General features: G+C 46.5%; 57 protein-coding genes (2 of these 57 only partly in view). 11 read left to right on the top strand and 46 right to left on the bottom strand.

The window, feature by feature from the left end; genetic code table 11:
• From proC to DXA36_RS19030, 14 genes are all read right to left on the bottom strand, one after another.
• A protein-coding gene (gene proC / locus DXA36_RS19100) for a pyrroline-5-carboxylate reductase (protein ID WP_118681075.1) crosses the window boundary here: on the bottom strand, window positions 1-314 show its 5' end (the start). Its footprint begins 478 nt before the window's first position; 314 of the gene's 792 nt are visible here — the first part of the coding sequence; the start codon lies at window positions 312-314; its stop codon lies off the left edge, out of view.
• Window positions 315-355: 41 nt separating this feature from the next.
• Window positions 356-814: an HIT family protein gene (locus tag DXA36_RS19095; protein ID WP_118681074.1), complete on the bottom strand. Its 459-nt coding sequence runs from the start codon at window positions 812-814 to the stop codon at window positions 356-358.
• Window positions 815-825: 11 nt separating this feature from the next.
• Window positions 826-1,164, bottom strand: coding sequence for a DUF3784 domain-containing protein (locus DXA36_RS19090; RefSeq protein ID WP_118681073.1), 339 nt, complete (start codon window positions 1,162-1,164; stop codon window positions 826-828).
• Between the two features lie 23 nt (window positions 1,165-1,187).
• Entirely contained in the window at window positions 1,188-1,739 is a 552-nt protein-coding gene (locus tag DXA36_RS19085; protein WP_147366625.1) for a hypothetical protein, read from the bottom strand.
• A 57-nt stretch (window positions 1,740-1,796) separates the two neighbouring features.
• Window positions 1,797-2,639, bottom strand: coding sequence for a class I SAM-dependent methyltransferase (locus DXA36_RS19080; protein ID WP_118681071.1), 843 nt, complete (start codon window positions 2,637-2,639; stop codon window positions 1,797-1,799).
• Between the two features lie 29 nt (window positions 2,640-2,668).
• The gene (locus tag DXA36_RS19075; protein WP_147366624.1) at window positions 2,669-3,187 is read right to left on the bottom strand and encodes a GNAT family N-acetyltransferase; all 519 of its coding nucleotides are present in this window, start codon (window positions 3,185-3,187) and stop codon (window positions 2,669-2,671) included.
• Between the two features lie 320 nt (window positions 3,188-3,507).
• Entirely contained in the window at window positions 3,508-4,581 is a 1,074-nt protein-coding gene (gene prfA, locus DXA36_RS19070; protein WP_118681069.1) for a peptide chain release factor 1, read from the bottom strand.
• 47 nt (window positions 4,582-4,628) lie between these two features.
• A complete protein-coding gene (gene prmC, locus DXA36_RS19065) occupies window positions 4,629-5,462 on the bottom strand; it encodes a peptide chain release factor N(5)-glutamine methyltransferase (RefSeq protein ID WP_118681068.1) in 834 nt (277 codons plus the stop codon).
• On the bottom strand, window positions 5,459-6,523 hold the full coding sequence (locus DXA36_RS19060; RefSeq protein WP_118681067.1) for a DUF1385 domain-containing protein: 1,065 nt from the start codon (window positions 6,521-6,523) through the stop codon (window positions 5,459-5,461). Before DXA36_RS19060 ends, prmC begins: the two co-directional genes overlap by 4 nt.
• Window positions 6,524-6,603: 80 nt before the next feature.
• Window positions 6,604-6,807, bottom strand: a complete 204-nt coding sequence (gene rpmE, locus DXA36_RS19055; RefSeq protein ID WP_118681066.1) for a 50S ribosomal protein L31 — start codon at window positions 6,805-6,807, stop codon at window positions 6,604-6,606.
• 177 nt (window positions 6,808-6,984) lie between these two features.
• Entirely contained in the window at window positions 6,985-8,838 is a 1,854-nt protein-coding gene (gene rho / locus DXA36_RS19050; RefSeq protein WP_330425065.1) for a transcription termination factor Rho, read from the bottom strand.
• A 456-nt stretch (window positions 8,839-9,294) separates the two neighbouring features.
• Window positions 9,295-9,759 carry a prepilin-type N-terminal cleavage/methylation domain-containing protein gene (locus DXA36_RS19045; RefSeq protein ID WP_118681065.1) on the bottom strand — a complete coding sequence of 155 codons (465 nt, stop codon included), beginning with the start codon at window positions 9,757-9,759 and terminating at the stop codon, window positions 9,295-9,297.
• A 266-nt stretch (window positions 9,760-10,025) separates the two neighbouring features.
• Window positions 10,026-11,129, bottom strand: coding sequence for an endonuclease/exonuclease/phosphatase family protein (locus DXA36_RS19035; protein WP_118681063.1), 1,104 nt, complete (start codon window positions 11,127-11,129; stop codon window positions 10,026-10,028).
• Window positions 11,130-11,461: 332 nt separating this feature from the next.
• Window positions 11,462-12,100 carry a DNA glycosylase AlkZ-like family protein gene (locus DXA36_RS19030; protein ID WP_118681062.1) on the bottom strand — a complete coding sequence of 213 codons (639 nt, stop codon included), beginning with the start codon at window positions 12,098-12,100 and terminating at the stop codon, window positions 11,462-11,464.
• A gap of 410 nt (window positions 12,101-12,510) precedes the next feature.
• Here DXA36_RS19030 and DXA36_RS19025 point away from each other — a divergent pair, with 410 nt between their 5' ends.
• Genes DXA36_RS19025 through DXA36_RS19015 form a run of 3 tightly spaced genes read left to right on the top strand, consistent with a single transcriptional unit; the run spans window position 12,511 to window position 15,134 of the window.
• Window positions 12,511-13,665 carry an NAD(P)-dependent malic enzyme gene (locus tag DXA36_RS19025; protein WP_118681061.1) on the top strand — a complete coding sequence of 385 codons (1,155 nt, stop codon included), beginning with the start codon at window positions 12,511-12,513 and terminating at the stop codon, window positions 13,663-13,665.
• Window positions 13,666-13,669: 4 nt separating this feature from the next.
• The gene (locus DXA36_RS19020) at window positions 13,670-14,710 is read left to right on the top strand and encodes a TIGR01212 family radical SAM protein (protein WP_118681060.1); all 1,041 of its coding nucleotides are present in this window, start codon (window positions 13,670-13,672) and stop codon (window positions 14,708-14,710) included.
• Window positions 14,619-15,134, top strand: coding sequence for a DUF4364 family protein (locus DXA36_RS19015; protein ID WP_118681059.1), 516 nt, complete (start codon window positions 14,619-14,621; stop codon window positions 15,132-15,134). The genes DXA36_RS19020 and DXA36_RS19015 overlap by 92 nt, the downstream gene beginning before the upstream one ends.
• 139 nt (window positions 15,135-15,273) lie before the next feature.
• Here the strand turns inward: DXA36_RS19015 and DXA36_RS19010 are convergent, their stop codons facing one another.
• Window positions 15,274-15,957, bottom strand: a complete 684-nt coding sequence (locus DXA36_RS19010; protein WP_118681058.1) for a D-lyxose/D-mannose family sugar isomerase — start codon at window positions 15,955-15,957, stop codon at window positions 15,274-15,276.
• Window positions 15,958-16,121: 164 nt separating this feature from the next.
• On the bottom strand, window positions 16,122-17,468 hold the full coding sequence (locus tag DXA36_RS19005; protein ID WP_118681104.1) for a replication-associated recombination protein A: 1,347 nt from the start codon (window positions 17,466-17,468) through the stop codon (window positions 16,122-16,124).
• Between the two features lie 207 nt (window positions 17,469-17,675).
• Between DXA36_RS19005 and DXA36_RS19000 the strand changes: the two genes are divergently transcribed.
• Window positions 17,676-17,897, top strand: a complete 222-nt coding sequence (locus DXA36_RS19000; RefSeq protein ID WP_118681057.1) for a hypothetical protein — start codon at window positions 17,676-17,678, stop codon at window positions 17,895-17,897.
• A gap of 60 nt (window positions 17,898-17,957) precedes the next feature.
• On the opposite strand, the gene DXA36_RS18995 is transcribed toward DXA36_RS19000, so the two are convergent.
• The 4 genes from DXA36_RS18995 to DXA36_RS18980 all read right to left on the bottom strand — a co-directional run bounded on the left by DXA36_RS18995 (window position 17,958) and on the right by DXA36_RS18980 (window position 21,349).
• The gene (locus DXA36_RS18995; protein ID WP_118681056.1) at window positions 17,958-18,665 is read right to left on the bottom strand and encodes a polysaccharide deacetylase family protein; all 708 of its coding nucleotides are present in this window, start codon (window positions 18,663-18,665) and stop codon (window positions 17,958-17,960) included.
• A gap of 69 nt (window positions 18,666-18,734) precedes the next feature.
• Complete coding sequence (locus DXA36_RS18990) at window positions 18,735-19,676, bottom strand: 2-hydroxyacid dehydrogenase (protein WP_118681103.1); 942 nt, start codon at window positions 19,674-19,676, stop codon at window positions 18,735-18,737.
• On the bottom strand, window positions 19,657-21,183 hold the full coding sequence (locus DXA36_RS18985; RefSeq protein WP_118681055.1) for an ASKHA domain-containing protein: 1,527 nt from the start codon (window positions 21,181-21,183) through the stop codon (window positions 19,657-19,659). The genes DXA36_RS18990 and DXA36_RS18985 overlap by 20 nt, the downstream gene beginning before the upstream one ends.
• Window positions 21,176-21,349, bottom strand: a complete 174-nt coding sequence (locus tag DXA36_RS18980; RefSeq protein WP_118681054.1) for a DUF4250 domain-containing protein — start codon at window positions 21,347-21,349, stop codon at window positions 21,176-21,178. Before DXA36_RS18980 ends, DXA36_RS18985 begins: the two co-directional genes overlap by 8 nt.
• A 417-nt stretch (window positions 21,350-21,766) precedes the next feature.
• Here DXA36_RS18980 and DXA36_RS18975 point away from each other — a divergent pair, with 417 nt between their 5' ends.
• Window positions 21,767-22,906, top strand: a complete 1,140-nt coding sequence (locus DXA36_RS18975) for a sodium ion-translocating decarboxylase subunit beta (RefSeq protein ID WP_118681053.1) — start codon at window positions 21,767-21,769, stop codon at window positions 22,904-22,906.
• Between the two features lie 53 nt (window positions 22,907-22,959).
• Complete coding sequence (locus DXA36_RS33045) at window positions 22,960-23,109, top strand: hypothetical protein (protein WP_182479160.1); 150 nt, start codon at window positions 22,960-22,962, stop codon at window positions 23,107-23,109.
• A gap of 70 nt (window positions 23,110-23,179) precedes the next feature.
• Here DXA36_RS33045 and clpB read toward each other — a convergent pair whose 3' ends face one another.
• Window positions 23,180-25,780, bottom strand: a complete 2,601-nt coding sequence (gene clpB / locus DXA36_RS18970; protein ID WP_118681052.1) for an ATP-dependent chaperone ClpB — start codon at window positions 25,778-25,780, stop codon at window positions 23,180-23,182.
• 249 nt (window positions 25,781-26,029) lie between these two features.
• Here clpB and DXA36_RS18965 point away from each other — a divergent pair, with 249 nt between their 5' ends.
• Window positions 26,030-27,397 carry an MATE family efflux transporter gene (locus DXA36_RS18965; protein ID WP_118681051.1) on the top strand — a complete coding sequence of 456 codons (1,368 nt, stop codon included), beginning with the start codon at window positions 26,030-26,032 and terminating at the stop codon, window positions 27,395-27,397.
• A complete protein-coding gene (locus DXA36_RS18960; protein ID WP_118681050.1) occupies window positions 27,381-27,914 on the top strand; it encodes a phosphatase PAP2 family protein in 534 nt (177 codons plus the stop codon). Before DXA36_RS18965 ends, DXA36_RS18960 begins: the two co-directional genes overlap by 17 nt.
• Before the next feature lie 203 nt (window positions 27,915-28,117).
• Here the strand turns inward: DXA36_RS18960 and DXA36_RS18955 are convergent, their stop codons facing one another.
• Window positions 28,118-28,432 (bottom strand): hypothetical protein, encoded by a 315-nt coding sequence (locus tag DXA36_RS18955; protein WP_118681049.1) that lies wholly within the window; start codon window positions 28,430-28,432, stop codon window positions 28,118-28,120.
• Between the two features lie 288 nt (window positions 28,433-28,720).
• Between DXA36_RS18955 and DXA36_RS18950 the strand changes: the two genes are divergently transcribed.
• Window positions 28,721-29,470 carry a copper homeostasis protein CutC gene (locus DXA36_RS18950; RefSeq protein WP_118681048.1) on the top strand — a complete coding sequence of 250 codons (750 nt, stop codon included), beginning with the start codon at window positions 28,721-28,723 and terminating at the stop codon, window positions 29,468-29,470.
• A gap of 118 nt (window positions 29,471-29,588) precedes the next feature.
• On the opposite strand, the gene DXA36_RS18945 is transcribed toward DXA36_RS18950, so the two are convergent.
• Window positions 29,589-30,911, bottom strand: a complete 1,323-nt coding sequence (locus DXA36_RS18945) for an alpha-amylase family glycosyl hydrolase (RefSeq protein ID WP_118681047.1) — start codon at window positions 30,909-30,911, stop codon at window positions 29,589-29,591.
• Between the two features lie 717 nt (window positions 30,912-31,628).
• On the opposite strand from DXA36_RS18945, the gene DXA36_RS18935 reads away from it, so the two are divergent.
• Window positions 31,629-32,483 carry a deoxyribonuclease IV gene (locus tag DXA36_RS18935; protein WP_182479159.1) on the top strand — a complete coding sequence of 285 codons (855 nt, stop codon included), beginning with the start codon at window positions 31,629-31,631 and terminating at the stop codon, window positions 32,481-32,483.
• Between the two features lie 134 nt (window positions 32,484-32,617).
• Here DXA36_RS18935 and DXA36_RS18930 read toward each other — a convergent pair whose 3' ends face one another.
• From DXA36_RS18930 to DXA36_RS18840, 18 genes are all read right to left on the bottom strand, one after another.
• Entirely contained in the window at window positions 32,618-35,035 is a 2,418-nt protein-coding gene (locus tag DXA36_RS18930) for an ATP-dependent DNA helicase (protein WP_118681045.1), read from the bottom strand.
• Between the two features lie 189 nt (window positions 35,036-35,224).
• Window positions 35,225-35,461 carry an HPr family phosphocarrier protein gene (locus DXA36_RS18925; RefSeq protein ID WP_118681044.1) on the bottom strand — a complete coding sequence of 79 codons (237 nt, stop codon included), beginning with the start codon at window positions 35,459-35,461 and terminating at the stop codon, window positions 35,225-35,227.
• Between the two features lie 291 nt (window positions 35,462-35,752).
• On the bottom strand, window positions 35,753-36,541 hold the full coding sequence (locus DXA36_RS18915) for a TIGR03915 family putative DNA repair protein (protein ID WP_118681101.1): 789 nt from the start codon (window positions 36,539-36,541) through the stop codon (window positions 35,753-35,755).
• Window positions 36,542-36,566: 25 nt separating this feature from the next.
• Window positions 36,567-37,901, bottom strand: coding sequence for a putative DNA modification/repair radical SAM protein (locus DXA36_RS18910; protein WP_118681042.1), 1,335 nt, complete (start codon window positions 37,899-37,901; stop codon window positions 36,567-36,569).
• A 204-nt stretch (window positions 37,902-38,105) separates the two neighbouring features.
• Window positions 38,106-39,305: a glycosyltransferase family 4 protein gene (locus DXA36_RS18905; protein WP_118681041.1), complete on the bottom strand. Its 1,200-nt coding sequence runs from the start codon at window positions 39,303-39,305 to the stop codon at window positions 38,106-38,108.
• On the bottom strand, window positions 39,274-40,314 hold the full coding sequence (locus DXA36_RS18900; protein WP_118681040.1) for a glycosyltransferase family 4 protein: 1,041 nt from the start codon (window positions 40,312-40,314) through the stop codon (window positions 39,274-39,276). Before DXA36_RS18900 ends, DXA36_RS18905 begins: the two co-directional genes overlap by 32 nt.
• 39 nt (window positions 40,315-40,353) lie before the next feature.
• On the bottom strand, window positions 40,354-41,010 hold the full coding sequence (locus DXA36_RS18895; RefSeq protein WP_243114684.1) for a TVP38/TMEM64 family protein: 657 nt from the start codon (window positions 41,008-41,010) through the stop codon (window positions 40,354-40,356).
• Between the two features lie 179 nt (window positions 41,011-41,189).
• Window positions 41,190-42,326, bottom strand: coding sequence for a S8 family serine peptidase (locus tag DXA36_RS18890; protein ID WP_118681039.1), 1,137 nt, complete (start codon window positions 42,324-42,326; stop codon window positions 41,190-41,192).
• A complete protein-coding gene (locus DXA36_RS18885; protein WP_118681038.1) occupies window positions 42,319-42,768 on the bottom strand; it encodes a hypothetical protein in 450 nt (149 codons plus the stop codon). Before DXA36_RS18885 ends, DXA36_RS18890 begins: the two co-directional genes overlap by 8 nt.
• Window positions 42,765-43,544, bottom strand: a complete 780-nt coding sequence (locus DXA36_RS18880; RefSeq protein ID WP_182479158.1) for a carbohydrate ABC transporter permease — start codon at window positions 43,542-43,544, stop codon at window positions 42,765-42,767. Before DXA36_RS18880 ends, DXA36_RS18885 begins: the two co-directional genes overlap by 4 nt.
• The gene (locus DXA36_RS18875; protein WP_118681036.1) at window positions 43,541-44,398 is read right to left on the bottom strand and encodes a carbohydrate ABC transporter permease; all 858 of its coding nucleotides are present in this window, start codon (window positions 44,396-44,398) and stop codon (window positions 43,541-43,543) included. The genes DXA36_RS18880 and DXA36_RS18875 overlap by 4 nt, the downstream gene beginning before the upstream one ends.
• A complete protein-coding gene (locus DXA36_RS18870; protein WP_182479157.1) occupies window positions 44,395-45,222 on the bottom strand; it encodes an ATP-binding cassette domain-containing protein in 828 nt (275 codons plus the stop codon). The genes DXA36_RS18875 and DXA36_RS18870 overlap by 4 nt, the downstream gene beginning before the upstream one ends.
• An 11-nt stretch (window positions 45,223-45,233) precedes the next feature.
• A complete protein-coding gene (locus DXA36_RS18865) occupies window positions 45,234-46,190 on the bottom strand; it encodes a hypothetical protein (protein WP_118681034.1) in 957 nt (318 codons plus the stop codon).
• 255 nt (window positions 46,191-46,445) lie between these two features.
• On the bottom strand, window positions 46,446-46,649 hold the full coding sequence (locus tag DXA36_RS18860) for a hypothetical protein (protein ID WP_118681033.1): 204 nt from the start codon (window positions 46,647-46,649) through the stop codon (window positions 46,446-46,448).
• A gap of 22 nt (window positions 46,650-46,671) precedes the next feature.
• Window positions 46,672-47,988: an ABC transporter substrate-binding protein gene (locus DXA36_RS18855; RefSeq protein WP_118681032.1), complete on the bottom strand. Its 1,317-nt coding sequence runs from the start codon at window positions 47,986-47,988 to the stop codon at window positions 46,672-46,674.
• Between the two features lie 455 nt (window positions 47,989-48,443).
• Window positions 48,444-48,713 carry a hypothetical protein gene (locus DXA36_RS18850; protein WP_118681031.1) on the bottom strand — a complete coding sequence of 90 codons (270 nt, stop codon included), beginning with the start codon at window positions 48,711-48,713 and terminating at the stop codon, window positions 48,444-48,446.
• A gap of 24 nt (window positions 48,714-48,737) precedes the next feature.
• Window positions 48,738-49,844, bottom strand: a complete 1,107-nt coding sequence (locus tag DXA36_RS18845; RefSeq protein WP_118681030.1) for a TIGR04066 family peptide maturation system protein — start codon at window positions 49,842-49,844, stop codon at window positions 48,738-48,740.
• Window positions 49,845-49,853: 9 nt separating this feature from the next.
• Window positions 49,854-51,281, bottom strand: a complete 1,428-nt coding sequence (locus DXA36_RS18840) for a radical SAM protein (RefSeq protein ID WP_118681029.1) — start codon at window positions 51,279-51,281, stop codon at window positions 49,854-49,856.
• Between the two features lie 358 nt (window positions 51,282-51,639).
• Between DXA36_RS18840 and DXA36_RS18835 the strand changes: the two genes are divergently transcribed.
• Window positions 51,640-52,104, top strand: a complete 465-nt coding sequence (locus tag DXA36_RS18835; RefSeq protein ID WP_118681028.1) for a hypothetical protein — start codon at window positions 51,640-51,642, stop codon at window positions 52,102-52,104.
• 147 nt (window positions 52,105-52,251) lie between these two features.
• Here DXA36_RS18835 and DXA36_RS18830 read toward each other — a convergent pair whose 3' ends face one another.
• From DXA36_RS18830 to DXA36_RS18805, 5 genes are all read right to left on the bottom strand, one after another.
• A complete protein-coding gene (locus DXA36_RS18830) occupies window positions 52,252-53,301 on the bottom strand; it encodes a LacI family DNA-binding transcriptional regulator (RefSeq protein WP_243114687.1) in 1,050 nt (349 codons plus the stop codon).
• Window positions 53,302-53,469: 168 nt separating this feature from the next.
• Complete coding sequence (locus tag DXA36_RS18825) at window positions 53,470-54,309, bottom strand: carbohydrate ABC transporter permease (RefSeq protein WP_118681027.1); 840 nt, start codon at window positions 54,307-54,309, stop codon at window positions 53,470-53,472.
• Window positions 54,309-55,151 (bottom strand): carbohydrate ABC transporter permease, encoded by an 843-nt coding sequence (locus DXA36_RS18820; protein WP_118681026.1) that lies wholly within the window; start codon window positions 55,149-55,151, stop codon window positions 54,309-54,311. The genes DXA36_RS18825 and DXA36_RS18820 overlap by 1 nt, the downstream gene beginning before the upstream one ends.
• Window positions 55,152-55,363: 212 nt before the next feature.
• Window positions 55,364-56,779, bottom strand: a complete 1,416-nt coding sequence (locus DXA36_RS18815) for an ABC transporter substrate-binding protein (protein ID WP_118681025.1) — start codon at window positions 56,777-56,779, stop codon at window positions 55,364-55,366.
• A 468-nt stretch (window positions 56,780-57,247) separates the two neighbouring features.
• A protein-coding gene (locus DXA36_RS18805) for a Cof-type HAD-IIB family hydrolase (protein WP_182479155.1) crosses the window boundary here: on the bottom strand, window positions 57,248-57,671 show its 3' portion. 401 nt of this gene lie beyond the right edge of the window; only the last 424 of its 825 coding nucleotides appear in the window; its start codon lies beyond the right edge, outside the window; its stop codon occupies window positions 57,248-57,250.

The raw sequence follows: 57,671 nt of genomic DNA, 5'->3' as shown, positions 1-57,671 counted from the left end.
CAGCGCTCGAAATCATATCCGGCAGCTACCGAAATGACCGCTTTTCCTTTCAGCAGTTCCTTAACCGGTGAAACCACGGCCTCCATCATATATGGTTTTACCGCAAGGATTATAAAATCACTGTTTCCGATCACTTCAGCCGCTGACCGGCAGGGTACGATTCCGCTCTTTTTTGCATTTTCGCACAGCTTATCATAATTTCCGGCACAGGCAAATATTTGTTTTTCTGAAACGGCCTTTGAAAGAAGCAGCCCGGCTGTTATCGCCTGCGCCATATTCCCATATCCAATCATACCAAGGCTGATTTCGTTCATAGTTGTCGTCCTCCATTCCCCATCATTCTACCCTATACGCATCATTCTGCCCGCTGCAATAATTTTTCCAGTTCTCCATTCAGCTTCTGCTTCCTTTCTTCCAATTCCTCATCCGACGGTAAATACGCCTCCCCGTAAAGCTCTTCCCGCGGCAATTGCCAGACAGGCCCCGGCCCTGGGGTATCCCCTGCCCTTCTGGGAAAAATGTGCCAGTGCATATGCACCCCATCCCCCTGCCCCAATAATTCGTAATTTAATTTATCCGGGCCAAATGCATGATATACCGCTTCTGCAACCAATGCCATTTCATTTAAAAATTTCTCCCGGAACGGCTTTTCAAGAAAATGGAGTTCGGTGGCATGCACCTTACATAAAAACAGGGTGTAGCCCTTTATTCTCTGATAATCCCCGATTACCACATAGCCGGTTTCCAGTTCCCTTACAAAATACCGGTTTCTGCCCTCTTTCGTTTCCCGGATCCGTTTGCATACCCCGCACATAAAAGTCCCCCTCATCCCCTTATTTTATATTTGGCAAATGCCTTTTCTGCATCCAGATGCACCTCTTTAAAAAACAAAACGAGCCAGATAATATAAGCCCCCGCTGCAAAAAGACCGGACAGAAACCAGGAACCAACTGCTCCGGCCAGCATAATGACGGACCAAAGGGCAAACTGATTCCGGCAGTCCTTTGCCATTCTCTTTTTATCATATTTTTCCTGTTCATGCCTGGGAAGGGTATTAAAACCACTTACCAGCCTGGCGGATTTCTCCTTTAACATGCCAAATACCAGAGATAACACGGCAAAACAGGGCACTAAGACAATACACATATAAAATCCGATACGCATTCGTTTCCTCCTTATCATGAACTTCATCCGTTCGTTTTAAAATTAACCACCTCAGCTTTCCCATAAGCATCAAATATCTTTTCAAATTGGGAAGCATCCGTTGCTACCTGTTCTCTATCCTCCGCATCCAAATACATATAGGAAGCATTTCCGTCCTCATCAAAGTTTTCATTTACAGACTCCACAGCGATCAGCTGTTTCCGATTCTCATCCATGGAATACCGAGCCACAAAATGACCTCCCGCGGCATACAGCCCATTGTCATCATAGCGTACAGGATATGCCGTTCCCAGTGATTCCAGAGTCCCGATTTCCTGTATCTTTCCATCCCACGCATAATAAACTCTGCAGGTTAACGCCGCCTCCGTCTCCTCATCATAGCTATACGTTCCTTCAGCTACCAGCAAAAGGGGCAGTCCGCCCTCCGGCCTCTCCACATAAGCACAGGACTCGCCTTCCGCCATTCCTTCTATAACAGAAGAATAAACCTTCTCCGGCTTTTCTTTTCCACAGCCCGCCAAACCCAGCATACCAAACACCAAAATACTAATTACCATCATTTTATATCGCCCCAACACACCGTTCCTCCTTTTGCACGCTTCCAAATCTTCTGTTTCTTCATCCTGCGGCTGCTATTTTCTACCCAAAGCACATATCGTATCTTCTTTGCCGGTGTATTCTTTTCCTGCCGCATCATCATAAAAATCCGGTTTCGGAAAACCGGCTTCTTTTAATTCCTCTTCCAGCATTTCTCTGGAATACACCTGGTTCCATACATTATAGCACTGACAATCCTGCCCGGTAACCACCACGTATTGCTCCAGCGTGTTACGCGTAGCCGGGTAAATGCGATTTCTCTGAATAACCGCATACGGTTCTCCGGCCCAAAATCCGCCGTCCTCATAACCGACGCTATCCTTTTCCTCAAACGCACGCAGAAATCCATCCGCCCATCCGTCCAGAATCAAAATACCGCCTGCTTTCAGGGCCTGCCTGCATTTCTTTAATAATACTGCCCTGTCCTCCGGCGCAAGCACACCATAATCACAATAAATCAAAATAATGACATCGAATTCCTCCCGGAAATCCATTTCCAGATAATTCTGGTAAAGGTACCGGATATTCAGCCGTTTCTCCGCCGCCTGTTCCTGCGCATATCGTATGGAGCGCCTGGAAAAATCAATTCCGGTCACGTCAAATCCCTTTTCCGCAAGCTGCTGCGCATAAATGCCGGGGCCGCAGCCCAAATCCAGCAGTGTTTTCCCTTCCCCGCCGTTACAGCAGGCCGTTATCCAGTCCACAGATTTCCTGACAAAATCCATTTTTCTGGTTGCACCATCCTCATTCGGATTTATATGTGCCTCCAGCATATACTTTGATATATGTTCGTCATCCCAGAAAGCGGATGTGCTTTTTTCGTATACCTTCGGTGTTTCTTTTATAAAATGGAGAAAAATTTCATTTGTATTATTCATTCCCATACTCCTTATTCTTCAGGCGCGGGTTATCCGGGCATCTTACCGCCTTTTTCCGGACAGCAGGCCAGATGTTTTGCCAGGAAAAGACAGGGGTTTGCCTCATCCCACAGAAGGGGAAAAACCTCCAGGGGGATAAATCCCATTTTTCCGTAGAACCTCCTGGTCCGTTCATAGGGTTCAAAATTTACGGAACCATCCAGTGTTTTTACAGTCAGATACACCATCCCCTCCTGACGGCAGAACTGTACCGCACGTTCTATCAATGCCGTACCGATACCCATTCTGTGGTATTCGCCCAGAACTCCCATAACACATACCTCTGCCGTGAATGGATTGTGCACCTTGACTGCCAGAAAACCAACCGGATTTTCGTCCGCATATGCGGCATAAAAGGGCAATTCCCCAACCATGCCGATGTACTCTGCCGTGGAAGATTCGATACCGAACCAGTCCGGCAGTTTATGTAAAATCCTATCGCAGATCTTCGATTTTATCTCTCGCTCCGTTACTTCCCTTATCTCCATAACATGATCCCTCTCTGCCAAGCTCCCTTTCTCCTGCTTTCTGTAACTTTTCGTAACTGTGAAAGGGCTGAACCGTTGCAGCTTTTCATAATTATACTATTTCCCTCTGCTAATCACAATCAATTTCTTCAGACAGCACCCTTCTCCTTCCCAACGCAAACAAATAATGTAATAGCAGTATCTTCACTATCCGTGCAGTGAATGCACCGACCTGCTGAACATCTGTCAAATAATTACAACAAAAAGTGCCCGGCATCGGCCAACAAAACCAATCCCGGACACTTCTTTTTTCTTCTCAACTTTTCTTATCACAACCCATGCAACTACCGGGAATCTTTCCCCTAACCTTCATTCATCTTCGCCAGCTTCGCTGCCTGGTCTGCCGCAATCAGGCTGTCGAGGAGTTCATCAATATCACCGTTCATAATATCGTCAATCTTATAAAGCGTGAGCTTAATCCGGTGATCCGTAACACGCCCCTGGGGAAAATTGTAGGTACGGATTTTCTCCGAACGATCTCCGGTGCCGATCTGGCTCCTTCTCAGTTCGGCTTCCGCATCGTGGGCCTTCTGCTGTTCGATATCGTACAGCTTGGCACGGAGCAGGGCAAACGCCTTCGCCTTGTTCTGCAGCTGGGATTTTTCCGTCTGGCTGTAAACGACAATCCCTGTGGGGTAATGGGTCAGACGAACCGCGGAGTCCGTGGTGTTAACGCACTGGCCGCCGTTTCCGGAAGCACGCATAACGTCAATCCGGATGTCCTTATCATCGATAACCACGTCCACATCCTCTACCTCGGGCATAACCGCCACGGTAATGGTAGAGGTATGGATACGGCCGCCGGATTCGGTTTCCGGCACACGCTGTACCCGGTGAACCCCGCTTTCATATTTCAGCCGGGAATATGCGCCTTTCCCATTTATCATGAAGCTTACTTCCTTCATGCCGCCGATGCCGATTTCGTCTACGCCCACCAGCTCCACCTTCCAACGATTACGCTCCGCATACTTCACATACAGACGGTACATTTCCGCCGCAAACAGAGCCGCCTCATCCCCGCCTGCCCCCGCACGGATTTCCACAACAACGTTTTTTTCATCATTGGGATCCTGGGGAAGCAGCAGGATTTTCATTTCCTGCTCCAGCTCCTGGATACGTTTCTTTGCCTCTGCATGCTCTTCCTTGAGCAGCTCTCGCATTTCCTCATCGGATTCGGATTCCAGCATCATCAGGCTGTCCTCCGCATCCTGTTTCACTTTTCTGTATTCTTTATAAGCCTCCACAAGAGGGGTCAGATCGCTTTGTTCCTTCATAAGGGAACGGAAACGTTCCTGGTTCGTCGTTACAGAAGGCTCATTCAGTTCATTCATAATTTCTTCATAGCGCCGAAGCAAGTCTTCCAGCCTGTCAAACATAATTTATCATTCCTTCCTTAATATGGCTGCCCCGATCACAGCCGGTGTTATTCATACCTCAATCCGGAAACCACACGATCCAGCCCGGCAAAATCCTTTACCACCCTTACCTGGGAAAACCCGTATTTTTCCATCAATCCCTTTACGGCCTCCCCCTGATCATACCCTATTTCAAAATACAGGCTGCCTCCCCTTACCAGGTGCTTTCCGCAGCCCTCCAGTATTTTCCGGTAAAAAACCAGGCCGTCCTCTCCGCCGTCCAGTGCGGAAAGCGGCTCATGCAGCCGTACCTCATCCATCAGGCCGCCGATAACCCCTGTCTGTATATAAGGCGGATTGGATACTATAATATCATATTTATCCTCTATTTTATCAAATAAATCACTGCATAGAAAACAGGCCTGTATTCCCAGCCTGCGCGCATTCTCTCGGGCAACAGCCAGCGCTTCCCGTGAAAGGTCGGCCCCTGTCCCCAGACAATCATTGGAATAATGAAGGAGACTGAGCAAAATGCAGCCGGAACCGGTGCACATATCCAGAATCCTGCTCCCGTCCGTCATCTCTCGCATTACTTCTTCCACAAGGATTTCCGTGTCCTGTCTTGGTATCAGCACATGTTCGTTTACCAGAAAGGTAAGGCCCATAAATTCCTGCTCACCGGTAAGATGCTGCAGAGGAATGTGCTGTGCACGTTTTTGGATCCAGTCCTGATATTTGCTTTCCTCTTCCCGGGAAAGCGGTCTTTCTCCATGAACCAGCAGGGTATTCCTGTCTGTACCGCATATCGTTTCCAATAAAAGCCTGGCATCCCAATCGGCTTCCTGTATCCCTGCCGCCTCCAGAATCCGCCTTCCCCAATCATAGCTGTCTTTGTAATTCATTGCAGCACAGGCTCCCCTGCTTCCGCTTCCGTACCTGCAGCACCGGGTTCTGCCGGGTTTTCTTCCTGATCCCTTTCTTCCTGTCCGTCATCCTCCAGCCAGGAATCATCAACCTCATATCCGAATTCTTCTTTCAGGTAAGCTTTCCAGTCGAAAACCGCCTCCACAGAAGCAATCGCCACCTCTACCATGCTTTCGTCCGGTTCCCTGGTTGTCAGCTTCTGAAGCCACATGCCCGGCTTGGAAATCAGATTGATAAACAGATTGTCGCTTCTTCCCGCAAGCCGGATGATTTCATAAGAAATTCCTGCAATAACCGGAATCAAAAGAATACGTACCACCAGCCTGAGCGCCGGATTTTCCACCCGGATAAACATAAACAGAATGATACTGATCAGCATTACAAATAACAGGAAGCTCGTTCCGCATCGTTTATGGAGGCGGGAGCTTCTCATGGCGTCTTTCACCGTCAGAGGCCGCCCCTTTTCCAGGCAGTTGATGCATTTATGCTCCGCGCCGTGGTATTGGTACACACGCCTGATATCCTTCATAGAAGCAATAAGGGCCACATATGCCAGAAAAATAGCCAGACGGACAATACCCTCCAGAATAGCCAGAAGGGAGGCATTTCTGATATAGGAGTGGAACAGAAGGCTGATTCCGTAAGGAAGAGCAATAAAAATAGCCACCGCAAGGACAATGGAGAAGGCTACCGTAAGGCCCATCAAAAGCTTTTCTCCGTTTCCTTTGGACACTTTATCCAGCACCTTATCCGTTTTCGTCTCCTGCGCATCCTCCTCTTCATAGAAGCTGGCGGAATAAGTCAGCGTCTGCATTCCCAGGACAAGGGAATCTATAAAGTTAAAAACCCCTCTGATAAAAGGCAGCTTTGTCAGCCTGCTGCCGGACAGAGCTCCGGTATATTTTTCTTTTTTGACTTCTATATTTCCGTCCGGCTTTCTTACTGATACGGCATACTCGTCTTTGTTTTTCATCATGACACCTTCCAGTACGGCCTGTCCGCCGATTCCGGAATAATGTCCGCCGTTCTTTTTACTCATATATGACCCTCCTGTCTGCGGTCTGAAGTATGAAAAAGAAGGTTGAGATTAATTAACCTCAACCTTTCTTGCAGCTCTTATTAGTTTTCCACACCATACTTCTTATTGAACTTATCAATACGTCCGCGAGCCTGAGCAGCCTTCTGCTGGCCTGTGTAGAATGAATGGCACTTGGAGCATACTTCCACGTGAATTTCGGGTTTCGTGGAACCTGTTACGAATGTGTTTCCGCAGTTGCAGGTTACAGTTGCCTGGTAAAACGCAGGATGGAGTCCTTCTTTCATGATTTTCACCTCTTCTATTTTCTTGTTCCCATTATTATTTCGTTCTCATCCACTTGCCTTTCGGCTGCCGGTTACAGTTATATCTATAAACAGCTTTTTAATTGTAGCATAGCTTTTCCTTCAATGCAAGTGGTAAATCCGCTTATTTATCAAGATTTTACGGTTTATAACAGGGAATCAGATAAATTTCATTTTTTTGACAAGATTCACGAAATCGACGTTATTTTTTGTCCGTGCGAACATATCCAGTATCTTATCCACCGCGTCCTCCGGCCTCAGGCTGTTAAGCGCTTTACGCAGAATACCGATAGCCTCCAGCTCCTCCGGCGTAAGAAGAAGATCTTCCCTTCTGGTGCCCGATTTGGGAATATCGATGGCAGGGAACACTCTTCTTTCGGAAAGCTTCCTGTCCAGCACGATTTCCATATTTCCGGTTCCTTTGAATTCTTCGTAAATAACATCGTCCATCTTGCTTCCGGTATCCACAAGAGCCGTGGCAAGTATGGTAAGGCTGCCGCCTTCCCGCATATTTCTTGCCGCACCGAAAAAGCGCTTAGGCATATGCAGCGCCGCCGGATCCAGACCGCCGGACAACGTTCTTCCGCTGGGCGGGATTACCAGGTTATAAGCTCTTGTCAGACGGGTGATGCTGTCAAGCAGGATGATGACGTCCTTCTTGTGCTCTACCAGTCGCTTTGCCCTTTCAATAACCATTTCGGATACTCTCTTATGATGCTCTGGCAATTCGTCAAAGGTGGAATATATAACCTCAACATTAGGCCCTTCTATGGCTTCCCTGAAATCGGTCACTTCTTCCGGCCGTTCGTCAATCAGAAGGATAATCAGATGCATGTCCGGATTATTTACTTTAACGGACTGCGCCACCTGCTTTAACAGAGTCGTCTTTCCTGCCTTGGGGGGAGATACAATCATACCTCTCTGTCCCTTGCCGACAGGGCTCATGAGATCCATAATGCGCATTGCCACGGAAGAACGGGACATTTCAAGACGCACCCTTTCTTCCGGGAAAATAGGGGTCATGTCCTCGAAATTTTGTCTCCTGGCCGCCACATCAGGGGCATAGCCGTTAATGGATTTCACATACAGAAGAGCGCTGAATTTCTCATTCTGTGTCTTTATCCGGGTATTTCCTACTACAATATCTCCTGTTTTCAGTCCAAATCTGCGGATCTGGCTGGGTGCCACATAAACATCGTTTTCACCCGGAAGATAATTGGCGCAGCGGATAAATCCGTATCCGTCGGGCATAACCTCCAGGATTCCGTTCGCGGCGATCCCGCTGTCCAGATCCGAAGGAAACTTTTCATCCTCCGTTATGGACGGAACCGGGATTTCTGCCTGGCTGTTATCCGTTCTTTCCGCCGCTGTATTCCGGTTTTCCGTCCTGGCAGCATTCGCGGGACGCTCTGTAAAGGAAGGCCGCTCCCCGCCCTGGACTGCCGGTGTATTCTGTCTGCCGTCACTATTGATGATAATGCTTCTCTGGTTCCCGCCAGGCCTGTTATCCCCGTTTTTACGGTTTCCGTTGTCCCTGCGTACCGGCTTCCGATCCATATTATTGCGGTTCTGGGGAACAGACTGCGTCGCGGTCTGGGAAACCGATGATGCGGAACCCTGGGACTCCGCCCTGGGGGCTGTCCGGGGTGCTGCTGCAGGCTGAGACGGCACGGGTGATTTTTCCACAGCCGGCTGTTCCTGTGCTTTCGCATTCTCAGCAGGTTCCGCTTTCTTTCCCTCCGCAGCCTTTGTGTCCGCAGTCTTTACGTCCGCGGCCTTTCCTCTGGTGCTTTTTTTCGATTCATTGGCGGTCTTGGGCTTTACCGCCGTTTCTTCCTTTGTCTCTGCACCGGGCGCAGCCGCCTGGTCCTTTCCTTCCTTTTCATCCAGAGCTACCATAGCTTCTATAATATCCGCTTTTTTCATTCCGGATGTTCCTTTAATTCCGCGCGTTTTGGCAATCTCCTTCAAATCTGCCAAAGCCAGAGACTGATACTTTTCTCTCATACCCATACCTTTCCTCCGTACCAAACGTACATAAAGTTACTAAAATACATACAATAATGCAAACAACAAATCTGCTACAATACCGCCCATATAAACAGGTAGGCTTCCTGCCGCTATCTTCTGTCTGTTATTCATTTCTTGTTATCAGGGAAAAATTAAATGACACCAGGCTGTTCCGCCGTTGTTCCGGCACGAAAGCCAGCTCTCCATGTCTGTCTACTGGCTCCGCCATCCAACAGGATACGTAACGCCAACAAGATATGTATTGGATACGATACTACAAAATTGTTATCTTTATGTGACCACATTATACAACACTATAGAAAAAATAGGAAGCCTTTTTTTTAAAAAGCTTCCTTCTTCAAACATTTTTACGTTGTGATATAACATAAAACAAGAGTTCTCTATTCTTATCCCCTTTTTCTTATTACCAAAAATGATTGTCTGGTGCAAAGCCGCTGTTTACTCCGATAAAATCCCCCACTCCACCTGTTCTTTACCCATATCATACTTATAATTATACAGAGTTTTTTTATCATACTGATAATTGAAGGTGATAACCGGATGAAGTCTGTCAGTACAGGATATGAGAATAGCTGTTATTTTATCAAACATTTCCGGTTCCATGTAACGCTCAAGCACCGTCTTATAATTGGTATCCACCTCTTCCTGCCCCCAGCCAAGACGCTGTGAATAAACGATCTGGCCCTGTTTTATTTCATAATTCGCATAAAGTTCTATGTATGCGCTCGTGAGGGCGGTTGCGGCAGAACGTAAATCAAGTTCCGCCTGCCTGCTTTTGGCCCTGTTTATGTACTTAAATAAGCTGGGAAGTACAATAGCTACCAAAATGCCCACAATTACAAGGACAACAATCATCTCAACCAGGGTAACCCCTTCCTTCCCTTTTCTTTTATCCTTTCTCATCGCTCAGACCCCTCCCCGTTTTTGTCGTGTTCCCGACACCGGCAATTTGGTTTCCCCATATCTGCCATGCAGCCGGAACAAAACCTGTTCACCTCCTATATCGTCAACATCCGGGAAAAAGTTAACTCCCCTTTCCTTTCCATGGATCCCTATATTCTTCTTACCTATGCCGCAGCAAAAAAACTCAGGTATTTCCGGGCCGTACCAGCCCGAAAACACCTGAGTTTCTATCTTGCCTGCCGCCGGCAGACAGTATTCCTGATTTATTATTTTAATGAAAATACCATACGTACCGGATCATGGTCCGAATAAAGATAACCGGTATGGATATTCTCGTATTCCTTCATCTCTATATTGTCCGAGATGAGAAATCCGTCCAGCGTCACCGTATAGGTAACTCCTTCTTCATAAGGGATATCCGCATTTCGCGCGCTGTCGGGCAGTGCGGAACGTTCTTCCTCCCCCAGCAGGTCAATGCTGAAAGCAAACCCTTCCGGCAGACTGGATCTGGGGAAAGGATACGCCCAGGACTCCCGTTCCTCCGAAGCATCCTCCGGCGCTTTCAGATCATGGTTAAAATCCCCGCCGCAGATGACATAATTCCCCTTATCATATTCCGCCTGCATATCCGCGCACAGCTTTCCTATCTGCGCTTCCCGGATCGCATCGCTGTTGCCATAAGCCGACATGTGCTGGGAAAAAATAACCAGCTCTTTTCCGTTATCCACCGGTATACGGCTGATGGAATAACACCGGTCCAAATCCAGGAACTTGCTGAAGGAGGTGGAAATGGGAAAGCTTTTCCGCAGGGCCGAGGAAACAGGGTACCTGGAATAAAAGGCGATTCCCGCCAGGCTCTTCCCATGAGGTTCCCAGGGCGGAACCATCAGAAATGCAGAGTCATAATTGACAGCGAAATCGGAATAGTAACTGCCAAAATAGGTATCCAGCAGCTCATACTGGTTTACATGATAGCTTCTGGTGGCATCCAAATCCACCTCCTGGAAAATCATAAAATCCGGATTGTATCCGGCAGCCAGGCTTCCTGCGCCGGAAATGGTCTCCAACACGCTCTCCCTGCTTTCTGCCACGGAGGATTTCCCTCCATCCATAAAAAAGCTGTATTCGGGTGTATAAGCACCGAAACCAATATTATAAGTCATGATTTCATAGTCCGTCCCGGGGGATACGGCAGTTCCCCCTTCGCCGGATTCCGCCGGCCGGCGGATCTCCAGTTCCAAATCATCAGGCAGCCTGTGATAACTGAGCATCACATACAACACATAACCAATGACCGCCAGGAGCAGGACAGCAGCAAGCCCCAGCAGAACACGAAGCCATATCCGTTTCTTTTTCTTCCCTTTCGCCATATTCGTCCCTCCCGTAACATGTCTTTTATGCTAATCATACTCTATTATGAAAAAAAACACAATCATGCATGTCCAGCCCGCAGTTCTGACGAGTAAAAACGGTAACCATGGCTTTTATATGTGATATAACTTTGGTACCTCGGATCCTTGCCCTGCTTTAGCAGGGGCAGGAGAACCGGAAAAATGGCGGATATCCTGAACCAGCCCGCACGTCAGATAACGCTCTGCCAGCGGGCGGAAGGCCATTTTGCTCCTGCGAAGTCTGCGTAATTTACTTATCGTCTGAGCTGACCATTCCTCATGCTTAACCATCAAAGGGGCTTTGGAATCGATTATCTCTTTTCAATAATTTCTTTAGCCTCATGGAATGCGGCTAACTCCTGTATTGCGAGTTTGATTCTCTTGTGATTTTCAAAAGCGGAATCAACTATGTTTTTTTCTTTTATTATGAAACGTTTTGTCTGCCATTCCATTTTGCAGTCCAAATAACCGACAAAACTATTTCCCACAAGTATTGAGAGAGGCCATTTCATCCCCTTTTTCTTGATATATTCAAATTTAAAAGAATAATCAAAAAATGTTTTAAGCCATGTTTGGTCTCTGAAAAGCATATCCATCGGAGAGATAAGGCGCACTTCTTCGCTGTTTTGCATCTGACTTCTGTTACATTCATCAAGGGAATTTATCTTTGAAGAATGGATATAAAACACCTTTTTTGCCGTTTTAAATTGAAAGGGTAATATTGTTTTTTTCTGCTCTAATTGAGAAAAAACAGGCATAACTTCGGCTGTCGGAATCCCTGTTACATGCGATATATGCAGCGGATAAGTTACCCCAAAAGAAGATATCAGTTTTTCTATGATATAGGCTCTGGCGTTATCTTTGCTGATCCCTTGGTTTGGCCATTCTTTTATGCCTATATTTTCTTTTAAGATATAAAGGGGTTCCTTTAGTTCAAAAGCAGCCTCCATGTCCTGCCGTTGTCAGTGGTTTCTGTTAAAGCTTTGAACTTATCCTCTGAAATTCCATTAAACTGGTTACTTGTTCCCGTCCCCCGCAGGGTATGCATGGCCGCCAGGTAATCCTTCAGGCTTATCCGGGCTGCTGCTTACCTGTCTCTTATCAACACGCTTCAGCAAGTTTCGCTATTGCGCATCGATTCCAAATATTATATGATATTTTTGTAGCTGTCCGGAAGGCCGGCAGTCTGCAGCCACAGCCAAATCCCATAATACAGGCGGAACGGACAGACGTTCGTGGCATTTGACACCACGGCAGCCGCCAGGGCCAAGAGAACCTCCGGCTACAAGAGAACTTCCGGTTCTCTGCAAGCGTGGTTCTGCCCGCTGCCTGCGGGAATAAAGAAAGCGGAGGAATACGTATGACTACGAATGAAAAAGCACTGCAATTACATAAAGAGTGGAACGGTAAAATAGAAACCGTTTCCAAGACACCGGTAAAATCAAGAGAAGATCTTTCCCTGGCCTACACTCCGGGCGTAGCGGAGCCTTGCAAGGTTATTGCACAGGATAAGGAAGCGGCTTACACCTATACCATGAAAGCCAATACCATCGCGGTGGTATCCGACGGTTCCGCCGTACTCGGTCTGGGAAATATCGGCCCCCATGCCGCCATGCCCGTCATGGAGGGAAAAGCGGTTCTTTTTAAGGAATTCGGGGGTGTCAATGCCGTTCCCATCTGCCTGGATACCCAGGACACGGAGGAAATCATCAAAGCGGTTACCTGGATGGCCCCGGGCTTCGGCGGCATCAATCTGGAGGATATCAGCGCTCCCCGCTGTTTTGAAATCGAAGAACGTCTGAAGGAGACTCTGGATATTCCTGTATTCCATGATGACCAGCATGGCACCGCTATCGTTGTCCTCGCGGGCGTTATCAATGCCCTGAAGGTCACGGGTAAGAAGAAAGAGGACTGCCGCGTGGTTGTGAACGGGGCAGGAAGCGCCGGCATAGCCATCACCCGGCTGCTCCTTACCTATGGTTTTCCGCATATCACCATGTGTGACAAATCCGGTATTCTTTCCCGCAGCAGCGCAGATTTGAACTGGATGCAGGAAAAAATGATGGATCTTACCAATCGGGAAGGAAAAACCGGTTCCCTGGCGGATGCCATGAAAGGGGCCGACATTTTCGTAGGGGTATCCGCTCCCGGTATCGTATCTGCGGACATGGTTTCTTCCATGAATAAGGATGCCATCCTGTTTGCCATGGCGAATCCGGTGCCGGAAATCATGCCCGACATTGCCAAAGCCGCCGGCGCAAGGGTGGTCGGCACCGGACGCAGCGATTTCCCCAATCAGGTGAACAACGTGGTGGCTTTTCCCGGTATTTTTAGAGGGGCACTGGAAGGCCGTGCCACACAGATTACGGAAGAAATGAAGCTGGCGGCCGCTTTAGCTATCGCTTCCCTTGTTCCGGAGGATGAATTAAACGAAGACAACATCATGCCTGAAGCCTTCAACCCCAGGGTTTCGGAAGTGGTGGCACAGGCGGTCAAGTCCCATATTGTCCGCTGACTCCATGGATTACCGCGGAAAACCCTACTATTCCCTGGATGCCTGGTGCAAAAACACTTATGGGGAAAAGCTGTATAAAATTGCGCTGGATGCCGGCTTAACCTGCCCGAACCGGGATGGCACACTGGACAGCCGGGGATGCATCTTCTGCAGTGCAGGCGGCAGCGGGGAATTCGCCGCAGGGAACAGGCCCGGATCCGGTAAGCCGGCAGCGCCCCTGTCCATCCGGGAGCAGCTGGAAGCCGGCAAAAAGCTCCTGGAGGGAAAAAGAACAGGCAGCCGTTATATCGCTTATTTTCAGGCGTATACGAATACCTACGGCCCACCGGAATATCTGGCTTCTATTTTCCGCCAGGCTCTCGCAGAACCGGATATCGCCGGTATCTCCATCGCCACCCGTCCCGACTGCCTGGGCGCCGGGGTTATGCAGCTGCTCCTTTCCCTGAAGCAGGATTTTCCCGGAAAATTTATCTGGGTGGAGCTGGGCCTCCAGACCATACACGAGGAAACAGCCCTGTTTATCCGCAGAGGATATTCCCTTTCCTGTTTCACCCGGGCTATGGAAAGCCTTCATAAGGCGGGTATTCCAGTGATCGTCCATGTTATTCTGGGCCTTCCCGGAGAAACGGAGGAAATGGTTCTTGACACCATCCGTTTTCTGAACCGCTGCGGGATATTCGGTATTAAGCTGCAGCTGCTGCACATACTGGAGCATACCGATCTAGCGGCACTTTACCGGGAAGGAAAAGTGTCCGTGCTTTCCCTGGATGCCTATCTGTCTCTGCTGCTAAAATGCATTGCCGCCCTTTCGCCCGACATCGTCATTCACAGGCTTACCGGCGACGGACCGAAACGTATCTTAATCGCTCCGTCCTGGAGCGGCAACAAACGTAACGTATTGAATACGCTTCATCAACGCATGAAGCTTTCCTCTATCAGACAAGGACAATGCTATGAATCAGGAACCTTTGACTCTCTACAAATTGATTGTGCTGTATATGTTGGACAGGGTCACCTTCCCCCTGACCACAGCCCAGATCAGTGAATTTATCCTGGACAAGGAATATACCAATTTCCTGACCCTGCAGACAGCCATTTCCGAATTGACGGAAACCGGTCTGGCAGAATCCCGGACCATTTTAAACCGGACCCAGCTGCAGATTACGGAGGAAGGACGAAGTACCCTCCATTTTTTTGAAAACCGAATCAGTGATGCCATTAAATGTGACATCATCGATTATTTCAAAAACCATAAACTGGAGCTGCGTAACGAATCTTCCATTCAGAGCAATTTTTACAAGCTGGTAAACGGGGAATTTGAAGCGCAGCTGGTAGCCAAGGATAAGGATGTGGATCTGGTAAATATCCGGATTTCCGTCCCTACCCAGGAGCTGGCGGCATCCATCTGCGACAACTGGCAGAAAAAAAACAAAGAGATATACCAGTACCTTACGGAACAGCTCTTTTAATCCGCGTATATGCCGGCCGGGCGCATACGCTTACCTTAAAAAAACAGCCCCGCCCCCGAAAGGCTTTCCTTCCGGGGCGCAGGGCTGTTTCCATCCGCAGCTGTCATACGCGTTCTCAACTGCTTTCCTTCTTCTTTTCTCAGTCTTTAGCTACAGGATATTCATTGCACAGAAGCCTGTAAGGCGGTTCATCCTCTTCGATTTCAGGGAAACGGCCGATGGGTTCATAAAAACGGTTATCCGTATTATCATCGTTGCACATGGAAACCTCTCCCAGCAGTACCGGGCCTGTACCGGGTTCCAGTTCAAAATCATGATACATATAAGGATAAATAGTGATGGATTCGCCGGGTCTTAACTTCACCTGGGTTCCTGCAGGAACGGTAAACTCCCGTCCATCACAGTTAACCGTAACATCCGTGTCGGCGAACTGCTCGTCCTCTGTGGAATTATACACACGGATCAGTACGTTTCCGCCGCCTCTGTTGATGATATCTTCCATCTTATTCCAGTGGAAATGCATGGGGGCCATCTGTCCCTCTTTTATGTAGAGAAGCTTTTCCGCATAGGTTTTGGTATATTTGGGATTCTTCAGGTTCCCGTTCCGCAGCGTAATCAGGGAGAAGCCCACCTCGTCAAATTTTCCCAGGCCGTAATCCGTGATGTCCCAGCCCAGCATGTTATCCCTGATTTCATCATACTCATGATTCTTATCCTGCCAGTCCTCCGGTGTAAAACCGCAGAAGGGCGGCAGCTCAAAGCGATGCTCTTTAATCATAGCTTCCATGTCTTTTAATGCCGCATTGATTTCTGATCGTTTCATTTATTTATGTACCCCCGTTTCCTGTATTTGCCCGGGATTATTCTCCCGGTGCCACACGGCGTATTTACGCCGGGCGGAATTAGTATCAGTGGTATTATACCCTGTCCCGCGTCTCGATACAAGTATACTTTTTTTACTTTTTCTATATAAATGATTAGAAATTTTTATTTTTCTTCCTCTTCCGTCCCGGCGGCCTCCTGCCGGATCCGCTTCATATGCTCCCGGATTTTTACCTCATAGCCGTTTCCGGAAGGCTTATAGAATTCCCTTCCGCTCAGTTCATAGGGCAGATACTGCTGCCTTACATAATTGTTCGGATAGTTATGGGCATATTTATAATCCAGTCCGTGTCCCAATTTTGCCGCTCCTTTATAATGGGCATCCTGCAAATGGGAAGGCACCGGCAGGTTTCCTGTATCCCGGACGCACCGCATAGCCTCATCGATAGCGCAGACGGCAGCATTACTCTTAGGTGCGCAGGCCACATAGGTCACTGCGTTAGCCAGAATAATCTGGGCCTCCGGCATCCCCACCCGCTCCACGGCAAGGGAAGCCGTAACCGCCACCTGCAGTGCCTGGGGATCCGCATTTCCCACATCCTCCGAAGCACATATCATAATCCTGCGCGCAATAAAAGTAACACTCTCCCCCGCATACAGCATTTTCGCCAGATAATAAACGGCGGCATCCGGGTCGGATCCCCTCATGCTTTTAATAAAAGCAGATATCGTATCGTAGTGGTTATCCCCCGTCTTATCATACTTCACCACACGCTTCTGGATACATTCCCCGGCAACCTCCAGAGTGATATGTATTTTTCCGTCCGCCCCCCGCGGGGTTGTCATAATCCCAAGCTCTACCGCATTCAAAGCATGTCTGGCGTCACCCCCTGCCATATCCGCAAGAAAATCCATGGCGTCCTCTTCCATCACCGCCTCATAAGCGCCCATCCCCTTCTGCCTGTCATACACGGCACGATGGATAAGCTCCTTCACATCCTCCCTGGACAAAGGCTTCAGTTCAAATATTATGGAACGGGAAATCAAAGCGCCGTTCACCTCAAAATAAGGATTCTCCGTAGTTGCGCCGATAAGAACGACAGTGCCGTCCTCCACAAAAGGCAGAAGATAATCCTGCTGGCTTTTGTTAAAGCGGTGGATCTCATCAATAAAGAGGATCGTTTTCTTCCCATACATCCCCAGGGTATCCTTGGCCTTCGCCACCACTTCCTCCATATCCTTTTTCCCGGAAACTGTGGCATTTATCTGGGTAAACTCCGCACTTGTGGAATTGGCGATCACCTTGGCAAGTGTCGTCTTTCCGGTTCCCGGCGGTCCGTAAAAAATGATCGAGCTGATTTTATCCGCCTGTATCGCCCGGTAAAGCAGCTTGTCCTTGCCGATAATATGCTGCTGCCCCACCACCTCATCAAGCGTTGCGGGACGAAGCCTGGCTGCCAGCGGGGCTTCCTTCTCCATACTGTTTTCTCTCATATAATCAAATAAATCCATCATTCCTTCTCCTGCAGCCGCCTTTTTTGCAGCGGTTTTTTTTATTATATCGGACCCTGCTGTACAAGTCAAACCTTCTGCAGGGAAGATATCGGTTCCTGCCTGTCGGAACCGTTCCCGGAGAAAACCTCGGGCAGGCACATCTGCAGCACCGTATATTTTACGTCCACATCCATATACTAAAGGGTAAAAAGGAGGAGAAACAGAATGAAAGATGAAGATTACAATATTCCTGCGGATCAGGATTATACCAGCGCCGTTTCCGCCTATGACTGTACCGGCCTGATTCCCGCCGGCACCGTTCACGAAAAGACCCTGGAAGCTTACAAGGAGCTGTATCCGTTCGGCGCCCCGGATATGAGTGAGGAGGAAATCGCCCGGATGAGGGAAAAAAACAAGAAGGATTCCTCCGAATCAGAGAAACAATAGCCTTTGGCAGAAAGACACAAAAGCCCGGAAAGCATATGCCTTTCGGGCTTTACAGCGGCTTCAGTCAAATAATATCTCATCCACCGTCACGAATTCGTACCCTTCCGCCTTCAGGATATCCACAATCTGCAGAGCTGCCGTCACCGTGGAATCATAGGAATCGTGCATGAGGATGATGCTGTTTTCCTTCGTATGGGATAACACGTTTCTGACCACCTTATCCACATTCGTGGAACACCAGTCCAGCGGATCCACATCCCACAGTACGGGAAACATATTCAGTTCTTTTTCATATTTTTTATCCCAGGAACCATAGGGAGGGCGGATAAAAGAAGTTTCCTTTCCCGTCACTTCCTGGATGATGTCGTTGGTGGAGATAATTTCCTTTTTAAATTCGTCGGAATTGGCGGCGGTCAGCTGTACATGATGGAAGGTATGGTTTCCGATCAGATGTCCTTCCTCGCTTGCCCTTTTCACAATATCCGGATAGCTTTCCACATTCTGCCCGGTGACAAAAAAAGTTACCTGTACATCTCTTTTTTTCAGGCCGTCCAGAAGCTGGGGCGTACACACCGGATGAGGGCCGTCGTCAAAGGTAAGGGCAATTTTCCCCTTATAAGGTTCCTCATCCTCATAACCGGAATCCGCCACCGTCCGTGACCAGGCCTCCTGCCTTTTTGCGTTTTCATTCTCCCGGGCCAGGAACGTAAGTGCCACTGCAAAAAGAAGCATAGTCAGAACCGCTATCCATTTTTTTCCCTTCAGCATGACGCTGCCTCTTTGATTCTGTTCTCTTAGCTACTATATGCAGCTTTCCGGGAAATTATCAATCCACTTTTACATGACGTTCTGCGGCCTTCCATCCAGATACCCCGCAATATTGTCAAACACAATAACCGCCCGCTTATACAGTGCCTCCCTGGTGGCAAAGGCCACATGGGGCGTGGCAAGCAGATTGGGCGCCTGTAACAGCGGATGCTCCCGGCTGATGGGAGGCTCCTTTTCAAATACATCCACAGCAGCACCGGCAAGCCGGCCTTCTTCCAGCGCATCCGCCAGTGCCCGGCTGTCCACTACCGGCCCTCTTGCGGTGTTTATCAATATCGCTTCCGGCTTCATAAGGCGGAGCTGTTCCTCCCCTATCAGGCCTCTTGTCTGTTCCGTAAGAGGGACATGGAGGGATACCACATCACATTCCCGCAGCAAGGTTTCCATATCCGTCATGCGAACGCCTTCCGCTTCTTTCGGGCTGCGGTTATAGCCATATACCTGGCAGCCGAAAGCGCGGGCCAGCTGCGCGGTACGCGTCCCGATAGCACCCATACCGATTACACCGAATTTCTTTCCCTCCAGTTCCAGCCCGACAAGCCCGGTTTTATCTTTTTCTTCCCGAACAGCCTGGTTACAGGCAACGATATTACGGTACAGGCTCAATACCATGCCAAAAACCAGTTCCGGTACCGCCGTATTGGAGTAGCCTGCACAATTGCTCACCAGGATCCCTCTTTCCCGGCAGTAATCCATCGCCACATGATCCACACCGGTAAAAGCAACGGAAATCATTTTCAGCTTATGACAGTTTTCCAGAACCTCTTTTTGAAAGGGCAGATTGGAAAAAGCGAGAATATCCGCGTCTTTTGCCCGCTCCACCAGAGCCTGGGTATCCGTGACACGTGTGTCATAATAAACAATTTCCACCTTTTCCCCCAGCTTTTTCCCGGCAAGACCAAGAAGTTTCTCTTTTTCCACACCAAGCGGCTCAATAATCACTAATTTCATCATTTTTTGTCTCCTTTTTAAAATGAATACGGCTCAGATACCGGGCCTCAAAGCCCGGCTGCTCCGCCAGATTCAGTACCTCAGCCCTTCGGCACAGGGCTTGCGTTATCTCCCGCAGGGAGGGATCCCCTCCATACAGGCAGGCTCCGAGAAGGGAGGTATTGCCAACCGCCGTCACTTTTCCGGCAAGGCCGGCCGGAAAAAGCCCTATCCTTGCGGCTTTTTCCACATCCAGGTAATACCCGAAGCCACCGGCAAGACAGACCTGAACCACATCGTCCTCCTGCGCTCCCAAAGCCTCCATCAGAAGCTCCACACCGGCACATACGGCTGCTTTTGCCATCTGCAGCGCCCGGATATCCTGCTGGGTTATCCGGATACGCCCTTTCTGCCAGCCATGTTCAAAATACGCGTCCTCCAGAAGGCCTGTTTCATCGATAATACCCTGATCCAGCATTTCTGCCAGCAGGGCAAGCATATCCGTTCCCGGCACATTGGCCGCCGCCCCTCCTTCAAAAGCCGGCCCCGCTGCCGCGGCAGTACATAGCAGACGGCCTTTCCCGGCAATTGCCATTTCCCCGTTGGTACCCAAATCGATAAACAGCCGGCAGCCCTCCTCTGTCCCTTTTCCCAACCCGCAGGCAAGCAGACCTGCGGCAATATCCGCTCCTACAAACGCCGATATACCGGGAAGCAGACCTATACGCAGCTGCGTTCCTCCCGTAAGCAGCTTCAGCTCCATTTCCTCCAGGCTGACCGGTGTGAACGGGTATCTCCCCAGAGCGGCGGTATCCAGCCCCATCAGCAGATGCTCCATCGCCGTATTCCCCGCCAGCCATATGCAGGCGGGCGCTCTTCCCCTTTCCCGGACAAGACGGCCGATGCCTTCCGCGATCCCTTCTCTTACCGACTCCGTAAGCGCGCCGGCCTGCCCCTGTGCTGCCGCCTGGATCCGGGAGAGCACATCGCTTCCCCATTCCCTCTGGGGGTTCATACAGCTGTATTCGCCCCGGATCAAAAGTTCCCCTCCCTGCTGCCATTCCTTTACGGAAGGCAGCTCCACCGCCTGCATGGCGATGGTAGTGGTTCCCAAATCAACTGCGATAAGATAGGGGGCGGGCCTGTCCGTAACCGGACATTCCTCCTGCAGCCCCCGGCCATTAATATTCCCCGTGGCTCCTTTGTGGGCGGTTACCGCTTCCACCGGCCTGCTTTCCACAAATTCCACCTGCAGGCAGCAATCCTGACGCACCCGGTGCATACATGCCAGCCGGAGCCCGCCGCGAAGCTCCTCCGGCGTAAAAGCTATCCGGTCTGCAGGTGCCGGAAGGGGCGCGCCTTTTTGGCCAAACCGAATCCTGCACCGTCCGCAGGTCCCTTTTCCGCTGCAGCATACCAGAGGATATCCGTTCCTTTTAAGCAGCTGCAGAAAAACAGCCCCTTCCGGGGCATCCAGTACCTTGTCCTCTTTTCCTTCCTGCCTTACCGTTATTTTCTTCTCAGACAAACTGATTCTTCTCCTCGCTGTATATATAGTCTATGCCTTTCAGCTTTTCCTCAAGCATGACCCTGTCCGCCCCGCAGTCGTCGCAGAACGCATCCAGGCTTGGATAAAAATCCCTCAGCTTCATATTTACATAACTCAGCAGCATTACCGGATCTTCAGGTATCATGAAACAGCCTCCTGTCATTTATCGCCCCTGGCGATGGATTCTTCTTTACCATTTGATCCCTATTATAGAGAATGGTTACCTTTCTGGCAACTGCCCTCTGCTAGTTTTTTGCTAATTTTCCTCTCTAATTGAGAAATACTCTTGACAGGCCTTCTTTAGAAATGCTATTCTGAGTCTAAGTTAAAGGGGAGTAGTATCCATGTACAATCAACATACCCTGATCTGTCTGCCGCTTGCAGAATGCAGCATTTCTTTCAGCCTTCTGCCCGGATAACGTGATCATGGTTGTACACTTTCTCTATGGGAAAGAACGAGACTTTTGGCGTCAAGCCGGAAGTCTCTTTTTTATTACACAAACTTCGTACATGCCGGTTTCCCCCCTTTTTTTACCAACAAATTCAGAAAGGATGAAAAAGTATGGAATTCATTTATGAAGGATTACTGTCCATCACCCCCCAGCAGGCCATCATGTATGTGGTAGGCCTCCTGCTCATTTATCTTGCAATCAAAAAAGAGTATGAACCTGCGCTGCTCCTTCCCATGGGCTTCGGCGCCATTCTCGTCAATCTTCCTCTGTCAGGTGTCATCAATCAGACAATGACGGGTATCGGGGAAGTAAACGGTATCATTGAATGGCTGTTTGAAGTGGGAATTGAAGCCTCCGAGGCGCTGCCTATCCTGTTGTTCATCGGTATCGGCGCCATGATCGATTTCGGGCCGCTTCTCTCCCAGCCCATTATGTTCCTCTTCGGAGCGGCCGCACAGTTCGGTATTTTCTTTGCCATCTGCGCCGCGGCACTGATGGGCTTTGACTTAAAGGACGCGGCTTCCATCGGTATTATCGGTGCCGCCGACGGCCCTACCTCCATTCTGGTATCCCAGGTGCTGGGTTCCCGCTATGTAGGCCCGATTGCGGTGGCCGCTTATTCCTACATGGCGCTTGTGCCTATTGTACAGCCTTTCGCCATCCGCCTGGTTACCACGAAAAAGGAACGTCTGATCCGTATGCCCGCCAAGTCTTCCAGGCCGGTAACCAAGACAACCCGTATCCTGTTCCCCATTATCGTTACCTTCCTTGTAGGCCTGATTTCTCCCGCATCCGTTTCCCTGGTGGGATTTCTGATGTTCGGCAACCTGCTCCGGGAATGCGGCGTACTGGGCAACCTTTCCGATACGGCACAGACCTCCCTTGCCAACCTCATCACACTGCTGCTGGGCATCACCATTTCCTTCAGCATGCGCGCAGATGCTTTTGTACGGTTTGACACCCTGCTCATCATGATTATCGGCCTTCTGGCTTTCGTGTTTGATACCATCGGAGGGGTTGTCTTTGCCAAGGTACTGAATCTGTTCCGCAAGGAAAAAATCAATCCCATGATCGGGGCTGCCGGCATTTCGGCCTTCCCCATGTCGGCGCGTGTGGTTCAGAAAATGGCTATGAAGGAGGATCCGGGCAATATCCTCATCATGCAGGCGACAGGAGTAAACGTATCCGGACAGATTGCTTCCGTTATTGCGGGAGGTCTGGTTATCAGCCTTGTTTCCGCCTATCTGTAAGATTCTTGTTCTTTTATTTATAGAAACCGATTTTCCGGGAAAGGAGAATTTATATGTGGGATAATTTTTTAATCACCCTTTCTATTATGGGGAAAGGTATGGTGGGAATTTTCACCGTAATCATCATTATCAGCCTGGTTGTGGCACTGATGGGCCGCTTTGGGTCCGGGAAAAAACCGGATGAGAAAAATACCGGGAAATAAGAATACGCTGAAAGCGCCGGGACGATTGTTTGCTGCTTGCGGACCGTCCCGGCGCTTTCTATTTTTACTCTTATGCCATAGCAGGAACTTCCTTCCTGTGGGCTTCCAGCCTGCCGTCTTTCACATCAATGAGTATCGTATCCCCTTCTCCTACAGCATCCTGCAGGATCAGCTTTGCGGAAAGAGTCTCCACATGCTTCTGGATATATCTCTTTAACGGCCTTGCTCCATAGGCCGGATCATAGGCATTTTCCACCACAAATTCTTCCGCGGCGGGTGTGAGTTCAATCGTCAGCTCCCTGTCGGAAAGACGCCGGTTCAGATCGCCTATAATCAGCTTGATAATGCCGGCAATGTTGTCCTTGTCAAGCGGCTTGAAGAGGATGATTTCATCGAGACGGTTCAGGAACTCCGGTCTGAAATGGCCCCGCAGATCCGTCATTACCAGCCTTTCTGTATCCTCTGAAATCCGTCCGTCCTGGCTGATTCCTTCCAGCAGGTAATTGGCGCCGATATTGGAGGTCATAATCAATATGGTGTTTTTAAAGTCTACCGTGCGCCCCTGGGAGTCCGTAATACGCCCGTCATCCAGCACCTGCAGAAGCACATTGAATACATCCGGATGTGCCTTTTCGATCTCATCAAACAGAACCACGGAATAGGGTTTTCTCCTTACGGCCTCGGTCAGCTGTCCCCCTTCCTCATAGCCTACATAACCCGGAGGCGCCCCGATCAGCCTGGACACGGAATATTTCTCCATGTATTCGCTCATATCTATACGGACCATGTTGTTCTCATCATCAAATAAGGATGCGGCCAGTGCTTTGGCCAGCTCCGTCTTACCTACGCCGGTAGGCCCCAGGAACAGGAAGGAACCAATGGGCTTGGTGGGATCCTTGATCCCGGCTTTGGAACGGATGATGGCTTCCGTCACTTTGGTAACGCCCTCATCCTGTCCGACCACCCTTTTATGGAGTTCTTCATCCAGATGCAGGGTTTTGTTCCTTTCACTTTCCGTCAGCTTGGAAATCGGGATTCCGGTCCATCTGGACACAATCTTTGCGATTTCATCCTCGCTCACACTCTCATGGACAAGGGAAAGATCCTCGCTCCTGACCTTTTCTTCTTCAACCTCCAGCTGCTTGCGCAGTTCAGGCAGCTGTCCGTAGCTTAACTGGGCGGCCTTTTCCAGATCGCCTTCCCGCTGGGCGATTTCTATCTGGCTGTGCACGGCATCAATCTGCTCCCTGAGCCTGGAAAGCTTATCCACACTGGCTTTTTCGTTGTCCCACTGTGCCTTGCGGTTCTGGAATTCTTCCTTCAGTTCCGCCAGCTCCCTCTGCAGATCGGCCAGACGCTCCTGGCTTAACCGGTCCTCTTCCTTCTTCAGGGCGGCTTCTTCTATTTCCATCTGCATGATTTTACGCTGCAGTTCATCCAGCTCGGTAGGCATGGAATCCAGTTCCGTTTTAATCAGGGCGCAGGCTTCATCCACCAGATCAATGGCCTTATCCGGCAGGAACCGGTCGGATATATAGCGGTTGGACAAAACGGCGGCGCTCACCAGCGCGTTGTCCATGATTTTCACGCCGTGGTATACTTCATAACGCTCCTTCAGCCCCCGGAGGATAGAAATGGTATCCTCCACCGTAGGCTCCTCCACCATGACCGGCTGGAACCGTCTTTCCAGGGCGGCATCCTTCTCAATATACTGCCTGTATTCGTCCAGTGTGGTGGCGCCGATACAGTGCAGCTCACCTCTTGCCAGCATAGGCTTGAGCATATTGCCCGCATCCATGCTGCCCTCGGTCTTGCCTGCGCCGACAATGGTATGCAGTTCGTCAATGAACAGGATAATCTGTCCTTCACTGTTCTTCACATCCTCCAGCACCGCCTTCAGACGTTCCTCAAATTCTCCCCGGTATTTGGCGCCGGCAACCAGCGCCCCCATATCCAGGGCAAATATTTTCTTATCCTTCAGCCCCTGGGGAACATCCCCCCGCACAATCCTCTGTGCCAGGCCTTCCACAACCGCCGTCTTGCCGACACCGGGTTCCCCGATAAGCACCGGATTATTTTTCGTCTTTCTGGAGAGGATACGGATGACATTACGGATCTCCGCGTCTCTGCCAATCACCGGATCCAGCTTCTGGTTTCTGGCCTTCTCCACCAGATCCTCGCCGTATTTTTCCAGCGTATCGTAGGTGGCCTCCGGGTTATCACTGGTCACCCTCTGATTGCCTCTCACTGTGGAAAGCGCCTGGAGAAAACGTTCTCTGGTAATGCCGTATTCCGTCCAGATGGCTTTGATTTCCTTATTGGGATGCTTAATCATGCTCAGGAACAGATGCTCCACCGAAACATATTCGTCTCCCATCTGTCTGGCTTCATCCTCTGCGGATGTCAGAACCTGATTCAGCTCTCTTCCCACATAGACCTGGCCGCCCTGTACTTTCACACGCTTGCTCACCGCATTCTCCGCCCGGTTCACAAAGTGTTCCTTCTGGATTCCCATTTTCTCAATCAGCTTCAGTATCAGGCTGTCTTCTATGGTAAGCAGGCTGTAGAGCAGATGTTCTTCTTCAATTTCCTGGTTGCCGTATTCATACGCCAGCTTCTGGCAGCGCTCTACGGCCTCCATGGATTTTTGTGTAAATTTGGAAATATTCATACACATGCCCTCCTGTTGTTTCTGTTGTTTCTGTTGTTTTATTTGTTCTATTACCACTATAACAATATCATATCGTATTGTCAACTTTTTTTTCCGTTATTTTTTAACTCCCAAATCCTCCGGCAGAAAGACTTGTGCTTCCGTCAAAACGGAGGTACAATTTATAAAGAAGGGTTTCCATATTCCGGAAATCCGGAAAAATTTATAAATTTTTCTCAGCACACATAAAAAAAGGATACTCCACATATCATGAAGACAAAATCATATGAAATTGACATGTGTAACGGCCCACTCACCGGAAAGCTTTTAAAATTTGCGGTGCCGCTCATGCTTTCCGGAATCCTGCAGCTTCTTTTCAATGCCGCCGATATCGTAGTGGTCGGACGGTTCGCAGGCCATCAGGCGCTTGCGGCGGTGGGAAGCACCGGTTCCCTAATCAATCTGCTGGTAAATGTTTTTATCGGCCTTTCCATCGGCACCAACGTCCTGGTCGCCAATTATATGGGAGCACGCCAGGAAAAAGCGGTGAGTGAAACGGTTCACACCTCTATTTTATTAAGCCTTTTGTGCGGGACCTTTCTGATTTTCTTCGGAATCGTACTGGCGAAGCCGCTGCTGACCCTGATGGGGACTCCTGACGATGTATTAAGCCAGGCCACTCTTTATATGCGTATTTTTTTTGTCGGCATGCCTGCCACCATGCTGTACAATTTCGGCGCGGCTGTCCTGCGGGCGACCGGGGATACCCAGAGGCCCTTGTATTTCCTTTTTGCCGCCGGCATTATCAATGTGGTCCTGAATCTGGTCTTTGTCATCTGCTTTGATATGGGGGTGGCAGGTGTAGCCACAGCAACCGTCATATCCCAATGTGTTTCCGCCTTGCTTGTATTGCGCTGCCTGCTCCATGAAACCGGCTGTTTTAAGCTGTATTTAAACCGGCTGCATATCCATAAGGATAAGCTGATCCAAATGATCCGCATCGGGCTGCCTGCAGGGATGCAGGGCGCAATATTTTCCATATCCAACGTTTTAATCCAGTCCTCCATCAACTCCTTTGGTTCCGTTGCCATGGCGGGAAGCACCGCTTCCAGCAATCTGGAGGGTTTTGTATATACCTCCATGAACGCCTTTTACCAGGCATGTTTAAGCTTTACCAGCCAGAATCTGGGAGCGGATAAAAAGGAACGGATCAACAAAATCCTGATTACCTGCGAAGCGCTTGTCTTTACCGTCGGGCTGGTCCTGGGGAATCTGGCCTTTTTTTTCGGCGATAAGCTGCTGCAGATCTATTCTTCCGATCCTGAAGTTATCCGGTACGGCCTGATGCGTATGCAGGTCATCTGCACGGTTTATTTTCTCTGCGGCCTGATGGACGTACTGGTGGGAAGCATGAGAGGCCTGAATTATTCCATTATCCCCATGATCGTCTCCCTTGCCGGAGCCTGCGGGCTGCGTATACTGTGGATATTTACCGTATTCCAATGGCACCGCAGCCTTTTTGTCCTCTACCTGTCTTATCCGGTCACCTGGCTGGTTACGGCAGTCGCCCATTTGATATGCTTCCTCATTATAAGGAAAAAACTAGACGAAAGGAAACACTATGAGCTGGGAAATTGAATTTTTAAACGCCATACAGCACCTGTTCCGTAATGAATTCCTGGATATTGTCATGCCCTTTATCTCTGCTTTGGGAAATGCCGGCATATTCTGGATTCTGCTCACCGTTGTCCTTCTTATTATACCCAAAACAAGAAAAACAGGCATTGCTTCGGCAATTGCCCTGCTCATTATGGTGGTGACGGGAAATATGATTTTAAAGCCGCTGATAGCGAGGCTGAGGCCCTTTACCGTTAATACGGCCATTGAACTTCTCATTGCCGCTCCCACGGATTTTTCCTTTCCGTCCGGCCATACCTATGCATCCTTTGCATCCGCAACGGCAATTTTGAAAAACAACAGACGGCTGGGGATCCCTGCCATGATTCTGGCGGCGCTCATTGCTTTTTCCCGCCTTTACCTCTATGTCCACTATCCTACGGATGTGCTCTGCGGGATCCTGTTCGGTGTCCTGGCCGGGCTGGCCGGAAATTTCCTTGCAGGGAAGCTTGCCTCCAGGCTCCGCCTTTTGTCCTGAAACAGGATGGAAAGTCTCGTAGCTGTTCCGATCTTTGCTCTTATCCTCCTACAATGCGCAAACAATGTCTGACTCGCTGCGCGGGCCATCCGTTGTTCAAAAAAAAGCAGGTTTCCCATCGGAAAACCTGCTTTCTCTTTACGTTATTCTATTTCTGTTTGTGTTCTGCAATACTGCAGAATATTTAAAAGCAGACGACTGAATTATTCAGCTGCTTCGGTGGAAGCTGTCTCAGTTGCTTCGGTAGAAGCGGTTTCTGTAGCTTCGGTGGAACCTGTCTCAGTCTCGGTAGCTGCTTCTGTTGTAGGCTCTACGGATTCGGTAGCTGCTTCGGTAGAAGCTTCTACGGAAGATTCTGCTTCGCTGGACTCTGCTACGCTGGATTCTACAGTAGCTTCAACGGAAGATTCTACTGCGCTGGATTCAACCGGTGCTGCTGCATCGCTGGAACCACATGCTACCATAAGTGCGGATGTCATAACTGCTGCTGTTAAAACTGCTACTAATTTTTTCTTCATAATTAATTCTCCTCCTAATCGAAACATACAGCCTTACATGCGGCTGCATCTGTATTACGAAAATGAGAATAACACTTTTCTCTAAACTTGTAAATAGTTTTTATAAACTTTTTTAACAAATTATGAATTTCATAAGATTTTGTTCACAGTTTGTACACATTCATCGCTGAAAACAACAAAAACATCCTTTTATGGTTTTTCCTTTCTCCCTGTGATACACTGGATACAGGACAGGTCCGGCCGGGAGTATGGCCCGCGGACCGGAAATATATAACAGGAGGTTCTGCCATGTCTTCTTATTTATTAGAATGCTGTGTTGACTCCGTGGAATCCGCTCTTATTGCCGAAAAGGGCGGGGCTGACAGGCTGGAGCTGTGTTCCAATCTGATCATCGGAGGAACCACCCCCACACTTTCCCTTTTCCGCCGTATCCGCATGCTTTCGGATATCCGGATCCATGCTCTGATAAGGCCCCGTTTCGGCGATTTCCTATATTCCGGGGAAGAATTCCAGGTTATTGCGGAGGAAGTGCGCCAATTTCGTCAGGCGGGCGCAGAAGGGGTGGTCATCGGCTGCCTGACCCCTGCCGGTTCCCTGCATATGGAATATATGAAGCAGCTGATGGAAGCGGCGGACGGGATGTCCGTTACCCTGCACCGTGCCTTTGATATGTGCCGGGATCCTTTTGAGGCGCTGGAGCAGTCCAGGGAGCTGGGTATCGATACCATCCTCACTTCCGGCCAGGCCCCTTCCTGCCTGGAAGGTATCGCACTTTTACAGGAGCTTCAGGAAAAAGCGGGAACGGATCTGACCATACTGGCGGGCGCAGGTGTAAATGCCGGCGCTGTACGCACCCTGCTTGCGGAAACCTCTCTAACAGCCTTCCATATGTCCGGCAAACGGATACTGGAAAGCGGCATGCAGTTCCGCAGATCTCATGTCTCCATGGGCATACCCGGAATGAGCGAATATGAAATCTGGCAGACCGACGGGGATGCCGTCCGTGCCGTCCGCAGCCTTCTGGATGCCCCCGCATAAAACCAGGATAACGACAGGTGATCCCGTCCCCGCCTTTCAGGGCTTTAAGACGGAACCGTTTGGACAGACTGCACAGGAAATACGCAGGCCCGCCTGAACGGTTCCCCGGATCATCTCCTTACGCTTCACATTTCCAGTAAAAAGCGCTGTAGGGGGGCAGCGTGCTCCCTCCGCCGAAATCATGGCTTTCACCGCTAATCAAATCAACCGCCGTTCCGCAGCCTGCATCAAAGTGCGCCGTATATGGCTCGCCATCCGCATTTATTGCTACAAGCACCCGTTCTCCCTGCGCCGCCCGTTCAAAGATACACTGCCTGTTCGTCAGGACAACAGAACTGAAATTTCCATAATTGAGCGCATGTGACGCCTTTTTAGCCTTTGCCAGCTTTCCGATAAACGCTGTCAATTCATTCTCCTGCGGCTCCGCAAAACATGCGCGCAGAGCCTGATCGCCGTCACTCTTATTTCCCATGGCTCCCCACTCGCTTCCATAATATACACAGGGAATCCCCGGCATTCCGAACATCATGGCATAGATCAGAGGCAGATGCTTTTCATTTCCCAGAAGGCTGGCTATCCTGGTCACATCATGGTTATCCACAAAAGAAAACAGATGCAGCCCTTTATACAGCGTCCAGTTTTCCGCTCCGAACTGTCTTAACAGGGAATGGTTAATTTCAAACATATTCATGCTGTTAAAGCTGGAATGCAGTCCCTTATAGCATTCATAATTGGTAGCGGAATGCAGCATCCCCTCATTCACCAGAACCTTATAGTCCCCGTGCAGCATCTCTCCCACAAGGAAAAAGTCCGGCTTCAGCCCGTCACAAAGGCTGCGGAGCCGTCTGACAAAGTTGTGATCCAGGCAATAGGCCACATCCAGCCGCAGGCCGTCTATGTCAAATTCATCCACCCAGAATCTCACACTGTCAAAAATATGGGTAATTACTTCCTCATTCTGCAGATTAAGCTTCACAAGGTCATAATTGCCTTCCCAGCCTTCGTACCATAAGCCGTCATTATAATTGGAGTTTCCTCCCAAATCAATATGGAACCAATGTAAATAGGGAGAATTCTCCCTGTTTTTCACCACATCCTGAAATGCCCAGAAGCCTCTTCCCACATGGTTGAACACACCGTCCAGTACCACGCGGATCCCTTCTTCATGAAGGGTTTCACAAACCTTTTTGAAATCTTCGTTTGTGCCAAGACGGCAGTCCACCTTTCTGAAGTCCCTGGTATTATAGCCATGGGTATCCGATTCAAACAACGGAGAAAAATAGATGGCATTGGCACCCAGCTTCTTTATATGCCCAATCCAGCCGTTAACCTTTTGTATTCCGGCCTGTTCCGATGCAGGAGTGCTTCCGTCATTTTCAAACGGCGCCCCGCAGAACCCCAGAGGATATATCTGATAAAATACACTTTCGTAAGCCCACATACTTGTGTCCTCCTAACTAAATTTGCTTTCGCCCCGTAACAGTTCGGAGCATACGGAACTGTTACGCCGCCTCTCCTTTTGATGAGGCGCATGTGCACGCTATAGTATACCATATCCCATTTTCGCTTTCCACTTTTTATTTGCATCGTTTTCCACTTATCCATATGTGTGGATAAGCGTAATTCACACCTTTTTTTCTATTAGTTTTTTCCCTGTTTCTGTGGATAAGCCTTTTAAATTATCCACATTGATTTACATAATAAAATTGACTGCTGCAGTTTTTTTACTTTATATCGACCATGATGTGAAAATGTGTATAACCGACTCCAAACGTGTCAATTCGACAATATCTGCAAAAGAAATCCCCACTTTCCACATAGTTATCCACAATTCCGACTGTCATAAACATGTTTTCCACATGTCATTCCAGGAAAACTGCGTGTCATTTTCTGATAATCCGCACATTCCACAATTTTTTCCACATAACCACTATCCCGCCTGCCCGGGGGGAACGAGGGAACCATGGCGGCACCGGCTTTTTTATCTGCCCCCGTGACGAAACATACCATGGACATCCGGCAGAACCTGTGATATACTAACTTGCTGTCTGAAAAGGCGGCGCTAAATACAGGAAACAGGAATTTTGACAGTGCATGTGAAGGGACTGAACAGTTATAACCGTTCACACAAATCTGCATTACTATGGAGTTTTCATATATGATAAAAATAGGATCACATGTAAAAATGGGCGGAAAGGATATGCTGCTTGGTTCTGCCAAAGAAGCGGTTTCCTATGGAGCCAATACCTTTATGGTCTACACCGGCGCCCCCCAGAATACCAAACGGAAGGCGATTGGAGAACTGAATATCGATGCCGCCCGGGATTATATGGCGGAAAACGGGATAGAGGACTTTGTTATCCACGCCCCTTATATCATTAATCTGGGCAATTCGGTAAACCCGGATACCTATACACTGGCTGTGGATTTCCTCGCCCTGGAGCTGGAACGCACCATTGCTATGGGCAGCAAGATCCTTATCCTCCATCCGGGTGCCCATGTGGGCGCCGGGACCGAAACCGGTATCCGCCGGATCGTCCAGGGGCTGAACGCGGTGCTGACGCCGGATACCCCCTGCTGTATTGCCCTGGAAACCATGGCCGGCAAGGGTTCGGAAATCGGCCGGAGCTTTGAAGAACTTGCCGCCATCTATGATGGGGTAGTCTGTAATGAGAAATTACGGATATGCTTTGATACCTGTCACGTGAATGACGCAGGTTACGATATCGTAACGGATTTTGAAGGCGTTATGGAACAGTTTGACAAACGGCTGGGAAAGGACCAGATCGCGGTCTTTCATATCAATGACAGCAAGAACGTCCTGGGAGCCGGCAAAGACCGCCATGCCAACATCGGAGAAGGTACCATCGGCTACGATGCCTTAAGGTATATCGTCCATCATCCCGATTTTCCGGGTATTCCCAGAATCCTGGAAACGCCGTACCGTCCGGATCCGGAAAACCCGGAAAAGACGCTTCCCCCCTATAAGGAAGAAATTGAATTATTGCTGTAACTGTTCAGCAGGTAAGCGCATTTACTGGGCTTGCCGTAAGAAAATGCGGCGGCAACAGACATCCGGGCAATCACACATAAGGCAAATCCCCCGCCGGCAAAAAGGAATAACCTTGCGTTGGCGGGGGATTTCCCTCAGCTTTTTTCTTTTGTGAACAGCCATTCATCCCAGAACCGTTCCACCCGGCGTGCCACTCTGTCTGCCGTGACCACTTCGTATTCCTCCCATTCTCTGGGGAAGAGCTGCTGATAAGCACCGTTCAGGAACCTGTCATCCAGAAGGGCCACGATACCCACATCCTCCGCGGTACGTATTACCCTTCCTGCGGCCTGAAGAACCTTATTCATACCCGGGTAACGGTAAGCATAATCAAATCCGTTTTTACCGGCGGCATCGAAGTAGCATTTCAGAATTTCCCGCTCATTGCATACCTGGGGAAGGCCGGTTCCCACGATGATTGCCCCTATGAGGCTGTCATTCTTCAGATCGATACCTTCACTGAATATACCTCCCATAACACAAAACCCCAGAAGGCTCTTTTCCTCTTCCACCTCAATGTCCATGTGAATCACATCGCCCAGCTCACAATTCCGGTTTCCTTCAAAGCGGCCCAAAAATTCTTCCCTTTCCGCTTCACTCATGATATCCTCCTGAATCATGCACTCTTCCGTTTCCGTATCCAGGAAGTGTTCCTCGTAGACTTCAAACACGCTCTGAAGGAAGGAATGAGAGGGGAAAAAGATCAAATAATTCCCATGGCGCATCCTGGTAATCTCATGAAGATAGCTGGCGATATTATAATATTCCCTGGGTGACCTTCTTGTGTACTTGCTGGTGACATCACTTCCTATATAAAGTGCCTTTTTCTTGGGATTGAAGGTGGATTTGGCATATACCTCAAAATCTTCCTTGTCTCCCCCCAAAAGGCTCTTATAATACTGGATGGGCAGAAGTGTCGCTGAAAAAAGTACGGTGCTCCTCGCCCGTTCCATGCATTCCTTCAGATTCACCGAAGGATTTACGCAAAACAGCTTCACAAGGAAACGGTCATCCTCCTCCAGCTCCGTATAAATCACATAGTTGTCGTCCAGCTTGTCATAGATCAGGAGGAAATGGGACACCTCAAAAAAGAAGTCCAGCACCTCATCCCTGACAGGGCTATCGTCATGCTCCTCCAGATATTTTTCCATGGTTTCATACAGCCGCTCCACAGCCTGTACAAAAGGCTCGATGGAACCTACAATACGGCAGTCCTCACATTCCCGTTTCAGAGGAAGAAGCTCCCTGCTGCACCGGTCCAGCTGGTTTTCCATCTTGCCGTCATATTCCCGCACTATCTTTTTTAAAGCCAGGAAATCTTCCTTCACCAGTACCGCACTGTACATTTCCCTTCCCCTGTCCACCAGGTTATGGGCTTCGTCGATGAGGAAAATATACTGCCCCTGTACACCCTCCGCAAAAAAACGCTTCAAATATACATGGGGATCGAAAACATAGTTATAATCACAGATAATCCCGTCGGAAAAAAGGCTCATGTCCAGGCTCATTTCAAATGGGCACACCTTATATTTCCGGGCATATTCCTCCACCTTTTCCCGGTTGTAATGATCCTCATGAATCAGCAGATCGTAGATCGCCTCGTTAATCCGGTCATAGTGGCCGTCAGCATAAGGGCAGGCTCCGGGATTGCATTCCGTTTCTTCCATAAAACAGATTTTATCCTTCGCGGTCAGAATAACCGTCTTAAACCGCAGCTGTCTCTCCCTAAGCAGCTGGAAGGTATTATCCGCCACCGTACGTGTGATGGTTTTAGCCGTCAGGTAAAAAATCCGTTCCGCCTTGCCTTCCCCAAGAGCCTTAACAGCGGGGAACACCGTGGAAATTGTTTTTCCCACCCCGGTGGGGGCTTCTATAAACAGCTTCCGCTTATGCACAATACTGCGGTATACATAGGTAGCCAGTTCCTTCTGCCCTTCCCTGTAGGGAAATGGAAAATCCAGCTGGCGGATGGAAGCCGTCCTTGTCTTTTGCCACTCGTTGGAGAAATCCGCCCATTTTTTATATTCCTGCAGCAGGGCATCAAACCATTCATCCAGTTCGGCACGCTGGTAGGTATTCACAAAATACCGCAGCTCTTCTGTTTCTATATTACAGTAGGTCATCCGTACCTTCATCTGCATGCTTTCATGCTCTCTGGCATACATACAGGCATAGCATTTGGCCTGGGCCAGATGGACATCCACCGGCTCTTTCATTTTGTCCAAATCACGGTAGGTTCCTTTAATCTCATCTATGGTAACAACGTCTCCGCTGATAACTCCGTCGGCCCTGCCTTCCACCACCAAATCGTAAGCAGAAGTGCTCCATCTGTAGCGCATCACTACCTCCGCCTGGTAATCGGATCCCATTCTCCGCTGAATCATGCGGTGGATCCGTCCGCCCTCCGCCATAGCATTATCAGGTGCCGCGCCCTTCCGGTTGTCTATACTGCCGCTGCGCAGGATAAATTCCACCAGGCTGCGCACGGATATTCTGATTTCCACGTTACACATTCCTCCTTATTAAGAAAACATTCTGCCGCATCAAAACCCGGGAAAAATTCCAGTCCAAAGGAGAGCCCTTCTTTACGAACAGACAAAAACTCCCTATAAAGATAGTACACACTTCTTTACAGGGAGTCAAACTTTATATGGGTCTAAAACAATTTATACCGTACAATCGTTCTTATTCACGCCATTCATTCAGCAGGCAATTGCAAATTTTCTGAGGTAATTGTCAAATTCTTTGCTGTATCCATGACAGGTTACTGTCAATACACGGGTAAGGTCCAGTCCATACACACCAAGAATAGATTTAGCGTCTACCACATAGCTGTTATACGCTATGTCAATATCGAAATCACACCTGGAGGCCGCGTTTACAAAATCCTGTACCTCGTCCGGTCTCAGCACAATTTTATACTGATTGATTCCATTCATACTTACCACTCACTTTCATCCTTTCCTTAAATATACCGTAACTGTTCAGTGACTTCCCGGATATATACAAAAACCCATGATATACCGCCCGGGGCGTTTGTGTTTTTGCACTCCTGTCTCACTTTCTTACTTGGATTTATCATATTATACAGCATTGGGTAGAAATGTAAACCCCCATTTTTCGACGTAAAATGACAGGTAAAAAAGCCATACTGCATTATGTCCCGGCATGGAGCCAAACCCGCTCCTTTCTTTGTCTAAAAGTGTGATTTCCGGTGTTTGCCCGCATTTTCACCGTCCCGTTTTCTGCTCATTCTTTACAAATTCTATCATATATTCTTGGAACCTGTAAGGGAGGTTCTGTCTCTGCAATTTCTTATTCTCCCGTTCCTTTATCATTATCTTACGGCAGAAATACCGGAAAAGTTCCTGGATATTTCTTTCCTCCTCTGAAAATTCCAAATCCCGCTTTTCCGGGCCATGCTCCATTTGAGCCATAAACCAGGGGTTTCCGGCCTGGTGGATGCCGTAAAGCTTCCGTCCCTTATCATAAATAATAAAATTTTCTTTCGGAAACCGGTCCGCAAAATGAGGCATCATAAAGGGAACTACATTATTCTTTGGTCCGATTTCCCCAAAAAGGACACCCCCTGCGGTCTCCTCAAAGCGCAGGAAACCCAGAAGATGATGCGCCTCGTTTCCGGCAGACCTGCTCAGTTCAAAAACACGGCGTACATCGGCATTTCCCAAATGATCCTGCAGCTTCCCGCGAAACTGCCCCTTAAGCCCTTCCGCAACAGCCCTGTAGACGGCCTGCCCCTTATCCGTTTCCCAGGAGGATAACGCATAACAGAACTGCTCGTAGCATTCCTCCCCGAATCGGGAAAGAATGGTCCGCCTCACCTTATCCGCCTTCTGCACGTCCGGTGTAATCTCCCTGTATTCAGCAAACAGACGGAGGTTTCCGTCCTCCCCAATCTGTATATAGGTATTGTCATGATCACACTTTAAAGCATATGCGTCATAAATCCCGGTAAACACGCCTTCCTGGGAATCTTCACAAATAAATATCTGTTCCATCCTTACACCCTCCGTATATAAACGGTTATCCCAGCTGCCTGATTTCCTGCTGTTTTGCCGTAAAACGGACATCATCAAACAGCGACAGCTGCCGGAAAGACATCCCTCCGGCTTCCGCCGGCAGCTTTTCCTTCACCGACAGCAGGTTACGGGTTATATAGTCTTCCTCCATCCTGGTATTATACATCATACGCCCCTGGCAGGTTATGAAATAAAGCGCCCTCTTCAGGACCACTCCTATCTTCTTTAAATCCTCAAAACGCAGGCAGGCACTCCGCCGGGCCTTTACTATCCGCTGGGCGCTTTTCACACCGATTCCGGGCACACGCAGCAGCGTGTGGTAATCGGCGCGGTTTACCTCCACCGGAAAACATTCCAGATGCCGCAGCGCCCAATCCTCCTTGGGATCCAGCAGTACATTGAAGTTGGGCCGGCTCTCATCCAGCAGCTCCTCCGCCTGAAATCCATAAAACCGCAGAAGCCAGTCCGCCTGATACAGTCTGTGCTCCCGAAGCAGCGGAGGGCCTCCCGGCAGCGCCGGAAGCTCCTTGTCCTCATTTACCTGCACAAAGGCTGAATAAAATACCCGTTTCAGGCTGAATTTATCATATAGATTCTGGGCCACCATCATCAGCTGGAAATCGCTCTCGCCGGTAGCACCGATAATCATCTGTGTGGATTGTCCCGCCGGTACAAATACCGGCGCATGGCGGTAAACCGCCACCTCATTTTTGTTCTCGGTTATTCCGTTCTGTATCAGCCGCATGGGCGTGAGAATATTCTTCCTGTGCTTATTGGGGGCCAGCTTCTTCAGTCCCTCCGCGGTAGGCAGCTCCAGATTCACGCTCATCCTGTCCGCCAGGAATCCCGTAAGGCGCACCAGCTCCGGATTGGCCCCCGGGATAGCCTTTACATGAATATAACCCTGGAAGTGATACTCCCTGCGCAGCTTAAAAAGCGTCCGGTATAAAAGCTCCATGGTATAATCCGGGCTGTACAGAATCCCCGAACTCAAAAACAGCCCTTCTATGTAATTCCTTCTGTAAAATTCAATGGTAAGCCTGCATACCTCCTCCGGCGTAAAAGAAGCCCGGGGAACATCGTTGGAGCAGCGGTTGATGCAGTACTTACAGTCATATATGCATTCATTGGTAAATAGAATCTTAAGCAGGCTGATACAGCGGCCGTCTCCGGAAAAGCTGTGGCAGATCCCCGCCTTAATCGCATTCCCCATACCCGTCCCGTCTCCGCTGCGATCCGTCCCGCTGCTGGTACAGGCCACATCATACTTCGCCGCATCTGTCAGGATCCCCAGCTTATCCATAATGCTCATCTGTCTGTCGGTTATTCCGTAATCCATTCTGCCCCTGCCTTTTCCTGCGCTTCCATCCCTTCTTACGCATGCGGAAACGCGGAGTTAAATCGAACATACGTTCTTTTCCATATTATAGTACATATGTTCGGTTTATGCAAGTCCAAAAAAGGTAAAAATTCCTGCCGACATAAAAACCCACGGAGGAGAATCCATGGGTTTAGTCCGTGAGTATTTGCTTTCCGCTTATCCTTAGGAAGCCGCCGCCCCTTTAAAGCCTATGCGTATCCGGCTGCGTCTTCCCGCAAGCGCGGCCTGATACACGCCGCACACCTTTTCCCCAAACTGTCTGGCACCGAACTGCAGCCCTGTCTGTACCGCCCCCGCGGACAGGAAATTCTTCCAGTCCACATCCCCGGTAATTTTCAGGCATTCATCCCGGAATTCTTCAAAGGTTTCGTATTGGTAGCCGTTTTCCTTATGCTTTACAATCCCTTCCACACAAGGATCTTTTCTGCATACTACCGGCAGTCCGCTGGAAAGGGCCTCCAGATAAGTAATTCCCTGGGTTTCGCTTTGTGAAGCGCTGACAAAGAGGTCTGCCGCCCGGTAATAGGCAGCGGTTTCCTCCGGTGTGGCCATCCCCGTAAAATGAATGCGGCTGCTGTTCTTCTGCTCATCCGCCAGAAGTTCCAGTTCCTTTCTGTACGGACCGTCCCCGACGATCAGAAGCTCCAGTTCCTCCCGGTTCATCTTCCCGAAATAGGAGATGATTTCTTCTATATTTTTTTCCTTGGCAAGGCGGCCCAGAACAAGCAGCACCTTTTTTTCTTCTCCGATTCCGCAGCTTTCCCGTACTTCTCTTCTGTCCCGATCCACCGTTTCCCAGCAAACCGGCAGAAAGCGTTCCAACCGGATACCCGTGGGAATCACCGCAACAGGGCGATCCACGCCATAGGAATCAAGAAGCCCTTTCACCTTCTGGGTAGGAGCAATGACAAAATCCGTTTTTTCCAGGATAAACCGGGAAAACCACGCGGCCGCCTGTCTGCCCCAGGGCCTTCCGGCGCTGAAATAGTGGGTGTAGTCCTCATATACCGTGTGATAGGTATGAACGACCGGTATTCCCAGCTCTGCCGCTATTTTGCGGGCGATCAGGAAGCTGCTGAACTCGCATTGGGAATGGACGATATCCGGCTGCCAGCCAAGCAGTTCCTCGTACAGCCTGTTTCCCGGAAAGCATACAGCCCTTGCGCCGGGATAAATCCTGCTGATATCCACGGAACGCATGTAATAGACATCTCCTTCTTTATAAGAGTGTCCCGTATCCGATAGGGTAGCCACCTTCACCTCATGCCCTCTGCGGATAAGTTCTTTTTTTAATGTCAGGACAGACGTAACGACACCGTTAATCACCGGTTCATACCAATCTGTTGTAATTAGTATTTTCATAGGTCCCCTCCTCTAATAAGCCGGCATAAATTTCAGCAAGAACCGTTCCTATTTTACTGATACTGTTATCCCCCACCAGCCGGTAGGCTTCCTCCGTCAAATCCGGAAGCTGTTTTTCCAGGATCGCCGGTATAAGCTTTTCGAAATCATCCTGCTTCTTCCCTTTATAAACGGTCTTTCCATGTGTAAGCCAGCCTTCATATACAGGGATATCCCTCACGAGCACCGGCGTATGCATCGCCATGGCTTCCAGCATGACAATCCCTTCCGTCTCTTCCAACGTGGGAAAGAAGAATAAATCGCTTCCGCTGTAGGCGTCCATCAGCTTTTCTTTGCTGATATAGCCCGGGAACTGCAGATTGGGAAGCTGCGTCCTGACCGCCCTCCTGATCCGCGGGGGAATCAGGGCGGTGGGTGTGGAGCCAAACCAGATAAATTCATATTGGGGATACCGTTTTGCCATTTCCACGAAATCAAGGATCCCTTTTCTTTCTATATAATGTCCCACCCCCAGCACAACCTTCCGGGAAGCGGGAATGCAATAGGTTTCCCGGAATCTCTTGGCTCCCTCTTCGCTCTTTTTATAAACGGCCAGATCAATACCGTTGGAAAGGGGCACTATGGGTTTGTTTAATCCATAAGTCCCAAGAAGCCGTGCGGAATAAGGTGTGGGTGTAATTATCACATCCCCGCTTCTATAGCACCGGCTGATCCATCTCCGGAACAGTCCTGCGGCCATATTCGATCCCACAAAAGAATTCCTGAAATCCTCCATGGTGGAATGCCCATAATAAACCACCGCTTTTCCCTGCATACGGGCTTTTACGCTCATCCACAGCGAATCCGGGAACACGGTATTCAGATGGACCACCGTATAATCATCTTTTGTATCAAATGTATAAGGGATCCCCGCATTTTCCAGCGCCCGCGCCTGGTGCTCCATGGCCCGCCCCACACCGCTTTTACCTGCCACCTTCATACCGCCGTTATAAAGCAATACTTTTTGCATTTTCCACTCCCTCTTTCTTTCCTGCCTGAACGAACATGCCTACCGGATCATCTGGAGAACCTGGGTAAATAGCAACTGCAGCCCCAGAGAATATGCCGCAATGGATAACGGCTTGCCAAGCAGAATAATTATCATAAATTTTTTAAATGACATGGATGTTACGCCGGCCAGAAAGCAAAGCAGATCATCGGGCGCCGCAGGGAAAAATATAGCCAGTGCAAACCATTTATCAAAGGTGCCGTTTTCCATCCACTTCAGATATTTTCCATATTTCTGACCGTCAGCCGCTTTTTCCACAGCCTGCATTCCCAGCCTTCTGGATATCTGGAAGGCACAGGCCGATCCGATACAGATACCTACGTAATTATATACAAAACCCCACAACGGCCCGAAAAGCAGCACGCCGCCCAAACAGGAAACCCCGCCCGGTATAATAGGAACCACTACCTGAACTACCTGGATTAAAATAAAGATGAGAGGCCCCCATATCCCAAAAGGCTTCAGGAACTGCTCCATAGCCTCCTGAGAGGTAAACAGCCCTTTCTGCATACCGTATATAGTAAACGCCGCACAAAACGTAATTCCCAGCGCCGTTATTACGTAAGAAGGCTTTATGAGCCTTTTCCCTTCCGTTCTTCCCCTATATTCCATATTCGGTTTCAATTCTGCCTTTTTCATTCCCGCCGTATATTCCATACCCTGCTCCTGTTCTCCTTATACATCCGCTTCCTGTCTGTTATTCATTGTCTATATCCTACCAGGCAAAGCTTAAAGAACAGCACGGTAATTTCTAAATATTTCTTTAACAAAACTGATATTTTCACTTAAAAAAGCGTCGCCTGATGGCAACGCTTCCTGTTTTAAATGGTTTCCTTTTATTCCTCTTCCCATAAGATCCTTATTTTATCAAATTCATTTTCTATAGTCCCGGATATCATATGAGTCACTGCTAATGTATAATCCTCCGTTTGAAAATCTTTTTTTTCCAGACACACCACTAGATAATCCAATTCATAATATTGGACAAAGAATTCCGCTGCATGATAAAACAATTTATAATCAGGAAACCATATAGATTCTTTCTCAACCGGATTTCTTCCTATTTCAACCATAATGCTGTAATATTCATTCTTTTTCATAAAACTTATGAATTCTTTGCCGACCTTGATTCTTTTCTTCGATTCATCACATATAAACAGGATAGGAACCGATACCTTTACCGGTTGCATACCATGTAATCTATTTACATAATTTTCTTTTTCGATCCTTGACCAGACAATATCTCTGTAATATCCATAAAAATTCTTACCGCGGTTATACAATAATATAGAACTGCATTCCACTCCGGATAGTATATGAAATACATCTAAGCCAGATTTCTTCATCAGTATCTTGTAAACCATGGCGGTAACCACGGGAACCGCGAAACTGTTTTCCCCACAAATTAAATTTATCTTACCGGTCGTATACATTAGTTCATGCTTACCCGCTGCCAAAAAATCGGGTTCAAAAAGCCCTTTCTTCCCCAACACACATTGAGCCCCCCATAAATTATCGCATACCCGTACTCTGATAACTCCAATAAGATCAGCAGGAACAACAGAACGGTTATTATTCCCCATTGCAGCTACAATGATATGTCCTTTTGTAACCATTCCGGCTATCTGGTTTCTTAAAGTATTTTGATTAATATGACCAATTACTCCTAAACTAAGACTGCATATTTTAATTTTATGCGATTCGCACCATCTTAAGGCAAGTAACAGCCTGTCGACACTTCCGGTATGTGACATCTCGTCCAGGACCTGAATACATATTATTTTATTACAACCCGTATATTTTTCAAAAATTGCTGCGCAAATTGTTCCGTGGGTTTCCTTTCCATGTTGCTCCCCGCCTTTGGATATTTGATTATTATCAGCAAAATAAAAATCAATTTTATTTTTTTCAATTCCTTTAAAAACATCCAAATTAACACAATCATCTATAATAGCCACAGATATATTATGCATTTATTTTTTTATCATCCTCCGGATTCAACCACTTTATAGTTTCACCATCCGTTAACACAGCGCTGGATTTTATAACTATATTATCCAGATGTTCAAGTCCAATTACCTGTATCCTTACATATCCCTTCTCATTCCTTACCTCCCCTGTCCCCTCTCCCTGATAAATTTCAACAGGAACTGCTTTTACATAATACTCTTCCCGAAATCTTCCAGGCCTTTTCAGTACTTTAAATATATATTTCCCATTCTCATTTCCTGTTATTGTTTCTTCTGGGACAAAAAATGTTAATCTCTCTTCCTCAAAGGAAAAACTTCCCTCATAACAAATGGAGGACACCTCCGGTACAGTATTTCGGTAAATCACATCGCTGATAACCGTAAATACAGCCAAAATCATGCAGCATATTCCCGAAATAATCAAAATTATTTTTTTCCTTTTCATACCCTGCAAAACCCTATCCCATCCATAAGATCATCTTCACTATAGAAGAACAACAGTAACGTTGGTAATGATGCAAGAATACCGCATACACACAACACAGCCCTATTACTTTCTTCTATCTGTGCTAAAAAAACAGATAAAGGGTATCTGTATGCATTCCTGATGAAAATTAAAGGCTGTTCCACCATATTCCATGAGTCAATAAAACATAACAAAACTAATGTTACAATTGACGCCTTACATTCGGGCAGCATGATTTTAATTAATATTGGAAAGGGATCTCCTCCATCCAGCATAGCGGCTTCCACATGTTCCTTCGGGCAGGCATCGAATGACTGCCTCATTAAAAATACCCCAAAAGGAGAAAAGATGGCAGGAAGAATAATAGCTAAGTATGAATCGAGCAAATGTAGTTTATCTATAACAATAAAATTAGATACTAAAGTAACCTGATAAGGCATCATCATTATAATGATTAACAGATAGAAATATATATTCTTTCCAGGTATAGGAAAACGGGAAAGTCCATATCCTGCCAGACAAGACAAAATGACATGCCCCGTCACAATAACTGCAGACAGCAGCAGTGAATTCCAGAACTTAATCAAATAATCCGGACAGGAAAGAAAGACCTCATAATACCCCTCCAGACCATATTGCTGTATTTCAAGTCCTAAAAAGCCTTTACTGAATGAATTTACTGCTGTATATATAACCGGAAATAGAAACAGCAAAAACAGTAAAGTCAGTATAAGATTTAAAACCTTTTTTTTCATAAATAGGATCCCTCCCATCTATTCTTCTTTTGGAACAGCAGGAACACTAACAGCCATATAATAACAAATAATAGAATACTTGCAACAGATAGCCTTTGATAATTAAGGCTTTGGAAATTATTATTCATAAAATGCTGCAGCATATATATACTGCTATTCGGACTATCCCCTCCAATCAGATAAGCCTCTTTAAAACATTTGAATGAGTTAACTATAGCAATAACAATAACGAAAAAGAAACTGGGAACCAATTGAGGAAAAGTAACATACCGGAAAATCCGGATGGCATTCGCACCTTCTATTTTTGCAATATCTTTTAATTCCGCAGGAATACTATTAAGCCCTACTAAAAAGATAATCATTCCATATCCGCAATTCTTCCAGACGTACAATCCAACTAAAATAAAAAAAGCATATTCGGAATTCAGCAAATCCTTCGGAGTACTTCCAATCAGGGAAAAAATACTGCCGACAATCCCATCATTCCCGAAAAAATCTTTTATAAAAAAGACGATCCCCGCTACAGGCAATACCATGGGATATAAAAATATGATCCTGTACAAAGTATTTCTCCGGCCGATTCCCTGCAGCATTACTGCCAGAAAGAAGGATATAACAACTGCAGCCGGTACTCCAAACAGCAGGAAACGCATTGTATTATATATTGCTAACCGATAAGCGTGGCTGCCAAGTACAGACTTATAATTCTCAAATCCAACAAACACCTGTCCCCCGACTCCACCGGTCAGGGAATAAATAATACACCATATGACCGGAATGAGGTAAAATACTAGGAAACCTGCAGAATATGGAACTATATAACATAAGCCCTGCTTTATCCGCTTCTTTTTCATATCTCCCCCTGTCTTTTAAATTTGTCTGCCTGATAATTATAAATCCTTGCAAACAACTTCTCTTGTTTTAAAAGTTCTTCCACAGTCCCTTGTTCTGAAATAATGCCATTATCTAAAACCACAACTTTATCAACCCTGTTTAATACAGAAAAACGATGGGCAGTAAACAAAACTATCTTATGAAAGCAATTATTAAATATATAGTTAAAAACTTTTTCTTCCGCTTCAGGATCGAGAGAAGAGGATGGCTCATCAAGTATATATGCCGGCTTATTTGGAAACAAAGCTCTTGCTAATGCTATTTTTTGTCTTTGCCCTTCTGATAGCTCAATTCCTTCATTGGAGAAAACTCTCCCTAAATAAGTGTTCAAATCTTTTTTGCATAATTTTACAACATCATCCATACCACACTTTATAAGGAAATTCTCTAATTCTTCCTCTTTCGTATTACTGCTGTTCAGCACAATATTTTCTTTTAAACTAAATTGAAAATTGCGGCCGTTTTGAAAATAAATTCCAAAGCAAGAACGTAAATCGCTTATATTATACTCTTTGATATGCTTACCATTAATGAGTATCGTGCCTTCCGTAACATCATATAAGCGTAAAAGCAATTTAATGATGGTTGATTTACCGGAACCATTGATACCAACAAGGGCAACATGTTCTCCTTTACTAATTTTGAGATTGATATCCTTTAAAATTTCTGTATTAGAAGAAGGATATTTGAAACTGACCTGACAGAATTCTATATGTTCAATAGTTTCGATTTTGATTTTTCCTGATTTGATACTTTGTATTGATAATTTATTAAATTTGTCCATATTCTGTATCCTTAATTTATTATCATTAATAGACACCAAATAATTAATAAAGAGAGAGAGATACTGCCGGAAACCTGTATTAATACACCTGAATACCATGAATAATCACCAATACTTTTAGTTTCATAAATAATATCTAGTGACACCGATATCATTAATATTGTCAGTAAGACTTCCGATGACGTACTAAACAGCCCATATAAAATTGCCCTTTTTTTTAAAGCTTGTTTTTTAGGTAAAATAATTGCGAGAAATAGCTGTTTATATTTTTGTTTAAGCATTGTCCCAATAGTAAAACAGCGTACCTCCTGGGCAAATTCCCTGGTTGTGCCCAATTCAAATATATAATTTTTTTGTCTTTGATTCCTTACTTGTTCCATATCACATTGATATAAAATTTTAGTATACTTTTGTCCCAAACATGCGGAAGGTACCGTCATTATAGAAATTATTAATGCAAAGAAAACATTATTCCTTCCCAATGCAATAAAAGATGTAATAAAAGAAAGAAACGCGGTAAAGCATAAAATAACATTCCACACAATATTAGTCCATGACATTGCATCACGTTTCGCCGACATAAATACGTCATAGTACTGAGGTGTATCATACATACTTAAATCCGTGTCCAGTGCAATTTCAAACATATTCTGCATTATTATATTTTCAATCAACTCATTATGTACAACATTTATATAGGACTCAAAATTAACAATCGCTTTATCCATAATTTTTAATAATGATAAAAGACATAACCCCAAAATAACCTGGCTTATTTTAAGTGTTATATCTTCCTGACTGACAAATACATCCAGAATTATTTTAGTTGCATATATTCCGGTAATTGAAATAAACGGTTTCAGAACACTGCATATTAACCTGATTATCGAATAAAATTTAGATGCATTCCATGAAAATTTCACACAATATCTAATAGTTTTAAAAAACAGTTTATTTCCTCTCACCATACCATTTATCCTTGTTCTTTTCAAATGGGGGAATACCTTCCCCCATTTTACCCCTTACAAATATTAAAAGGTGATTGTGTGACTGAATTAAAATCACGTCCCTGGCTGGTTACAGCCCCAAATATGGCATGAGTGGGAGTGGGTGCACAGCTGCAGTTTTCCGTACAATTACAACTGCATCCGCAGCCTCCCGATAATGCAATAACCCTGCTCTCTCTTTCTCCAGATACCTTTTTTATTAATTTCCCCATAATACTACCTCTCTGAATATACTGCTGCATATCTTCCATTTTCCATTGCGGTTGCATTATCCTTACCCTGGCTTGTCACATCATACTGTATTTGATGTGTAGGAATCGGAGGACAGCTGCAGTTGCCCTCACATCCGCAGCCACAACCACAGGCCATTGCAACTACCAGGCCATTCTCCCAATAAGGTTCCCTTCTTCTTTTGTTCATTTATTCACCTCCCTCCATTTCCCTACTCCGTTAAATATAAGTCCAATTGTTTTTGTGTTTCTTCTAACGCCTCCGCAAAATCTGCTTCGTTATGAATATAAGGCTCCATTCCCTTATAAATAACACCAGCCCACTTAGGCTTGAAGAAACAAAGATTGATTTTTTTGATATTATCCAGGTAAAAATCAATGTATTTTTCATCCAGAGGAGAAGCATCTTTTGTAAAACCATTTAAATCACTGCCAAAAAGTTTGTTTCCCCACTTATCTCCATATTTCTGCATAATTACAGAAGATATATTAATATTTCCTCTCTGTGCCCCGGGATTCATCTGCACTTCTTCACTAAACAATATCTGGATAAAATTCCATGCATTTTGCTTGTTGGCGCTGTTTGCCCTTACACCAACCGCTCTGGAAACTGTGGCTGTTATTCCACCGTCTTTATTATATAAAGGCGTTAAAACCGCATGATCCGTGGTGTCCAAAAAACGCACCTGATTAATAACATCATCAAAACTGGAATAGTCAAGGGTATTATCAAAAATACATTTTTTGTCCCTGACGGCGGCGGCACCAAATGCATCTCCGAATTCATAATTATAAGTGCCTTTTTCCACAATTTCCTTATACCAATGATAAAAACGGGAAAATTCGTCAGTTGTAATATCACTCCTTTTTTCTATCACATTTACAAAACTATAACCAGATAAAAACAAACAATCTCTTGCCGTTATATCCATCCGAAACAATAATCTGTCATCTCTTCCATCTGCATAATATTTTTGTGTCTCTGCCAAAAAGCCTTCGAAATTCTTACAATTATCCAGGTTAAATTGTGTTTCCTCCAATGTGGAAGCACTGGTTAATAAAATAGGAAAGCTATACTCCATAGGGATAGCAAAACGCTTCCCATCATAAACGCAGGCATCCATAACCACACGGTTGAAGCTGGCTTTATCTAATACCTGATCTTCCTGATAAAAAGTCTCCAAATCCGCAAATGCCCCGTTCGTCACCATTTTGTCAATATCCCAATAGCTTTGCAGAATGAATACATCAGCTCCCTTTCCTGCCATAAGATCAACTGCTAACTGCTGTTCATAATTTCCTTGTGCTTCCGGATCCATCACTCCGGTATTTATTACAGTTACATTTACCTCCGGATACCTCGCCTTATATATATCCACAGCATATTCCAATGGCTTGTCATTATATCCAATATAAACAGTCAATTCTGTGTTTGTCCGGACAGGTTCCGTATTACATGCGGAAAACAGACACAAAAACGTAACTGTAAATAACAAGGCAACCGCCCTTTTATTTACTATACTCTTCATTCAATTCACCATAAATGTGGTATAAGGGAACTTCCCCGTACCATCACCCATTATTTACATGGAAGGCTGTCGATGAGGAAGTCATATTATCCCGGCCCTCGCTGAGAACTCCACTTTGGATCGCATGCGTTGGTATTGGAGAACAATTACATGCGCCATTGCAATTACAGGAACACAAACAGTCTGATAAGGCAATTATTAAATCTACTTTCTTTACTTGCGGCCTTTTATTAAGCTTATTCATTTTTTCACCTACCTTGGAGAATATGTGGAAGCTATGCTACCATTATTACTGGTGCTGCTTGTATCTTTTCCCTGGCTTGTTACTCCGCTTTGAATTTGATGCGTTGGTATCGGATCGCAGTTACAGATACCATTACACCCACATTGGCAATGACAATAGCTTAAGGCACAAACAAGTTCTGTAACCTGTGGGTTCTTCTTTTGAAGTCTTTTCATCCTTTCACCTCCCCTCCCTGTAGAATACGTAAAATTTTATTGACAGTAGAAAATCCATACTCTAATACCATATAGGACTCCGCTTTTATATTGAATTCCTTTTCTATTTCGAAATACAATACAAGCATATCTAATGCAGAAAATCCCCATATTTCACTAGTCAGACAGGAATCTCGTTCTTTATTCCATAACAAATCCAGCCTGTCTCCGGATACAAATTTATTAAATATGTTAAATACTTTCTTTTCTATATTTTTTTCCATCATATCATCTTTCTTTTTATTAATTTATCATGATAATTTTTCCAGTAAATACTCAAACATTTTATCCATTTGCTCATCATTAATAAGACAATAAACTGGTAATGACAAAGTTTCTGCCGGTACCCTCGACAGCAAATCATTTATTGGCTTATAATAAAATTCCATTTTATGCTTTTGCAAGGATGTCGCTAAGTGCAGAGATTTATTGGAATAATGAGCACAATCCAACTGAAAACCATATCTCATACTTATTTCTCTATTTAATAAATCCATACTTTCGGATATTATTTCGGCGGAACCCAAAAATGTACCAATCACAAAATCTGGCTGTACCGCTCTTGTTAACATATATGCCAATACTCCGCAATCATTGGGAAATAAGGGTGTCTCCAGCATACCCCCGGGAACTTCAATAACAATAACATCAGGATTCTCATCTAATGCAATTCTGTAAAGCTGATGATTAAGCAATGTTATAACCATAGAGATATCCATCCCTGTCTTTTTTCCTGATGCAAAATCCGTCAGCAAAAAATTATAATGAAATCCATAAAAATTATACTCAGGCCGCATTCCAAATGCCGTTGCTTTAAATCCATGTTTTTTAAAGTTTTTCATCAAAGACAATACAATTTCAAAATTATTTGCTTCAGTTACTATCCCGCTCACAAAAATGACAGGGATAGGAATAACATGCATTTTAGTTACGGTATGTGAGTTCCAGGAACAGTTCTCCATTTTATAGGGATTAATGAATGCAACATTATTTCGTCTGCAATTTTTAATAATTTCCTTCTCATCGTTTGTCTTCAGCTTAATATTACAAATAATATCTTTACGAAGTCTTATTGCCGCCTTTATATATTCTACAATATCTTTATATCTGTCATATTCCGTTTCATTTCCCCATGGTATAAACATTGCCTCTGCATGATGCAAACATGTTAGCAGATCCTTTTCGACGGTTATTCCTAGAAATTCCCTATTATCAATTACCGATATGTCTTTACCGCAAACACCTGTGCCCGCCGGAGATACTGCCGCTTTTATTTCATAACTATTATTAAAAAAATGATGATACTTCATGATTGGAAGATTACTTGCCAAAAATGGATACAATATCGCTTTTTTCATATGCTCTCCTTATAACACAGAAATCTGTCCGTAATATTTGGATGCTTCCAATAAAACAGCCTTTTCTTTCAAGATTCTGTCAAAGGTCCTCCAGGCTTTTTGACAATTCATAATACGATGTGATTTAGTTAATTTTCCGTTATCATCACAATATTTTCCACATAAAGTACAACCCCAAAATGCCCAACACTTTCTACAATGATTTTCTGAAAGCTTTGCAACATTTAATAGTGCATTCGCCTTCCGTAAATCGATACCGTGTTCTATATCTCCTAAAATCATGCAATCAGAAATCTCATTAACCCGTTCGCATACAATAAATTTACCGTCTACAGTTGTCATTAGCCGGGCTTCACCCGGAACACAAGGCCCTCCAGGTACTAACCTAGCCGGACGGCGTCCGTTATTCCCCATTTTCCCTATATTTTCCAGACACTTACCAACATTCGGCCTCACAATTGGTGATAAATCAGTCCATTTCAACTTATTAAGCACACAAAGATATGCCAGAAATTCATGATACTTTAATTTAGAGTTAAATTCTTCAGAGAAGGTATTACGTACTAAAGAAGTCTCATCATCAATGATTGTAGACATTATTTCTATTTGATTCACTAATTTATAATTAGTGAACAGTTGATTTATACGATCAAAATCTTGATTAGGATCTAAAACCATATTTATTGAAATTTTATGCACATATTTTTTATGGTTATTGATAAGGATTTTCAAGTTTTCAATTACTGAATCAAAGGTACCTGCTCCATCTCTGAAAATCCGATTCTTATTATGTACTTCCCTTGGTCCGTCCAGGCTGATTACAAGATTAAAATCATATTTTTCTAAAAAGCTTATAATTTTATCATTCAGCAACGTTGCATTTGTTGTCATCATATAATTAATTTTTTTTCCATAAAAAATCTCTTCAGCAAAAGTAACCGCCTCCTTTATCAGCTGCATTTCAAGTAAAGGTTCACCACCGTAAAAACCAATATAAATATCCGGTGTATCTACGGAATGATCCCGTAAGAACAATAATGCTTTTTTGGCAACAGATAAATTCATAACTCTGTTTGAATGAAATCTCTGGGAACCATCATTTGAAGTATAATGGCAATAACTACATCTTAAATTACAATTCTGTGTTACCTGTAATGTCATTTTCTGCATTCTTCTGTTTACTATATTTTCCAGTTCATCGGTCAATGGATGTTCAATCGTCTCATATCTCAAATCGGATAAATAATCTTGCGCAAGTAAGTCCTTAATCTCATCCGGTGAACTGTCTTGTGCGGATAATGCACTATTACTGTCTCTCACATTACATAAATACTGATAACACTCAGGGCTGATTTCGACAATATCATTTTTATTTACATCATAAAAATAGGTTCCATTTAACGTTGTAAATAACTTAATAAATGGATCTTTCCTCATTTTTCTTCCTCCTGAAGCAAAACAAATTATTTATATTTTTAATATACAATACATCCTGATTATTCGCTCGCAATGTCCTTAAACTGTACTTTTTTTGAGTGTAAACAGCTTATTTGTATAATATTTTAAGCATTTTATATATTTAATTTATTATGGAAAGGAGAAACATTATCATTATGTTATTCAAACAATAAGCGAAACGTGCTATTTGTTATGTTTCAATGATACCGTTTGAAGTATAAAACCAAATATAATATTGAAAAAACAGGGAAAATTAAATATAATGCTCCTGTAACCATTGTGAAGCCGGCGGCCGCCCGCCGGACAAGTGACATAAGTATTTTACAGGAGAGAAGAAATGGAAAAGAAAAACAACATTCTGAAAATCGCATCCTTTATTCTGATTGCGTTTGCCGCAATTGCCCTTGTTATATCGGTAATCAATGTTACCAAAACGCTGGGCCAGATGAATAACATGGATGCGGCAGCACAGGCTGCATTGGACAATGCTGTTGCCGCCAATGCCGGAAGCGGAGTATCCGCCGATATGGCAGTAGGTCTGGTAAGCGGTATCGCCTATGTAACGCTTGCAATCACGGTAATCTTCAATGTGTTGAAAATTATCATCGGCATACTGGGAATTAAGAAATCCGAAGTGATGGGAACCAATAACTTCTTTATGATATGGGGTATTATCTTCCTCGTTTTCGGTGTTTTCGGCCTGGCAGGCATCATGTCCCTGCTTGGTTTCTGCAATCTGATGGCGGGTATTGTAGCTCCCCTGCTTTTCATCATCTTTGCAAAGCAGAAGAAAGCGGCCTGATTTACAGCCGCCGCAGACCGGCGCTGTCACGGCCTTTGTCCCGGAACACAAACTGCCTCACCTGCAGGCCGGATATCCTCCGGCAAATCCATAGCAGGTGAGGCAGTTATTTTTTGTAACGGCAACAATACGGTACCGTTACCAGTTTTATAGTTTCCTCGTTGATTCCTGTTCCAGCAGCACGCCGGCATATACCTTATGCCGGTGCCCGCTTCTTCCCGCCAGGATATCGAACAGAAGAGACACGGATTCCTCCGCGATGTCCTGTACGGGCTGGCGGATTGTGGTGAGGGTGGGATTGTAATAGCTGCACAGCTCTATTCCGTCAAAACCCGCTACGGAATAATCCCGGGGGACATTTTTCCCTTCCTCAAATATGGCACGGCACGCGCCTACCGCCATGGTATCCGAAAGAGCGAAAATGGCAGTAAACTCTTTTCCGGAGTCCAGCAGCTTTCTCGTCATCACGTAGCCGCTTTCCATGGAATAGGACTTAATATCCGCAGGCATATGGCAGATCAAATCCTCATCCGGCTGTATGCCATGATCCTTCAATGCCTTTTTGTAGCCGTTCAGCCTCATCTTGCCGATGCTGGCGTCATTGGGCTGGGCAGCCAGAATGGCGATTTTGGTATGTCCCTGGCGGATTAGGTAATCCGTCATCCGGTAACCTTCCTTTTCATCGTCCACCGACAGGGAGGAATAATAGTCATGATGCATTCCGTCAGGCGCGCAGCCCACGGTGGAAAGAATAAAAGGAATATGGAGCTTGCGCAGTTTTTCTTCGGAATGGGAAAAATACCCTCCCAGGAAGATTATCCCTGCAAGCCGCTTCTCTTTCACCAGTTCCAGCGCCACATCCACTTCGTCCTCGTTGGATTCCACATGCCGGATGACCATGGAATATTTTTTCCTTTTGATTTCATCCTCAATAATCTGTATGGCATCCGCAAAAAAAGGATTGGTGATACCCTTGACCAGCACAGCAACGCACTTCCCGTCCGTACGCTTCAGGTTTCTCGCACTGTTATTAGGTATATAACCATGCTTCCGGATGGTATCCATAATCATTTTTTTCGTTTCCGGATTGATATCCGGATGGTTATTGATGGCCCTGGATACCGTGCTTACCCCCACATTACAGAATCTGGCGATATCTCTAATCGTTATTTCTTCCACATCATGCTCTTTCCTCATATTCAAACACCCGTCCCCCACATCTGGCGTCATATTTTACAGGTTTTGACAAAAAACCCACCTTTATTTTATAGGACAGTTCTGGTGTAAGTCAACCCTGTCTGTTTTCCCGCGGTTTTTCTGTAACAGTTCGTTACTGTCCAGCCGGGTCTGAACCGTTACGTATTCCTACCCTTTCACCGCTCCCGCCACAACGCCTTCAATAATATATTTCTGGCAGACCAGATAAAAAATGATAATGGGGATAATCGCCAACACCAGAACACCCATCATAGCACCCATATCAATGGAGCCGTAGCCGCCTCTCAAATACTGGACCGCAATAGGAATGGTCTTATATTTGGTCATATCCAGAACCAGGTAAGGCAGAAGGTAATCGTTCCAGATCCACATAGCCTGGAGAATAGCCACCGTAATGCAGGTCGGCTTCAGAATAGGCATGACTATACTGAAAAAAGTCTGGATAGGCGTACAGCCGTCGATCATGGCCGCCTCCTCTATTTCCAGCGGAATCCCTTTTACAAAGCCGCAGAACATAAAGACCGAAAGCCCTGCTCCAAAACCCAGATAGACCACAACGATACCCAGCGGATTTCCCAGATGAAGCATATCCGCCAGCTTGGAAAGGGTAAACATAACCATCTGGAACGGAACGATCATGGAAAACAGGCACAGGTAATACAGGCCTGTGGTAAACTTGTTTTTTACCCGGGATATATACCATGCACACATGGAAGTGCAGAGGATAATCACGGTAACGGATAAAACGGTTATGAACAGGGACGTCCAGAAGGCATCCACAAAACCGGTCTTTTTAATACCGTTCACATAGTTTTCCAGGCCCACATACATTTTCCCCGCAGGAATGGCGAAAGGTTTTCTGCTGATATAGGCTTTTTTCTTAAAGGAGTTGATGACCACCAGTACGATGGGAAATACGTACACCAGGGATATGAGGGTAAATACAAAGGTCAGAAGCCCGCCGTGCTTTGCTTTTCTCGCATTCATTACTGCTGTACCTCCTTCCTTCGTGTGATCTTATTCTGGGCAAGGGCTATAATCGCCACCAGGATAAAGAATACCACCGCTTTGGCCTGCCCTACGCCCTCCCAGCCGGTACGGCCGTAAAAGGTATTATAAATATTCAGGGCCAGCATTTCCGACATCTTGGACGGCTCCCCGTTCGTCAGCGCCAGGTTCTGGTCGAACAGCTTGAAGGAGTTGGTCAGTGTCAGGAAGGTACAGATGGTGATGGAGGGCATGACCATAGGGATGGTCACGTTCCTGAGTATCTGCCTGGAATTGGCCCCGTCAATCTTGGCCGCTTCGATTAAATCCCCGGAAATATTCTGGATACCCGCAATATAGATAATCATCATATAGCCTACCTGCTGCCAGCACATCAGAACGATCAGCCCCCAGAAGCCATAGGTGGAGGAATAGGTCAGCGTCCGGTTGAAATACAGCAGTATGCCGTTGAGAAGGAGCTGCCAGATATAGCCCAGAATAATGCCGCCGATCAGGTTGGGCATAAAAAACACCGTCCTGAAAATATTGGTTCCCTTAAAGCCTTTGGTGAGAAGCAGGGCCACCGCAAAGGCCAGTACATTGATCAGGATCACCGATACCACGGTGAATAGCGCCGTATACCAAAGCGCATGGACAAAGGACGGATCCGTAAAAATTTTAAGATAATTGGAAAAGCCGATAAATGTGGCATCCGTTACCGTAGTGAACTTGCAGAAGGATAAATAAATGCCCATGATAAATGGGGCTATGAATCCCAGGATAAAAGCAAGAAATGTAGGAAGTACAAAAATCGGCCAATACCTTCTGATTGCTTTTGCCATTTTCTTTCCTCTCTTAATATAAAGTGTGCATCCGCTGTATGAAACAGGGCGGGCACTCCTCGCCCGCCCTGCTCATAAGCAACTGCCGCCTCTAAACGCTGGCAGCCATTGTTCTCCGTCTTACGGTGAAAGCTCCGTTTCCACCGTATGGATGGCCGTTCGGCCCGGCTGCATTTTATACACTATGCTGCCCGGTAACCGGGCATGGGCGTTTATTGTGCATTTGCCGCATCGTATTCGGACTTCCATCCGTCCACGAATGCCGTTACTACGTTATCCCATTTTCCGGTGCCCTGTGCATATTCCAGAAGCGCACTGCCCACACCGTTCTTCCACTCTTCGGAAGGCATGGTTGTGAAGTTCCATGAAACGGGTGTTTTTCCGGCTTTTGTATATTCATCGTTGGCAACAATCAGCGGATTCGTGGACTGATAGCCGTCTGCAAAAGTCTTGAAAGGAGTTACAAATCCCATCTTGTTTGCAAGGGCGTCACGTCCTTCATCACTGGTTACCACCCAGTTCAGGAAATCAAGGGTTGCCTGGATATCTTCCGGTGCTGCGTTCTTATTTACACACCAGTAGTTTTCAGAACCGGTACAAAGTCCCTGATTCTCTTCCCCTTCCACGCCAATGTAGATAGGAAGCATTCCCAGATCTTCGTCCGCTACTTCATTGTCCTTGATATCATTGTAAGCCCATGTGCCGTTCTGGTAGAATACCGCTTCGCCAAGTGCGAATTCGGAAGCGGCATCTTCACCGGTTTTACCGGAAAGGAGACTGGGTTCACAGGTAGCGTCTGTAATATACAGGTCAAAAATCTGTTTGTAGTTATCCAGATAGGTTCCTTTAATTGCAGGTGAGGAGGTAATTCCATCAGCCTTGTATTCATAATAAACAGGAAGGTTGGCAAGATGGGTCTTGAATCTCCAGTCGGAGGAGGCATCAAAACCTGCGGATGTAAAGGCACCTTCTACGCCGAGATCCTCCTTATGTGCCTGAATGCCGTCCGCAACCTTTTTCAGCGCTTCAAAATTATTCAGCTGGTCGATGGAGGTGATTTCCGCATCGGGCAGTGCAAAATAATCATTCAGCAGCGCTTTGTTATAGATGATACCGTAGGTTTCGATAACATATGCCATACCGAGAACGGAGTCGCCTTCCTTCAGTACATAGTCATCACTTTCGATATTCTTATAAACTTCACTATCCTTCAGGTCATAGCAGTAATCCTTCCAGGATGCCAGGCCTACAGGTCCGTTTACCTGGAACAGGGTAGGCGCTTCTGATTTAGCCATCTCAGACTTCAGCGTGGATTCATAGGTTCCGGAAGCCGCTGTCACTACCGTTACCGGCACACCGGTCTGCTCCGTATATACTTTAGCCAGCTCCACCCAGTCCTCTGCCTGTTCCGGTTTGAAATTCAGATAATAAACCTTGCCTTCGCCGCTTGCCGCGGTTGTCTCCGCCGTGCTTTCCGCAGGAGCCTCCGGCTCCGCCTCAGAACCCGCTTCTGCCGGTGTTTCTGCCGGTGCAGGTGTGCTTTCCGCCCCTGCCTTTGATCCGCAGCCGGCCAGAAGGGCAGAAACCATTGCTACGCTCAGTAATGCGCTGATCAGTTTCTTTTTCATAATTACCTCTCCTTTTCTTAAATTGCCTAGATTCCGGAAACGTTATCGGTAACGTTGTCGGTAACGTTTCCAATTGCTATGGTTGTATATTACCACATCATATTTCTTAATGCAATACTTTTTTGTATATTTTTTATATTAATTTCTATTTTTCTTGTGCTTAATATACATTTTGAATAATTATAAGTTTTTTCCACTTTTTTTACCAGCATTTTACATGTATTTTCCTTCTGTTTTCTGGGTAAAAACATGCTGTCCTTTATGATTTTAAACATTTTTACCCGAATTATACCATTCAAAAACGCATAAAAATACATTCCGCTGCACGCCAGGCCGACGTCTGCTGCCGCCACGTTTTATACGGTCCGCGCCGCGCATATGCAGACCTGCCTGATCTGCTGCAGGTTTATCCTGCAGAAAAAAAAGAAGAAATCCCCTGCAGGATTTCTTCTTGTGTATTTGCTGTATCTACAACATATATTTTTCCATGATTATAGCTGCCCCGTCATGGTCACAGTCCTCTGTTATTTCCCGCGCCAGCGCCTTCACCCGGGGAACCGCATTCCCTACCGCAGCCGGAAATCCTGCTGCCTGCAGCATTTCCACATCGTTACTGTTATCCCCTACTGCGATGACCGCTTCCATAGGAATCTGCAGATGATTGCACAGGATTCTAAGCCCTTCCCCTTTATTAGCCCTCTGTGCATTGATCTCCAGGTTACCCGCCAGGGAGCTTGCCAGAGAAAGCGGAAGCCTTGCTATTTTCTCAAGCGCTTTCCGGCGGCTGTCGCCATCCTTAAAGAACAGATTGATTTTTTCCACCTCCATAGGATTCTCCCGGTAAAAAGAAAACAGGTTTTCTACCTTTACCACACTCTGACGGAACACCTCG

This window comes from Eisenbergiella sp. OF01-20 (assembly GCF_003478085.1).
Lineage (GTDB): Bacteria > Bacillota > Clostridia > Lachnospirales > Lachnospiraceae > Eisenbergiella.
Note: the sequence above shows the minus strand (reverse complement) of the source record. Positions and strands in the feature narration are given on the sequence as shown.

Coding starts and splice junctions, on each gene's coding strand:
- DXA36_RS18965 (WP_118681051.1), top strand. CDS start 26,030: ATGAAGACAAAATCATATGAAATTGACATGTGTAACGGCCCACTCACC.
- DXA36_RS18870 (WP_182479157.1), bottom strand. CDS start 45,222: ATGGACAAATTTAATAAATTATCAATACAAAGTATCAAATCAGGAAAA.
- DXA36_RS19045 (WP_118681065.1), bottom strand. CDS start 9,759: ATGAGAAAGGATAAAAGAAAAGGGAAGGAAGGGGTTACCCTGGTTGAG.
- DXA36_RS18850 (WP_118681031.1), bottom strand. CDS start 48,713: ATGATGGAAAAAAATATAGAAAAGAAAGTATTTAACATATTTAATAAA.
- DXA36_RS19060 (WP_118681067.1), bottom strand. CDS start 6,523: ATGAGTAAAAAGAACGGCGGACATTATTCCGGAATCGGCGGACAGGCC.
- DXA36_RS18910 (WP_118681042.1), bottom strand. CDS start 37,901: ATGGATTACGGAATAACCGACAGACAGATGAGCATTATGGATAAGCTG.
- DXA36_RS18945 (WP_118681047.1), bottom strand. CDS start 30,911: ATGTGGGCTTACGAAAGTGTATTTTATCAGATATATCCTCTGGGGTTC.
- DXA36_RS19030 (WP_118681062.1), bottom strand. CDS start 12,100: ATGGAGGCTGCTTTTGAACTAAAGGAACCCCTTTATATCTTAAAAGAA.
- DXA36_RS18840 (WP_118681029.1), bottom strand. CDS start 51,281: ATGAGGAAAGATCCATTTATTAAGTTATTTACAACGTTAAATGGAACC.
- DXA36_RS19035 (WP_118681063.1), bottom strand. CDS start 11,129: ATGGCGAAAGGGAAGAAAAAGAAACGGATATGGCTTCGTGTTCTGCTG.
- DXA36_RS18860 (WP_118681033.1), bottom strand. CDS start 46,649: ATGAACAAAAGAAGAAGGGAACCTTATTGGGAGAATGGCCTGGTAGTT.
- DXA36_RS33045 (WP_182479160.1), top strand. CDS start 22,960: ATGTGGGATAATTTTTTAATCACCCTTTCTATTATGGGGAAAGGTATG.
- DXA36_RS18930 (WP_118681045.1), bottom strand. CDS start 35,035: ATGTGTAACGTGGAAATCAGAATATCCGTGCGCAGCCTGGTGGAATTT.
- DXA36_RS18865 (WP_118681034.1), bottom strand. CDS start 46,190: ATGGTGAGAGGAAATAAACTGTTTTTTAAAACTATTAGATATTGTGTG.
- DXA36_RS18875 (WP_118681036.1), bottom strand. CDS start 44,398: ATGAAAAAGAAGCGGATAAAGCAGGGCTTATGTTATATAGTTCCATAT.
- DXA36_RS19080 (WP_118681071.1), bottom strand. CDS start 2,639: ATGAATAATACAAATGAAATTTTTCTCCATTTTATAAAAGAAACACCG.
- prfA (WP_118681069.1), bottom strand. CDS start 4,581: ATGTTTGACAGGCTGGAAGACTTGCTTCGGCGCTATGAAGAAATTATG.
- DXA36_RS18960 (WP_118681050.1), top strand. CDS start 27,381: ATGAGCTGGGAAATTGAATTTTTAAACGCCATACAGCACCTGTTCCGT.
- DXA36_RS18890 (WP_118681039.1), bottom strand. CDS start 42,326: ATGCATAATATATCTGTGGCTATTATAGATGATTGTGTTAATTTGGAT.
- prmC (WP_118681068.1), bottom strand. CDS start 5,462: ATGAATTACAAAGACAGCTATGATTGGGGAAGGCGGATTCTGGAGGCG.
- DXA36_RS18900 (WP_118681040.1), bottom strand. CDS start 40,314: ATGCAAAAAGTATTGCTTTATAACGGCGGTATGAAGGTGGCAGGTAAA.
- DXA36_RS18830 (WP_243114687.1), bottom strand. CDS start 53,301: ATGAGGAAAGAGCATGATGTGGAAGAAATAACGATTAGAGATATCGCC.
- DXA36_RS18925 (WP_118681044.1), bottom strand. CDS start 35,461: ATGAATGGAATCAATCAGTATAAAATTGTGCTGAGACCGGACGAGGTA.
- DXA36_RS18895 (WP_243114684.1), bottom strand. CDS start 41,010: ATGGAATATACGGCGGGAATGAAAAAGGCAGAATTGAAACCGAATATG.
- DXA36_RS18935 (WP_182479159.1), top strand. CDS start 31,629: ATGATAAAAATAGGATCACATGTAAAAATGGGCGGAAAGGATATGCTG.
- DXA36_RS18845 (WP_118681030.1), bottom strand. CDS start 49,844: ATGAAAAAAGCGATATTGTATCCATTTTTGGCAAGTAATCTTCCAATC.
- rpmE (WP_118681066.1), bottom strand. CDS start 6,807: ATGAAAGAAGGACTCCATCCTGCGTTTTACCAGGCAACTGTAACCTGC.
- DXA36_RS18905 (WP_118681041.1), bottom strand. CDS start 39,305: ATGAAAATACTAATTACAACAGATTGGTATGAACCGGTGATTAACGGT.
- DXA36_RS18975 (WP_118681053.1), top strand. CDS start 21,767: ATGGAATTCATTTATGAAGGATTACTGTCCATCACCCCCCAGCAGGCC.
- clpB (WP_118681052.1), bottom strand. CDS start 25,780: ATGAATATTTCCAAATTTACACAAAAATCCATGGAGGCCGTAGAGCGC.
- DXA36_RS19020 (WP_118681060.1), top strand. CDS start 13,670: ATGGATTACCGCGGAAAACCCTACTATTCCCTGGATGCCTGGTGCAAA.
- DXA36_RS19095 (WP_118681074.1), bottom strand. CDS start 814: ATGTGCGGGGTATGCAAACGGATCCGGGAAACGAAAGAGGGCAGAAAC.
- DXA36_RS18825 (WP_118681027.1), bottom strand. CDS start 54,309: ATGAATGCGAGAAAAGCAAAGCACGGCGGGCTTCTGACCTTTGTATTT.
- DXA36_RS19000 (WP_118681057.1), top strand. CDS start 17,676: ATGAAAGATGAAGATTACAATATTCCTGCGGATCAGGATTATACCAGC.
- DXA36_RS18990 (WP_118681103.1), bottom strand. CDS start 19,676: ATGAAATTAGTGATTATTGAGCCGCTTGGTGTGGAAAAAGAGAAACTT.
- DXA36_RS19090 (WP_118681073.1), bottom strand. CDS start 1,164: ATGCGTATCGGATTTTATATGTGTATTGTCTTAGTGCCCTGTTTTGCC.
- DXA36_RS18880 (WP_182479158.1), bottom strand. CDS start 43,544: ATGAAAAAAAAGGTTTTAAATCTTATACTGACTTTACTGTTTTTGCTG.
- DXA36_RS18835 (WP_118681028.1), top strand. CDS start 51,640: ATGGAAAAGAAAAACAACATTCTGAAAATCGCATCCTTTATTCTGATT.
- DXA36_RS19025 (WP_118681061.1), top strand. CDS start 12,511: ATGACTACGAATGAAAAAGCACTGCAATTACATAAAGAGTGGAACGGT.
- DXA36_RS18815 (WP_118681025.1), bottom strand. CDS start 56,779: ATGAAAAAGAAACTGATCAGCGCATTACTGAGCGTAGCAATGGTTTCT.
- DXA36_RS19015 (WP_118681059.1), top strand. CDS start 14,619: ATGAATCAGGAACCTTTGACTCTCTACAAATTGATTGTGCTGTATATG.
- rho (WP_330425065.1), bottom strand. CDS start 8,838: ATGGGTATGAGAGAAAAGTATCAGTCTCTGGCTTTGGCAGATTTGAAG.
- DXA36_RS18955 (WP_118681049.1), bottom strand. CDS start 28,432: ATGAAGAAAAAATTAGTAGCAGTTTTAACAGCAGCAGTTATGACATCC.
- DXA36_RS18885 (WP_118681038.1), bottom strand. CDS start 42,768: ATGAAAAGGAAAAAAATAATTTTGATTATTTCGGGAATATGCTGCATG.
- DXA36_RS19005 (WP_118681104.1), bottom strand. CDS start 17,468: ATGGATTTATTTGATTATATGAGAGAAAACAGTATGGAGAAGGAAGCC.
- DXA36_RS18950 (WP_118681048.1), top strand. CDS start 28,721: ATGTCTTCTTATTTATTAGAATGCTGTGTTGACTCCGTGGAATCCGCT.
- DXA36_RS18820 (WP_118681026.1), bottom strand. CDS start 55,151: ATGGCAAAAGCAATCAGAAGGTATTGGCCGATTTTTGTACTTCCTACA.
- DXA36_RS18995 (WP_118681056.1), bottom strand. CDS start 18,665: ATGCTGAAGGGAAAAAAATGGATAGCGGTTCTGACTATGCTTCTTTTT.
- DXA36_RS18980 (WP_118681054.1), bottom strand. CDS start 21,349: ATGATACCTGAAGATCCGGTAATGCTGCTGAGTTATGTAAATATGAAG.
- DXA36_RS18915 (WP_118681101.1), bottom strand. CDS start 36,541: ATGGAACAGATATTTATTTGTGAAGATTCCCAGGAAGGCGTGTTTACC.
- DXA36_RS18855 (WP_118681032.1), bottom strand. CDS start 47,988: ATGAAGAGTATAGTAAATAAAAGGGCGGTTGCCTTGTTATTTACAGTT.
- DXA36_RS19010 (WP_118681058.1), bottom strand. CDS start 15,957: ATGAAACGATCAGAAATCAATGCGGCATTAAAAGACATGGAAGCTATG.